General features: G+C 61.3%; 53 protein-coding genes (2 of these 53 only partly in view). 20 read left to right on the forward strand and 33 right to left on the reverse strand.

All coding sequences use genetic code 11. From position 1 onward, the window contains the following. The 13 genes from nuoE to ACZYR5_RS23500 form a co-directional block, all read right to left on the reverse strand. Positions 1–400, reverse strand: partial view of an NADH-quinone oxidoreductase subunit NuoE gene (nuoE, locus tag ACZYR5_RS23440; protein WP_007970445.1) — the 5' portion only. Its footprint begins 98 nt before the window's first position; the window shows 400 of its 498 coding nt (coding positions 1–400); its start codon is at positions 398–400; its stop codon lies off the left edge, out of view. Positions 401–402: 2 nt separating this feature from the next. Next, the gene (nuoC, locus tag ACZYR5_RS23445; RefSeq protein ID WP_489091684.1) at positions 403–2187 is read right to left on the reverse strand and encodes an NADH-quinone oxidoreductase subunit C/D; all 1785 of its coding nucleotides are present in this window, start codon (positions 2185–2187) and stop codon (positions 403–405) included. A gap of 72 nt (positions 2188–2259) precedes the next feature. Continuing rightward, on the reverse strand, positions 2260–2934 hold the full coding sequence (locus tag ACZYR5_RS23450) for a NuoB/complex I 20 kDa subunit family protein (protein WP_027616012.1): 675 nt from the start codon (positions 2932–2934) through the stop codon (positions 2260–2262). A gap of 10 nt (positions 2935–2944) precedes the next feature. Next, positions 2945–3358 carry an NADH-quinone oxidoreductase subunit A gene (locus ACZYR5_RS23455; RefSeq protein ID WP_027616013.1) on the reverse strand — a complete coding sequence of 138 codons (414 nt, stop codon included), beginning with the start codon at positions 3356–3358 and terminating at the stop codon, positions 2945–2947. A 686-nt stretch (positions 3359–4044) separates the two neighbouring features. Further along, positions 4045–5370 (reverse strand): isocitrate lyase, encoded by a 1326-nt coding sequence (gene aceA / locus ACZYR5_RS23460; RefSeq protein WP_111287949.1) that lies wholly within the window; start codon positions 5368–5370, stop codon positions 4045–4047. A gap of 496 nt (positions 5371–5866) precedes the next feature. After that, positions 5867–6604, reverse strand: a complete 738-nt coding sequence (locus ACZYR5_RS23465) for a secretin N-terminal domain-containing protein (protein WP_489091892.1) — start codon at positions 6602–6604, stop codon at positions 5867–5869. Positions 6605–6846: 242 nt separating this feature from the next. Continuing rightward, the gene (locus ACZYR5_RS23470; protein WP_489091683.1) at positions 6847–7272 is read right to left on the reverse strand and encodes a GNAT family N-acetyltransferase; all 426 of its coding nucleotides are present in this window, start codon (positions 7270–7272) and stop codon (positions 6847–6849) included. Next, positions 7265–8434, reverse strand: a complete 1170-nt coding sequence (locus ACZYR5_RS23475; RefSeq protein ID WP_489091682.1) for a ribosomal protein uL16 3-hydroxylase — start codon at positions 8432–8434, stop codon at positions 7265–7267. Before ACZYR5_RS23475 ends, ACZYR5_RS23470 begins: the two co-directional genes overlap by 8 nt. An 86-nt stretch (positions 8435–8520) precedes the next feature. Next, positions 8521–9891 (reverse strand): adenylosuccinate lyase, encoded by a 1371-nt coding sequence (gene purB / locus ACZYR5_RS23480; protein WP_489091681.1) that lies wholly within the window; start codon positions 9889–9891, stop codon positions 8521–8523. 124 nt (positions 9892–10015) lie between these two features. Continuing rightward, entirely contained in the window at positions 10016–10639 is a 624-nt protein-coding gene (gene hflD, locus ACZYR5_RS23485; protein WP_489091680.1) for a high frequency lysogenization protein HflD, read from the reverse strand. After that, on the reverse strand, positions 10636–11769 hold the full coding sequence (gene mnmA / locus ACZYR5_RS23490; RefSeq protein ID WP_489091679.1) for a tRNA 2-thiouridine(34) synthase MnmA: 1134 nt from the start codon (positions 11767–11769) through the stop codon (positions 10636–10638). Before mnmA ends, hflD begins: the two co-directional genes overlap by 4 nt. Positions 11770–11828: 59 nt before the next feature. Continuing rightward, positions 11829–12275, reverse strand: coding sequence for an NUDIX hydrolase (locus ACZYR5_RS23495; protein ID WP_489091678.1), 447 nt, complete (start codon positions 12273–12275; stop codon positions 11829–11831). 210 nt (positions 12276–12485) lie between these two features. Next, complete coding sequence (locus tag ACZYR5_RS23500; protein WP_489091677.1) at positions 12486–14711, reverse strand: NADP-dependent isocitrate dehydrogenase; 2226 nt, start codon at positions 14709–14711, stop codon at positions 12486–12488. 492 nt (positions 14712–15203) lie between these two features. Between ACZYR5_RS23500 and icd the strand changes: the two genes are divergently transcribed. Then, positions 15204–16460 carry an NADP-dependent isocitrate dehydrogenase gene (gene icd, locus ACZYR5_RS23505; RefSeq protein WP_027616022.1) on the forward strand — a complete coding sequence of 419 codons (1257 nt, stop codon included), beginning with the start codon at positions 15204–15206 and terminating at the stop codon, positions 16458–16460. An 82-nt stretch (positions 16461–16542) separates the two neighbouring features. Here the strand turns inward: icd and cspD are convergent, their stop codons facing one another. Beyond that, a complete protein-coding gene (cspD, locus tag ACZYR5_RS23510; protein ID WP_489091676.1) occupies positions 16543–16806 on the reverse strand; it encodes a cold shock domain-containing protein CspD in 264 nt (87 codons plus the stop codon). A gap of 226 nt (positions 16807–17032) precedes the next feature. On the opposite strand from cspD, the gene clpS reads away from it, so the two are divergent. Beyond that, positions 17033–17395 (forward strand): ATP-dependent Clp protease adapter ClpS, encoded by a 363-nt coding sequence (clpS, locus tag ACZYR5_RS23515; RefSeq protein WP_489091675.1) that lies wholly within the window; start codon positions 17033–17035, stop codon positions 17393–17395. Positions 17396–17424: 29 nt separating this feature from the next. After that, a complete protein-coding gene (gene clpA, locus ACZYR5_RS23520; protein ID WP_489091674.1) occupies positions 17425–19695 on the forward strand; it encodes an ATP-dependent Clp protease ATP-binding subunit ClpA in 2271 nt (756 codons plus the stop codon). Between the two features lie 218 nt (positions 19696–19913). On the opposite strand, the gene infA is transcribed toward clpA, so the two are convergent. The 4 genes from infA to trxB all read right to left on the reverse strand — a co-directional run bounded on the left by infA (position 19914) and on the right by trxB (position 22701). Next, a complete protein-coding gene (gene infA / locus ACZYR5_RS23525) occupies positions 19914–20132 on the reverse strand; it encodes a translation initiation factor IF-1 (RefSeq protein ID WP_002553999.1) in 219 nt (72 codons plus the stop codon). 112 nt (positions 20133–20244) lie between these two features. After that, positions 20245–20952 carry an arginyltransferase gene (locus tag ACZYR5_RS23530; protein ID WP_489091673.1) on the reverse strand — a complete coding sequence of 236 codons (708 nt, stop codon included), beginning with the start codon at positions 20950–20952 and terminating at the stop codon, positions 20245–20247. 30 nt (positions 20953–20982) lie between these two features. Next, complete coding sequence (gene aat, locus ACZYR5_RS23535; RefSeq protein WP_489091672.1) at positions 20983–21693, reverse strand: leucyl/phenylalanyl-tRNA--protein transferase; 711 nt, start codon at positions 21691–21693, stop codon at positions 20983–20985. A gap of 57 nt (positions 21694–21750) precedes the next feature. Beyond that, the gene (gene trxB / locus ACZYR5_RS23540; RefSeq protein ID WP_489091671.1) at positions 21751–22701 is read right to left on the reverse strand and encodes a thioredoxin-disulfide reductase; all 951 of its coding nucleotides are present in this window, start codon (positions 22699–22701) and stop codon (positions 21751–21753) included. Between the two features lie 307 nt (positions 22702–23008). Here trxB and ACZYR5_RS23545 point away from each other — a divergent pair, with 307 nt between their 5' ends. The 6 genes from ACZYR5_RS23545 to cysG all read left to right on the forward strand — a co-directional run bounded on the left by ACZYR5_RS23545 (position 23009) and on the right by cysG (position 30630). After that, positions 23009–25414: a DNA translocase FtsK gene (locus ACZYR5_RS23545; RefSeq protein ID WP_489091670.1), complete on the forward strand. Its 2406-nt coding sequence runs from the start codon at positions 23009–23011 to the stop codon at positions 25412–25414. A gap of 58 nt (positions 25415–25472) precedes the next feature. Continuing rightward, a complete protein-coding gene (lolA, locus tag ACZYR5_RS23550) occupies positions 25473–26096 on the forward strand; it encodes an outer membrane lipoprotein periplasmic chaperone LolA (RefSeq protein WP_489091669.1) in 624 nt (207 codons plus the stop codon). A gap of 145 nt (positions 26097–26241) precedes the next feature. Then, positions 26242–27567, forward strand: coding sequence for a replication-associated recombination protein A (locus ACZYR5_RS23555; RefSeq protein WP_489091668.1), 1326 nt, complete (start codon positions 26242–26244; stop codon positions 27565–27567). After that, positions 27564–27938 carry a fluoride efflux transporter CrcB gene (gene crcB / locus ACZYR5_RS23560; protein WP_027616032.1) on the forward strand — a complete coding sequence of 125 codons (375 nt, stop codon included), beginning with the start codon at positions 27564–27566 and terminating at the stop codon, positions 27936–27938. The genes ACZYR5_RS23555 and crcB overlap by 4 nt, the downstream gene beginning before the upstream one ends. A gap of 16 nt (positions 27939–27954) precedes the next feature. Next, the gene (gene serS, locus ACZYR5_RS23565) at positions 27955–29235 is read left to right on the forward strand and encodes a serine--tRNA ligase (protein ID WP_489091667.1); all 1281 of its coding nucleotides are present in this window, start codon (positions 27955–27957) and stop codon (positions 29233–29235) included. Beyond that, the gene (gene cysG, locus ACZYR5_RS23570) at positions 29236–30630 is read left to right on the forward strand and encodes a siroheme synthase CysG (RefSeq protein ID WP_489091666.1); all 1395 of its coding nucleotides are present in this window, start codon (positions 29236–29238) and stop codon (positions 30628–30630) included. A 91-nt stretch (positions 30631–30721) separates the two neighbouring features. On the opposite strand, the gene ACZYR5_RS23575 is transcribed toward cysG, so the two are convergent. The 8 genes from ACZYR5_RS23575 to ACZYR5_RS23610 all read right to left on the reverse strand — a co-directional run bounded on the left by ACZYR5_RS23575 (position 30722) and on the right by ACZYR5_RS23610 (position 35308). Further along, on the reverse strand, positions 30722–31729 hold the full coding sequence (locus ACZYR5_RS23575; RefSeq protein WP_489091665.1) for a glutathione S-transferase family protein: 1008 nt from the start codon (positions 31727–31729) through the stop codon (positions 30722–30724). 89 nt (positions 31730–31818) lie between these two features. Further along, positions 31819–32820 carry a glycosyl transferase family protein gene (locus tag ACZYR5_RS23580; RefSeq protein ID WP_489091664.1) on the reverse strand — a complete coding sequence of 334 codons (1002 nt, stop codon included), beginning with the start codon at positions 32818–32820 and terminating at the stop codon, positions 31819–31821. Continuing rightward, positions 32817–33152 carry a TusE/DsrC/DsvC family sulfur relay protein gene (locus tag ACZYR5_RS23585; protein ID WP_489091663.1) on the reverse strand — a complete coding sequence of 112 codons (336 nt, stop codon included), beginning with the start codon at positions 33150–33152 and terminating at the stop codon, positions 32817–32819. Before ACZYR5_RS23585 ends, ACZYR5_RS23580 begins: the two co-directional genes overlap by 4 nt. Next, a complete protein-coding gene (gene tusB / locus ACZYR5_RS23590; protein ID WP_489091662.1) occupies positions 33149–33448 on the reverse strand; it encodes a sulfurtransferase complex subunit TusB in 300 nt (99 codons plus the stop codon). The genes ACZYR5_RS23585 and tusB overlap by 4 nt, the downstream gene beginning before the upstream one ends. Continuing rightward, a complete protein-coding gene (gene tusC / locus ACZYR5_RS23595; protein ID WP_489091661.1) occupies positions 33448–33810 on the reverse strand; it encodes a sulfurtransferase complex subunit TusC in 363 nt (120 codons plus the stop codon). The genes tusB and tusC overlap by 1 nt, the downstream gene beginning before the upstream one ends. A gap of 3 nt (positions 33811–33813) precedes the next feature. After that, on the reverse strand, positions 33814–34206 hold the full coding sequence (gene tusD, locus ACZYR5_RS23600) for a sulfurtransferase complex subunit TusD (protein ID WP_489091660.1): 393 nt from the start codon (positions 34204–34206) through the stop codon (positions 33814–33816). 64 nt (positions 34207–34270) lie between these two features. Next, positions 34271–34975: a YoaK family protein gene (locus ACZYR5_RS23605; RefSeq protein ID WP_489091659.1), complete on the reverse strand. Its 705-nt coding sequence runs from the start codon at positions 34973–34975 to the stop codon at positions 34271–34273. A 3-nt stretch (positions 34976–34978) separates the two neighbouring features. Continuing rightward, the gene (locus tag ACZYR5_RS23610) at positions 34979–35308 is read right to left on the reverse strand and encodes a DUF6388 family protein (protein ID WP_489091658.1); all 330 of its coding nucleotides are present in this window, start codon (positions 35306–35308) and stop codon (positions 34979–34981) included. 154 nt (positions 35309–35462) lie between these two features. Between ACZYR5_RS23610 and ACZYR5_RS23615 the strand changes: the two genes are divergently transcribed. Continuing rightward, positions 35463–35801: a hypothetical protein gene (locus ACZYR5_RS23615; RefSeq protein ID WP_489091657.1), complete on the forward strand. Its 339-nt coding sequence runs from the start codon at positions 35463–35465 to the stop codon at positions 35799–35801. A gap of 3 nt (positions 35802–35804) precedes the next feature. Here ACZYR5_RS23615 and lpxH read toward each other — a convergent pair whose 3' ends face one another. Further along, the gene (gene lpxH / locus ACZYR5_RS23620; RefSeq protein WP_489091656.1) at positions 35805–36557 is read right to left on the reverse strand and encodes a UDP-2,3-diacylglucosamine diphosphatase; all 753 of its coding nucleotides are present in this window, start codon (positions 36555–36557) and stop codon (positions 35805–35807) included. Beyond that, a complete protein-coding gene (locus ACZYR5_RS23625; RefSeq protein WP_489091655.1) occupies positions 36554–37057 on the reverse strand; it encodes a peptidylprolyl isomerase in 504 nt (167 codons plus the stop codon). The genes lpxH and ACZYR5_RS23625 overlap by 4 nt, the downstream gene beginning before the upstream one ends. A 250-nt stretch (positions 37058–37307) precedes the next feature. Between ACZYR5_RS23625 and ACZYR5_RS23630 the strand changes: the two genes are divergently transcribed. Continuing rightward, the gene (locus ACZYR5_RS23630; RefSeq protein ID WP_489091654.1) at positions 37308–39005 is read left to right on the forward strand and encodes a glutamine--tRNA ligase/YqeY domain fusion protein; all 1698 of its coding nucleotides are present in this window, start codon (positions 37308–37310) and stop codon (positions 39003–39005) included. A 14-nt stretch (positions 39006–39019) separates the two neighbouring features. Then, a complete protein-coding gene (cysS, locus tag ACZYR5_RS23635; RefSeq protein WP_489091653.1) occupies positions 39020–40402 on the forward strand; it encodes a cysteine--tRNA ligase in 1383 nt (460 codons plus the stop codon). A 196-nt stretch (positions 40403–40598) separates the two neighbouring features. On the opposite strand, the gene ACZYR5_RS23640 is transcribed toward cysS, so the two are convergent. Continuing rightward, complete coding sequence (locus ACZYR5_RS23640; protein WP_489091652.1) at positions 40599–42437, reverse strand: sigma-54-dependent Fis family transcriptional regulator; 1839 nt, start codon at positions 42435–42437, stop codon at positions 40599–40601. A gap of 381 nt (positions 42438–42818) precedes the next feature. Between ACZYR5_RS23640 and ACZYR5_RS23645 the strand changes: the two genes are divergently transcribed. The 8 genes from ACZYR5_RS23645 to ACZYR5_RS23680 all read left to right on the forward strand — a co-directional run bounded on the left by ACZYR5_RS23645 (position 42819) and on the right by ACZYR5_RS23680 (position 50770). Then, the gene (locus ACZYR5_RS23645; protein WP_489091651.1) at positions 42819–43913 is read left to right on the forward strand and encodes an ABC transporter ATP-binding protein; all 1095 of its coding nucleotides are present in this window, start codon (positions 42819–42821) and stop codon (positions 43911–43913) included. Further along, positions 43913–45010, forward strand: coding sequence for an ABC transporter ATP-binding protein (locus ACZYR5_RS23650; RefSeq protein WP_489091650.1), 1098 nt, complete (start codon positions 43913–43915; stop codon positions 45008–45010). Before ACZYR5_RS23645 ends, ACZYR5_RS23650 begins: the two co-directional genes overlap by 1 nt. Next, positions 45007–45873, forward strand: a complete 867-nt coding sequence (locus tag ACZYR5_RS23655) for a carbohydrate ABC transporter permease (protein ID WP_489091649.1) — start codon at positions 45007–45009, stop codon at positions 45871–45873. The genes ACZYR5_RS23650 and ACZYR5_RS23655 overlap by 4 nt, the downstream gene beginning before the upstream one ends. A 9-nt stretch (positions 45874–45882) precedes the next feature. After that, on the forward strand, positions 45883–46683 hold the full coding sequence (locus ACZYR5_RS23660; protein WP_489091648.1) for a carbohydrate ABC transporter permease: 801 nt from the start codon (positions 45883–45885) through the stop codon (positions 46681–46683). Positions 46684–46693: 10 nt separating this feature from the next. Continuing rightward, positions 46694–46966, forward strand: coding sequence for a DUF2160 domain-containing protein (locus tag ACZYR5_RS23665; RefSeq protein WP_489091647.1), 273 nt, complete (start codon positions 46694–46696; stop codon positions 46964–46966). A 45-nt stretch (positions 46967–47011) separates the two neighbouring features. Next, complete coding sequence (locus tag ACZYR5_RS23670; protein WP_489091646.1) at positions 47012–48754, forward strand: ABC transporter substrate-binding protein; 1743 nt, start codon at positions 47012–47014, stop codon at positions 48752–48754. A 492-nt stretch (positions 48755–49246) separates the two neighbouring features. Next, positions 49247–50206, forward strand: a complete 960-nt coding sequence (locus tag ACZYR5_RS23675) for a tRNA dihydrouridine synthase (protein ID WP_489091645.1) — start codon at positions 49247–49249, stop codon at positions 50204–50206. 120 nt (positions 50207–50326) lie between these two features. Beyond that, positions 50327–50770: an Hsp20 family protein gene (locus ACZYR5_RS23680; RefSeq protein ID WP_489091644.1), complete on the forward strand. Its 444-nt coding sequence runs from the start codon at positions 50327–50329 to the stop codon at positions 50768–50770. A gap of 118 nt (positions 50771–50888) precedes the next feature. On the opposite strand, the gene paaZ is transcribed toward ACZYR5_RS23680, so the two are convergent. From paaZ to paaE, 4 genes are all read right to left on the reverse strand, one after another. Beyond that, on the reverse strand, positions 50889–52943 hold the full coding sequence (paaZ, locus tag ACZYR5_RS23685) for a phenylacetic acid degradation bifunctional protein PaaZ (RefSeq protein WP_489091643.1): 2055 nt from the start codon (positions 52941–52943) through the stop codon (positions 50889–50891). Positions 52944–52974: 31 nt separating this feature from the next. After that, a complete protein-coding gene (locus ACZYR5_RS23690) occupies positions 52975–54615 on the reverse strand; it encodes a cation acetate symporter (RefSeq protein WP_489091642.1) in 1641 nt (546 codons plus the stop codon). Continuing rightward, the gene (locus ACZYR5_RS23695; protein ID WP_489091641.1) at positions 54612–54920 is read right to left on the reverse strand and encodes a DUF485 domain-containing protein; all 309 of its coding nucleotides are present in this window, start codon (positions 54918–54920) and stop codon (positions 54612–54614) included. Before ACZYR5_RS23695 ends, ACZYR5_RS23690 begins: the two co-directional genes overlap by 4 nt. 147 nt (positions 54921–55067) lie before the next feature. Continuing rightward, positions 55068–55958, reverse strand: the 3' portion of a protein-coding gene (paaE, locus tag ACZYR5_RS23700; RefSeq protein WP_489091640.1) for a 1,2-phenylacetyl-CoA epoxidase subunit PaaE. The gene runs 186 nt beyond the window's last position; 891 of the gene's 1077 nt are visible here — the last part of the coding sequence; its start codon lies off the right edge, out of view; the stop codon is at positions 55068–55070.

The following is a 55958-nucleotide window of genomic DNA, read 5'->3' on the forward strand; positions in this document are numbered from 1 at the left end:
CCAGGCAGCACACTGGCAGCAGGGTGAAGCGCCCGTCCGCGGTGGTCTGGCCGAGGCCGATGCCCAGCTTGCTCTGGATTTCGCTGACCACGGATTCGTGGCCGCCGATGTAGCAGACCATGCTGTCGCAGACGCGAATGATGTGGCGGCCGACCGGCTGACGGAAGATCTGGCTGTAGAACGTCGCCACGCCTTCAACGTCGCTGGCCGGGATGCCGAGGATTTCGCCGATGGCGTACAGGGCGCCGTCCGGCACCCAGCCACGTTCCTTCTGGACGATCTTCAGCGCTTCGATCGACGCCGCGCGTGGATCTTCATAGTGATGCAGCTCGTGCTCGATGGCCGAGCGCTCGGTTTCGCTCAGGGCGAAACGGTCTGTCTGGATAAGCGTGCTGTTCATGCTTAGCGGTCCACGTCGGCCATAACGAAGTCGATACTACCCAGGTACGCAATCAAGTCCGCGACCATCTCGCCTTTGATCACCGAAGGGATCTGCTGCAAGTGCGGGAAGCTAGGGGTGCGAATCCGGGTGCGGTAGCTCATGGTGCCGCCGTCGCTCGTCAGGTAATAACTGTTGATGCCCTTGGTCGCTTCGATCATCTGGAAGGATTCGTTGGCCGGCATCACCGGGCCCCACGAAACTTGCAGGAAGTGCGTGATCAAGGTCTCGATGTGCTGCAGCGTGCGCTCTTTCGGCGGCGGCGTGGTCAGCGGGTGATCCGCCTTGTACGGGCCGGCTGGCATGTTGCGCATGCACTGCTCGATGATCTTCAGGCTCTGGCGCATTTCTTCGACGCGCACGATGCAACGGTCGTAGGCATCGCCATTGGCCGCCAGCGGCACTTCGAATTCGAAGTTCTCGTAGCCGGAGTACGGGCGCGCCTTGCGCAGGTCGAAATCGCAACCGGTGGAACGCAGGCCAGCACCGGTGACGCCCCACTCCAGGGCCTCTTTGGTGTTGTACTGGGCGACGCCGATGGTCCGACCCTTGAGGATGCTGTTATCCAGCGCAGCCTTTTGGTACTCGTCCAGACGCTTGGGCATCCACTCGACGAATTCCTTGACCAGGCGCTCCCAGCCGTTCGGCAGGTCGTGGGCGACACCGCCGATGCGGTACCAGGCCGGATGCAGGCGGAAGCCGGTGATGGCCTCGATGACCTTGTAGGCGCGCTGACGGTCGGTGAAGGTGAAGAACACCGGGGTCATGGCGCCGACGTCCTGGATGTAGGTACCCAGGAACAGCAGGTGGCTGGTGATCCGGAAGAACTCGGCCATCATGATGCGGATGGTGTCGACGCGGTCCGGCACCTTGATACCGGCCAGCTTCTCGACCGAGAGCACGTACGGCAGGTTGTTCATCACGCCGCCGAGGTAGTCGATACGGTCGGTGTACGGGATGAAGCTGTGCCAGGACTGGCGTTCGGCCATTTTCTCGGCACCACGGTGGTGGTAGCCGATGTCCGGTACGCAGTCGACGATTTCTTCGCCGTCCAGCTGCAGGATGATACGGAACGCACCGTGAGCCGAAGGGTGGTTCGGGCCGAGGTTGAGGAACATGTAGTCCTCGTTCGCGCCAGAACGCTTCATGCCCCAGTCTTCAGGCTTGAAGCGCGCGGCTTCTTCCTCGAGCTGTTGCTTGGCCAGGGTCAGGCTGAACGGATCGAACTCGGTGGCGCGCGCCGGGAAGTCCTTGCGCAGCGGGTGACCTTCCCAGGTCGGCGGCATCATGATGCGGCTCAGGTGCGGGTGACCCGGGAAGTCGATCCCGTACATGTCCCACACTTCACGCTCGTACCAGTTGGCGTTGGGCCAGAGGCTGGTGACGGACGGCACGCTGAGGTCGCTCTCGGACAAGGCGACCTTGATCATTACGTCACTATTACGTTCGATCGACAGCAGGTGGTAGAACACGGTGAAGTCGGCGCCGCTCGGCAGCCCTTGACGCTTGGTGCGCAGACGCTCGTCCACGCCATGCAGGTCATAGAGCATGACGTACGGCTTGGGCAGGTTGCGCAGGAAGCTCAGGACTTCGACGAGTTTGGCACGGGCAACCCACAGCACCGGCATGCCGGTGCGGGTAGGCTGGGCGGTGAACGCCTCTGGGCCAAAACGGTTGTTCAGTTCGACGACCACATCCTGGTCGTCTGCCTTGTAAGGCGGGATGTACAGAGCACTGCCTGTAGTCATGGTTATTTATCGCTTTCGGTCAACGTAAAGAATGAAGCCAGCTTCTCGTTTCTTTGCAGGAACTGTTCTGGATCAGACTTCGTCGGGGCTGCGCAGGTTGGTGACCTGAATACGCTGTTCGCGGCGCTGTTCCTTCTGCGAAGGCATCTCGGCGCGATACACGCCTTGATCACCAACGACCCAGGAAAGTGGGCGACGCTCCTGGCCAATCGACTCCTGCAACAGCATCAGGCCTTGCAGGAAAGCTTCAGGGCGGGGCGGGCAGCCAGGCACGTAGACGTCCACGGGCAGGAACTTGTCTACCCCCTGGACCACGGAGTAGATGTCGTACATGCCGCCCGAGTTGGCGCATGAACCCATCGAGATGACCCACTTCGGTTCGAGCATCTGCTCGTACAGGCGCTGGATGATCGGCGCCATCTTGATGAAGCAGGTACCGGCGATAACCATGAAATCCGCCTGGCGCGGCGATGCCCGGATAACTTCGGCGCCAAAGCGCGCGATGTCGTGGGGCGCCGTGAAGGCGGTGGTCATTTCCACGTAGCAGCACGAAAGGCCGAAGTTGTACGGCCACAGGGAGTTCTTGCGTCCCCAGTTGACCGCACCGCTCAGCACGTCTTCGAGCTTGCCCATGTAAATGTTTTTGTGGACTTGATCTTCTAACGGATCGGAAACGGTTTCCCGTTCGCCGATCGGGTACTGCTCGTTAGGAGCATCCGGGTCGATCCTGGTGAGATTGTATTGCATTGCCAAAGCCTCATTGTTTCAGCTTCGCCTGCCGCTTACGACGAGCTTCCGGAGCCCAGTCAAGGGCGCCCACTCGAAATAGGTAGACAAGACCTGCCAACAGAATTGCTATGAAAACGAGAGCTTCGACGAATCCGGTCCAGCCGCTTTCGCGGACGGACACAGACCATGCAAAGAGAAAGAGGGCTTCGATATCGAAGATCACGAAGAGCATCGCGACCAGATAGAATTTGGCTGAGAGCCGCAAGCGGGCGCCACCTGTAGGTAGCATGCCGGACTCGAATGGTTCGTTTTTGCTGCGACCCCAGGCTTTTGACCCGAGGAGGGCGGAGACGCCGAGCATGAAGGCGCAGAGGCCAACGACACCCAGAAGGAAAATGGCAAAGCCCCAGTTGTGGGCCATGAGTCCTGTCGCTTCGGGCATGCTGGTAATCCTTAACAGAGAGCAAGGGTCTCTGAGCTTGATAAAGAAATAAAGCAGTGACGATATGTCGCAGCGCAATCAATCCCGCTGATTTTATGGCTAAACGCCCAGCAAGTAAAATTCCTATAGCGAAATTATTTATAGGAATAAGGACATTAGCCACCGCCGGAGCGCTGTGGGCCTTGGTTGGCGGGCATTAGGGCGGATTTCGCCAATTATGTTTTGTTTACAGTGTAACGAACATAATTCCATCTAAATGATAATCAATATTGTTTGGCTTGGTTTTCAAACTGTTTGCCCGTTAAGTGCGCCGGAAGTTGCTTACATGCGTATTACATGTAGGAGCGAGCCTGCTCGCGAAAGCGATGTTTCAGGCGCTATTTTCGCTGGATGTGCCGGCCTCATCGCGAGCAGGCTCGCTCCTACAGGATCACTGTTGTCAGGACGCATGCGCAACCCTGTAGGAGCTGGCTTGCCAGCGAAGAAGTTGATGCGGTGTTGCTGATGGCCTCATCGCGAGCAACGGAACGCCGCCCGGGCCGCTCCCACAGGTTTCGTGGTGATCATAGATGTCAGGCATATGCCAAAAAAAACGCCCCGAACCAGTTGGTCGGGGCGTCAGAGGTGCAGCGCTGCGGTTAGCTGTTCAGTCGGTCCGCAGCGGCCGTTGACTCAAGCGAAGACGATCAGTGGAACTGTTCTTCTTCAGTCGAACCGGTCAGTGCAGTCACCGACGACGAGCCGCCCTGGATCACGGTGGTCATGTCGTCGAAGTAGCCAGTGCCCACTTCCTGCTGGTGCGCCACGAAGGTGTAGCCTTTGGCCGCGTCAGCGAATTCCTGCTCTTGCAGTTTCACGTAGGCAGTCATGTCGTTGCGGGCGTAGTCGTGCGCCAGGTTGAACATGCTGTGCCACATGTTGTGAATGCCGGCCAGGGTGATGAACTGGTGCTTGTAGCCCATGGCGGACAGTTCGCGCTGGAACTTGGCGATGGTCGCGTCGTCCAGGTTTTTCTTCCAGTTGAAGGAAGGCGAGCAGTTGTACGACAGCAGTTGGTCTGGGTATTCCTTTTTGATCGCTTCGGCGAAGCGACGGGCTTCTTCCAGGTCCGGCTTGGCGGTTTCGCACCAGATCAGGTCGGCGTATGGCGCGTAGGCCAGGCCACGGGCAATTGCCTGGTCCAGACCGGCGCGTACCTTGTAGAAGCCTTCCTGGGTGCGCTCGCCAGTCACGAACGGCTGGTCGTACGGGTCGCAGTCGGAGGTCAGCAGGTCAGCCGCGTTAGCGTCGGTACGTGCCAGGATGATGGTCGGGGTGCCAGCAACGTCGGCCGCCAGACGAGCAGCGGTCAGCTTCTGCACGGCTTCCTGGGTTGGAACCAGTACCTTGCCGCCCATGTGGCCGCATTTCTTCACGGAAGCCAGTTGGTCTTCGAAGTGAACGCCGGCGGCGCCTGCTTCGATCATGCTCTTCATCAGCTCGTAAGCGTTCAGTACGCCGCCGAAACCGGCTTCAGCGTCAGCCACGATCGGTGCGAAGTAGTCGATGTAGCCAGCGTCACCCGGGTTCTTGCCGGCTTTCCACTGGATCTGGTCGGCACGACGGAACGAGTTGTTGATGCGCTTGACCACGGTCGGAACCGAGTCAACCGGGTACAGCGATTGGTCTGGGTACATCGACTCGGCGGAGTTGTTGTCCGCAGCCACTTGCCAGCCCGACAGGTAGATCGCCTGGATACCGGCCTTGACCTGTTGTACAGCCTGGCCGCCAGTCAGGGCGCCCATGCAGTTGACGAAATCTTTCTCAGGACGGAAGGCTGGCTTGGCACCCTGGGTGACCAGGTTCCACAGCTTTTCGGCGCCCATTTTTGCAAAGGTGTGCTCAGGTTGAACCGAGCCACGCAGACGGACGACGTCAGCAGCGGAGTAAGTGCGTGTCACGCCTTTCCAGCGCGGGTTTTCAGCCCAGTCTTTTTCGAGGGCTGCAATTTGCTGTTCGCGTGTCAGTGCCATGGAGATAAACCTCGTCGCATAGGTCTTGGGTGGAAAATTCCGTTTGCCAGGTACGCATGTCAAAGGGCGTAAGAGGCTGCTCGCTGACCAGAAGCACAGGTGGTCAAGTCGGGTTCGGCGGGGTGGCGACGGGATGAACGATGGGCTCGAGGGTGGAGGCTGAGCAGGTAAAGGCGTGCTGTCGGGCGCATTCGGGCGTCGTGGGCCTGGTGCGAACATCAGTGGTGTGCCGGGTTACCTAATTACGCTTCCGTCCCTCGGGACAACTTCGTTCCAGTCGGCAACCTCGTCAAACACACCTTGTGGGCGGTACAGACACGAAGCGGCTCGCGGGGTAGGTGCGAACATCGCTTCGAAGGCCCTTGCCAGGGCCTCTGATTAGCGGGAGCGAGGCCATCATGCCTTTGCTTTTTTGTATCGTCAAACGTTTTGTAGTGCTTTTTTTCAGGCACTACATCTTTGGTCTAATACGACTTATCAGTCAGTTTTCGGTGAGTTAGTCCAAAGTCTCGACTTTGACCCTCAAAGTCATGTCTTCCCGGCCCTGAGTCGCGTAGCTGCGGGTCATGGGCTGTTTGTCGGCCTGGGTCTGATGGTTGATGCCGGCCAGGGTGATCCATTCGCCGACCCGGCCGCTGACCGTTGTGTCGGTGCTTTGCACGTTCACTACATCGGGACGTTCCTGGCTCATGCGGTCGCGGTTGGTGCTGATGGCCAGGTGCACGGTGTCACCGGTGAGGCTGGCGGTGACGTAGAAACCTTGGGTGACATTGCGGTATTCGGTCTGGCTGAGCAGGCGGCCGTAGCCGTCGGTCTGGGTGCTGGTGAGGGGGGCGCTCTGGCCGGTCTGGATCAATGCGGGAACGCCTTCGCTCGCCTGGATCTGCTGGGTTCCGCCTTCGCGACTTTCGGTGGAGTAGGTGATGACGCGGGATTGCGGGTCGCCACTGTCCTGCTGATTCTGTTGGCTGGTGTCGACAGTGATCAGCAGACGCTTGGGCGCGGTGTCGAGTTGGCTGATCAGGGTGTTGAGCTCATCGATCTTTTCCTGCGGGGCGTTGACGATCAGCTTATTGCCGTAGGCGCTGACGTCACCGTCCTTGCCGATAAACTTCTGCGCCACGGGCAGCAGGTCGGCGCTGGTGCGGTGGTTGAGAGGCACCACGGCCGTTGCCGCGACGGCAGAAAAGCTCCAGCCGAGCAGAAGTGTGGTGAGCAGGGTGCGTAGGGGCATGTCCATATTCTCCGCCTTGGAAAATCACGATAGTGCCAGTTTGTCGGCTCGCTTAGGGGCAAGTTGAATGCTAGACAGCAAAACGCCCCGGCATTGAAAAATGACGGGGCGTTTTGGGTGTTCTTGAGGGTGCCATCGTCAGCAGGCTCGCTCCTACCCTGGGTCTAGGAATTGCCGCAGATTGCAGCAACACCAGTGATCCCTGTGGGAGCCAGCCTGCTGGCGATGGCCGCGCCGCGGTCTCAGGCCGAGTGCCGCACCATATCGACGTGAGGAATTCCGGCTTCAAGAAACTCCTCGCTGACCACGCGAAAACCCAGGCGCTCATAGAACGCCGTGGCCTGTACCTGGGCGCTGAGCATCTGCTGCTTGAGCCCGCGCTTCTCGGCCTCGCCGATCACCGCTTGCATCAAGGCATCGCCAACCTTCAGCCCGCGCCAATCCTTGAGCACCGACACCCGGCCCACGTGCCCGTCAGGCAGTAGGCGCGCGGTGCCGATCGGAAAGTCGCCCTCAAAGGCGAGGAAATGCACGGCGCTTGCGTCGTCGGCATCCCACTCCAGTTCCGGTGGAACCGATTGCTCGGCGATGAACACCGCTTCACGAATGCGCCGGATCTCAGCGATGTCCTTCTGCCAGTCTGCGACACTTACGTGAATCTTATTCATCGGCAAACCCCAGGCTTCCTTGCTTGACCAGTTCGCACAGCAGGCCGCGGCCATCTTCGTCGCTCAGCCATGGGCCGAGGTTGTCGACATGCAGGGCGTCGGCGGCGCAGATCATTTTCAGCAGTTCGCGCAGCTTGCCCGGCAGGTAACGGCTCTGGCCGCTGGCGAACAGCAGCAGGTCGTCATCGACTTCGGACCAGGCCAGGCGCGCGCTTGGGTTGCGGATCAGCACCGCGCCTTGTTCCAGGGCGCTGAGGAAGTCGTCTTCCTCGATGTCGTCCGGGCCGGCGACCAGTTCCGGGTAGCGCGGTTCGGTCATGAACTGGCCGAACCAGGTCAGCAGCAGGCGCTCGTCGCTCATGTGCTCGGCCAGCAGGCTTTTCAGGCGGCCGAGGGCGTCGTGCTGGATCTGGTGCGGATCGGTGACCGGTTGCGCGTCGGCATCGGTGTAGCGCTCTTCGTCAGTCAGGAACTGGCTGAGGAAGTCGGTGAAGTGGGTCAGCACTTCAGCCGCGCTTGGCGCACGGAAACCGACCGAGTAGGTCAGGCAGTCGTCGACCGCTACGCCGCAGTGGGCCAGGCGCGGTGGCAGGTAGAGCATGTCGCCCGGCTCGAGGACCCACTCATCGGTGGCTTCAAATTCGGCGAGGATGCGAAGGTCGGCGTGTTGCAGCAGCGGGCTCTCGGAGTCGCACATCTGGCCGATTTTCCAGTTGCGCTTGCCATGGCCCTGCAGCAGGAACACGTCGTAGTTGTCGAAGTGCGGGCCGACGCTGCCGCCAGGCGCGGCGAAGCTGATCATTACGTCGTCGACGCGCCAGCTCGGCAGGAAACGGAAGTTTTCCAGCAGTTCGCTGACTTCCGGGACGAACTGGTCAACCGCTTGCACCAGCAGGGTCCACTCGCGCTCAGGCAGTTTGCTGAACTCGTCTTCGGCGAACGGTCCGCGACGCAATTCCCATGGACGCTCGCCGTTCTCGATCACCAGACGTGATTCAACTTCTTCTTCCAGTGCCAGGCCGGCCAGTTCGTCGGCGTCGATCGGGCTTTCGAAATCAGGGAACGCCTGGCGGATCAGCAGTGGTTTCTTCTGCCAGTAGTCGCGCATGAACTCGCGCGCCGTGATACCGCCCAGGAGTTGAAGAGGAATGTCAGGATTCATGTGTAACCTATTGAAAAAAAGCATTTTTCAGACGGGAATAAAAACGCCCGGCGCGGCCGGGCGTCTCAAACGGGTCCAGCGGTCGATCAGATGCGTCTGGCTTGCTCTACAGCGTTGCCGATGTAGTTGGCCGGGGTCAGCTGTTTCAGCTCGGCCTTGGCCTGTGCAGGCATGTCCAGGGCATCGATGAAAGTCTGCAGCGCTTCAGGGCTGATGCCCTTGCCACGGGTCAGTTCTTTGAGCTTTTCGTACGGATTTTCGATGTTGTAGCGACGCATCACGGTCTGGATCGGCTCGGCCAGGACTTCCCAGCAGGCGTCGAGGTCAGCGGCGATTTTCTGCTCGTTGAGTTCCAGCTTGCTGATGCCTTTGAGGCTGGCTTCGTAGGCGATCACGCTGTGGGCGAAGCCGACACCGAGGTTACGCAGTACGGTGGAGTCGGTCAGGTCGCGCTGCCAGCGCGAGATCGGCAATTTGCTCGCCAGGTGCTGGAACAGCGCGTTGGCGATGCCCAGGTTGCCTTCGGAGTTTTCGAAGTCGATCGGGTTGACCTTGTGCGGCATGGTCGAGGAACCGATTTCGCCAGCGATGGTGCGCTGTTTGAAATAACCCAGGGAGATGTAGCCCCAGATGTCGCGGTCGAAGTCGATCAGGATGGTGTTGAAGCGCGCAATGGCGTCGAACAGCTCGGCGATGTAGTCGTGCGGTTCGATCTGTGTGGTGTACGGGTTGAAGCCCAGGCCCAGCTCGTCTTCGATGAAGGCGCGGGCGTTGGCTTCCCAGTCGATCTGCGGGTAGGCCGACAGGTGGGCGTTGTAGTTGCCTACGGCGCCGTTGATCTTGCCCAGCAGTGGCACGGCGGCGACCTGAGCGATCTGGCGCTCCAGGCGGTACACCACGTTGGCCAGCTCTTTGCCCAGGGTGGTCGGCGAAGCCGGTTGGCCGTGGGTGCGCGACAGCATCGGCACGTCGGCGAAGCGGATGGCCAGCTCACGGATGGCGTTGGCAGTCTGGCGCATCAGCGGCAGCATCACTTCATCACGGCCTTCGCGCAGCATCAGGGCGTGGGACAGGTTGTTGATGTCCTCGCTGGTGCAGGCAAAGTGGATGAACTCACTGACGTTGGCCAGTTCCGGCAGCTTGGCTGCTTGCTCTTTGAGCAGGTACTCGATGGCCTTGACGTCGTGGTTGGTGGTGCGCTCGATCTCTTTGACGCGCTCGGCGTGCTCCAGCGAGAAATTCTCGGCCAGTTCGTTGAGAACGGCGTTGGCTTCGGCGGAGAAGGCCGGCACTTCCGGAATGGCAGCGTGGGCGGCCAGGCGCTGGAGCCAGCGCACTTCAACCAGAACGCGAGCACGGATCAGGCCGTATTCGCTGAAAATGGGGCGCAGGGCCTGGGTTTTGCCGGCGTAGCGGCCGTCAACAGGGGAAACCGCAGTGAGCGAAGAGAGCTGCATGGGGTGTTCTCGGACAGTCGGGCAACGAAATGGGGCGCGTATCATACATGAAAAAATCCGCCGGTCCGTTGCCAACTGACCGGCGTATTACGCGTAGTGCAAAGTTCGGTGTGCTTGATGCGAGTTATTCGTTACGCATCAATGGGTAAAGCTCTTTGAGCAATTTGCGTCGGCTGATTACCAGCTGCCAGCGATGGCCGCCCAGTTGTCGCCACAGGCGTGCCGAGCGGATGCCGGCCAGGAGCAGGGCGCGGATTTTCGACGCGTTGCTCGGCTGCTGCAGGTTGCGCATGTCGCCGTGGACCTGAATCCGTTGGCGCAATGTGCTCAAGGTGTCCTGGTACAGCGCGCCACAGGCGGCGACCACGTTTTCGTGGGCTGGGCCGAAGTGTTCGACCTGGGATTGAATCTGCGGCAGGCGCTTGCCGATGATTTCCAGCAGGTCGTCGCGCTTGGCCAACTGACGCTCGAGGCCAAGCATCGACAGGGCGTAGCGCAGTGGCTCGCGCTGCAGGGTGCTGGGATCACGCTCGAGGGCGCCGATCAGTGCGCGATAGCCTTCGCGCAGGTTGATGTCGTCGCCACCGTAGACCTCCAGGGTGTCCTTGGGGTCGCGGATCAGCAGGCTGCCAAGCATGCAGGTCAGGCCGGCTTCGCTGACCTGGCCGGTCTTGGCGATCTTGTCCACCAGCACTGCGGCGAGAAACACGCCGCCCAGGGCCGTCAGTTGCTCCTGGGTCGGGCTCATGGGCGCGAGTCCTTGCTGTGCCAGGGTTCTGCGACTTCGATGACGCCGCCGCCGAGGCAGATTTCGCCGTCGTAGAAGACGACCGATTGGCCTGGCGTGACGGCGCGCTGCGGGTCATCGAAGGTGGCGCGATAGCCACTGGCGGTTTTTTCCAGGGTGCAGGCCTGGTCGCCCTGGCGATAGCGGACCTTGGCGGTCAGGCGGCGTGGCTGGCTCAGGTCGATCGGGTTGACCCAATAGATCTCGGAGGCGAGCAGGGCGCGGGAGAACAGGTACGGGTGATCGTTACCCTGGCCGACGATCAGCTCGTTGTGCTCAAGGTCCTTGATCAATACGTACCACGGTTCGTCACTGGCGTCTTTCAGGCCGCCGATGCCCAGGCCCTGGCGCTGGCCGATGGTGTGGTACATCAGGCCGTGGTGGCGGCCGATCACTTCACCTTCGGTGGTTTTGATTTCGCCGGGCTGGGCCGGCAGGTATTGCTTGAGGAAGTCGCTGAAGCGGCGCTCGCCAATGAAGCAGATACCGGTGGAGTCTTTCTTCTTGGCCGTCGCCAGCTCGTATTTCTCGGCAATTGCGCGAACTTGCGGTTTTTCCAGCTCGCCGACCGGGAACAGGGTCTTGGCGATCTGCTCGCCACCGACGGCGTGGAGGAAGTAGCTCTGGTCCTTGTTCGGGTCCAGGCCCTTGAGCAGTTCGGTGCGGCCGTCGATGTCACGGCGGCGCACGTAGTGACCGGTGGCGATCAGGTCGGCGCCGAGCATCATGGCGTAGTCGAGGAACGCCTTGAACTTGATTTCGCGGTTGCACAGGATGTCCGGGTTCGGCGTGCGACCGGCCTTGTACTCGGCCAGGAAGTGCTCGAACACGTTGTCCCAGTACTCGGCGGCGAAGTTGGCGGTGTGCAGCTTGATGCCGATCTTGTCGCACACGGCCTGGGCGTCGGCCAGGTCATCCATGGCGGTGCAATATTCGGTGCCGTCGTCCTCTTCCCAGTTCTTCATGAACAGGCCTTCCACCTGATAACCCTGCTCGATCAGCAGAAGGGCGGAAACGGAAGAGTCCACGCCGCCGGACATGCCGACAATGACGCGCTTCGATTGGGTGTCAGAAGGAGCTGAATCACGCATGGGAATTAAATGAGTGTCTTGAAAAAGGACGCGATTCTAACAGGCTGGCGCCCGCAAGGCTAAAGAGAAGGACGGATCAGTTCGAGACTGAAGCAATTGCCGGCCAGATAATCGTCGATGCAGCGGATGATCAGCTCGCTGCGCCAGTCATCACGCCGGGCCAGCAACTCGTCACGAGTCAGCCAGACCGCGCCGACGATGCCGTCATCGAGTGAATAGTCGGGGTGATGGCGCAACGCCTTGGCGGTGAAGCAGACCCGCTGGTAGGTCACGCCGTTGCTCGGCGCTGTATACAAGTAGAGGCCGGTGACACCGGTGGCCTCGACGTCCCAGCCGGTTTCTTCGAGGGTTTCGCGGACGGCGGCCTCGGTCAGGGTTTCGTGCGGGTCCAGGTGCCCGGCGGGCTGGTTAAGCACCACGCGCCCGTGCTTGAGTTCTTCGACCATCAGGAAGCGGCCATTGTCTTCGACGATGGTGGCGACGGTGATGTGGGGTTGCCAGGTCATGGGTTTCCTCGACTTGAATGTTGAAAATCGGTCCCTGTAGGAGCTGGCTTGCCAGCGAAGACGGCGGGTCAGTCAATGAAATGTTGAATGATAAATCGCTTTCGCTGGCAAGCCAGCTCCTACAGGGATCTTGTTCGGTGGATCGTTATGTGAAATCCAAAAACACAAACCCCGGCACAGGGCCGGGGTCCGTGATGTTCCCTTACAACCTTACACCAGCGCAGCAATCGCCGCGTTGAGGGTGGTGCTTGGGCGCATGACCTTGCTGATCAGCTCGGGATTGGCGCTGTAGTAGCCGCCGATGTCCGCCGGCTTGCCCTGGACGGCGTTGAGTTCGGCAACGATGGTCGCCTCGTTCTCGGTCAGGGTCTTGGCCAGTGGGCTGAACTGCGCCTGCAGGGCCGTGTCTTCGGTCTGGGCGGCCAGGGCTTGAGCCCAGTACAGCGCCAGGTAGAAGTGGCTGCCGCGGTTGTCGATGTTGCCGACTTTGCGCGATGGCGACTTGTTGTTGTCGAGGAACTGGCCGGTGGCCTGGTCCAGGGTCTTGGCCAGTACCAGCGCCTTCGGGTTGTTGTAGTTGACGCCCAGGTGCTCGAGCGAGGCCGCCAGGGCCAGGAATTCGCCCAGGGAGTCCCAGCGCAGGAAGTTTTCTTCCAGCAGCTGCTGAACGTGCTTCGGCGCCGAACCGCCAGCGCCGGTTTCGAACAGGCCACCGCCATTCATCAGCGGCACGATCGACAGCATTTTGGCACTGGTGCCCAGTTCCATGATCGGGAACAGGTCGGTCAGGTAGTCACGCAGCACGTTGCCGGTCACCGAAATGGTGTCCTTGCCTTCGCGGGTACGTACCAGGGTGTAGTTCATGGCGTCGACTGGCGACATGATCTGGATGTCCAGGCCAGCGGTGTCGTGATCCTTCAGGTACGCCTGAACTTTCTCGATCACCACGCCGTCGTGGGCGCGCATCGGGTCCAGCCAGAAGATCGCCGGGGTGCTGCTGGCGCGAGCACGGTTGACGGCCAGTTTGACCCAATCCTGGATCGGCGCGTCCTTGGTCTGGCACATGCGGAAGATGTCGCCGGCTTCGACCGCTTGCTCCAGCAAGGTACGGCCGTTGCTGTCGGTCACGCGAACCACGCCGTCAGCCTTGATCTGGAAGGTCTTGTCGTGGGAGCCGTACTCTTCGGCTTTTTTCGCCATCAGGCCAACGTTTGGCACGCTGCCCATGGTGGTTGGGTCGAAGGCGCCGTGTTGCTTGCAGTCTTCGATCACCGCCTGGTAGATGGTGGCGTAGCAGCGATCCGGGATCACGGCCTTGGTGTCGTGCAGTTGGCCGTCGGTGCCCCACATTTTGCCGGAGTCGCGGATCATCGCCGGCATCGATGCGTCGACGATCACGTCGCTTGGCACGTGCAGGTTGGTGATGCCTTTGTCGGAGTTGACCATCGCCAGGGCAGGGCGAACAGCGTACACCGCCTGGATGTCAGCTTCGATGGCGGCTTGTTGCTCGGCCGGCAGCGCCTTGATGCGCGCGTACAGGTCGCCGATGCCGTTGTTCAGGTTGAAGCCGATCTGCGCCAGCACGTCAGCGTGCTTGGCCAGGGCGTCTTTATAGAACTCTGCAACGATCTGGCCGAACATGATCGGGTCGGAGACCTTCATCATGGTCGCTTTCAGGTGTACCGACAGCAGCACACCCTTGGCCTTGGCGTCTTCGATTTCGCCGGCGATGAAGCTGCGCAGGGCGTTCTTGCTCATCACGGCGCAATCGAGGATCTCACCGGCTTGCACGGTGGTCTTTGCCTTCAGGACGGTGGCGGTGCCGTCCTGAGCGATCAGTTCGATTTTCACGGCGTCAGCGGCGTCGATCAGGGCAGCTTTTTCGCTGCCGTAGAAATCGCCGGTGCTCATGTGAGCCACGTGAGACTTGGAGTCCTTGGCCCAGGCGCCCATCTTGTGCGGGTGCTTGCGCGCGTAGTTCTTCACCGACAGCGGTGCACGACGATCGGAGTTGCCTTCGCGCAGAACCGGGTTCACCGCGCTGCCCTTGACCTTGTCGTAACGGGCCTTGGCGTCCTTGTCGGCGTCGCTGGTCGGATTTTCCGGGTAGTCCGGCAGTGCATAGCCCTGAGCTTGCAGTTCTTTGATCGCGGCCTGCAGTTGCGGAACCGAAGCACTGATGTTCGGCAGCTTGATGATGTTGGCTTCAGGCGTAACGGCCAGGGCGCCCAGTTCGGCGAGGTGGTCGGCTACGGCTTTGTCACCCAGTTGCTCGGGGAAGCTGGCCAGGATACGCCCTGCGAGGGAAATATCGCGGGTTTCCACGGCGATATCGGCCGAAGCGGTAAAGGCTTCGATGATCGGCAGCAGGGAATAGGTGGCGAGGGCTGGGGCTTCGTCGGTGAAGGTGTAGATGATCTTCGAGCGGGTGGGCATATTCGGATTAACTCTCTTCTTTGCTAGAGCGTACGCAGAAACTCGAGGGGCGCCGGGTAAGCGCGTTCGTTAAAAAGTCGTCCTTGAGCCGAATGTCGAGATTTCTTCGCGGTGATGTTGGGTGCATCAGTCGAGCGTCAAGCGGGTGGGTTGCGATAACAACCCGGCTTTTCGGGCCTAAAGCGTTGTTTTTGAGCGATTGGCCGTCGTGACTCTGTGGTCAGCGGCGGCATTATACATAGGTAGCTAGCAAAACGCCGGTGGTTCATACACCACCTGTCTCGTCCATTGGTCTAAAGGTCGCACCCGGGGCTGCGGCACCGGGTCGCTGAACGTGCTCGATTTTGGCGGTTTTCCCTTTGCTTTCAGGCTTGTAGGCCGCGAACTGTGCCGCTTTGCCAGTATCTGGCTAGAACATGAGGTTCCCGTGCAGATTCAACTGGGGTACGCTCGGACGCAGCCAGATGTTCAATCCACACAACGGAGTTCAGCATGGGATACAAGAAGATTCAGGTTCCAGCAGTCGGCGACAAAATCACCGTCAATGCAGACCATTCTCTCAATGTTCCTAACAACCCGATCATCCCTTTCATTGAAGGCGATGGTATTGGCGTTGATATCAGCCCGGTCATGATCAAGGTTGTCGATGCTGCTGTGAAAAAGGCTTACGGCGGCGACCGCAAGATTTCCTGGATGGAAGTGTATGCCGGGGAAAAAGCCACTCAGGTTTACGATCAGGACACCTGGCTGCCTCAGGAAACCCTGGACGCAGTCAAGGATTACGTGGTTTCCATCAAGGGCCCGCTGACCACCCCGGTCGGTGGCGGTATCCGTTCCCTCAACGTTGCATTGCGCCAGCAGCTGGACCTGTATGTGTGCCTGCGCCCGGTGCGCTGGTTCGAAGGCGTGCCGAGCCCGGTCAAGAAGCCGGGTGATGTCGATATGACCATCTTCCGTGAGAACTCCGAGGACATCTACGCCGGTATCGAGTGGAAAGCCGGCTCGCCGGAAGCCACCAAGGTCATCAAGTTCCTCAAAGAAGAAATGGGTGTGACCAAGATCCGTTTCGACGAAAACTGCGGCATCGGCGTCAAGCCGGTCTCCCTGGAAGGCACCAAGCGTCTGGCGCGCAAGGCCCTGCAGTATGTGGTCGACAATGATCGCGATTCGCTGACCATCGTCCACAAAGGCAACATCATGAAGTTCACCGAAGGTGCCTTCAAGGAATGGGCCTACGAAGTGGCGGCCGAGGAGTTCGGTGCGACCCTGCTCGACGGCGGTCCGTGGATGCAGTTCAAGAACCCGAAAACCGGCAAGAATGTCATCGTCAAGGATGCCATCGCCGACGCCATGCTCCAGCAGATCCTGCTGCGCCCGGCGGAGTACGATGTCATCGCCACCCTCAACCTGAACGGCGACTACCTGTCCGACGCCCTGGCGGCGGAAGTCGGTGGTATCGGTATTGCGCCAGGTGCGAACCTGTCCGACACCGTGGCCATGTTCGAAGCGACCCACGGTACTGCGCCGAAGTATGCCGGCAAGGACCAGGTCAACCCGGGTTCGCTGATTCTCTCGGCTGAAATGATGCTGCGTCACATGGGCTGGACCGAAGCCGCTGACCTGATCATCAAGGGCACCAACGGCGCAATCTCGGCCAAGACCGTGACCTATGACTTCGAGCGTTTGATGGACGGCGCCAAGCTGCTGTCTTCCTCGGCGTTTGGTGATGCGCTGATTTCGCACATGTGAGCTGATCGGCCATGACAAAAAGCCGGCTGACTCAAGTGATTGAGTCAGCCGGCTTTTTTGGCTGTTCGTTATGCGGTCGGGTTCAGGCGGTTACGGATGGCTCTTGTGTAGGGGTGTTGGTGGCTGCCTTTTCAAGAACCGCGGCAATTTTGACAGCGTGCAAGCCCTTGGGGCCCTGGATGATGTCGAAGCTCACAGACTGGCCGGCCTTGAGGGTCTTGTAGCCTTCCATGTCTATCGCTGAGTAGTGAGCAAACAGATCTTCCGATTTGCCCTCTTCATTGATGAATCCGTAACCCTTGGCATTGTTGAACCATTTGACCTTGCCAATCTTGTCGCCTGACATACCCAACTCCCTCTGCAACAGACTCCATCACTGGAGTATCATCCAGTTAATCCTCGTCAAATCCTGTAAATAAGGTTTGACGGCGTGGATCTTTTTTACCCACTGTGGGCTCTATTGGTTGTAACACTGTTTTGCCGATAGTCAAGGCGACCGGACAGTCAGAGTTGAAAAGCTCCGAGGCCGCCCCCACCACTGTATTCAGCTCAACTGACGAACCTTTCTTTCCATGCATGCAATCAGCCAGATTCGACTAACATTCAATCAGGATCGCCCGGATTCACACGAAGACGATTCCGAGGGCATTGCGGTACAGGAAGCGAAGCCCGCATTGCAGGCGCCGCCCATGTACAAGGTGGTTTTGTTCAATGATGACTACACACCGATGGATTTCGTCGTCGAAGTGCTCGAGGTGTTTTTTAACCTGAATCGTGAGCTGGCGACCAAGGTAATGCTGGCCGTTCATACAGAAGGACGGGCAGTATGCGGATTGTTTACCCGGGACATCGCCGAGACCAAGGCCATGCAGGTCAACCAGTACGCCAGGGAAAGCCAGCATCCGCTACTCTGTGAAATCGAGAAGGACGGTTAACGCCGACCACTTGGGTATGAGGTGAAGCTATGTTAAACCGCGAGCTCGAAGTCACCCTCAATCTCGCCTTCAAGGAGGCGCGTTCGAAACGTCATGAGTTCATGACCGTCGAACACCTCCTGTTGGCTCTATTGGATAATGAGGCAGCCGCCACCGTTTTGCGTGCCTGCGGCGCAAACCTCGACAAACTCAAGCACGACCTGCAGGAGTTCATCGACTCCACCACGCCACTGATTCCCGTGCATGACGAGGATCGTGAAACCCAGCCAACCCTGGGCTTCCAGCGTGTACTGCAACGTGCTGTCTTCCATGTGCAGAGCTCGGGCAAACGCGAAGTGACTGGCGCCAACGTGCTGGTCGCGATCTTCAGTGAGCAAGAGAGTCAGGCAGTGTTCCTGCTTAAACAGCAGAGCGTTGCCCGTATCGACGTGGTCAACTACATCGCCCACGGCATTTCCAAAGTGCCGGGCCATGGCGATCATTCCGAAGGCGAACAGGACATGCAGGACGAAGAGGGCGGCGAGTCTTCTTCTTCCAGCAATCCGCTGGATGCCTACGCCAGCAATCTCAACGAGCTGGCGCGCCAGGGGCGTATCGATCCGCTGGTCGGCCGTGAGGTGGAAGTCGAGCGTGTCGCGCAGATCCTCGCGCGCCGGCGCAAGAACAACCCGTTGCTGGTGGGCGAGGCGGGCGTGGGTAAAACCGCGATTGCCGAAGGCCTGGCCAAGCGCATCGTCGACAATCAGGTGCCTGACCTGTTGGCCAACAGCGTGGTCTACTCCCTGGATCTCGGCGCCTTGCTGGCCGGCACCAAATACCGAGGCGATTTCGAGAAGCGCTTCAAGGCGCTGCTCGGCGAGCTGAAAAAACGTCCGCAGGCCATCCTGTTCATCGACGAAATCCACACCATCATCGGTGCGGGTGCTGCGTCCGGTGGCGTCATGGATGCCTCGAACCTGCTCAAGCCCCTATTGTCGTCGGGCGATATCCGCTGCATCGGTTCCACCACCTTCCAGGAGTTCCGTGGGATTTTCGAAAAAGACCGTGCCCTGGCGCGACGTTTCCAGAAAGTCGATGTCTCGGAGCCATCGGTGGAAGACACCATCGGCATTCTGCGCGGCCTGAAGGGGCGTTTCGAGCTGCATCACAACATCGAATACAGTGATGAAGCCCTGCGTGCCGCTGCGGAACTGGCGTCACGCTACATCAATGACCGGCACATGCCGGACAAGGCCATCGATGTGATCGACGAGGCAGGTGCCTACCAGCGCCTGCAACCGGTCGAGAATCGAGTGAAACGCATCGAAGTGCCCCAGGTCGAGGACATCGTCGCGAAAATCGCGCGAATTCCTCCGAAGCACGTCACCAGTTCCGACAAGGAGCTGCTGCGTAACCTGGAGCGTGACTTGAAGCTGACGGTGTTCGGTCAGGACGCGGCGATCGATTCGCTGTCGACTGCGATCAAGTTGTCCCGTGCCGGCCTCAAATCGCCTGACAAGCCTGTCGGTTCGTTCCTGTTTGCCGGGCCTACGGGTGTCGGTAAAACCGAGGCGGCTCGCCAGTTGGCCAAGGCGATGGGTATCGAGCTGGTGCGCTTCGACATGTCTGAGTACATGGAGCGCCACACGGTGTCGCGACTGATCGGTGCCCCTCCGGGCTACGTCGGGTTCGACCAGGGCGGTCTGCTCACCGAAGCGATCACCAAGCAACCGCATTGCGTGCTGCTGCTCGATGAAATCGAAAAGGCGCATCCGGAAGTCTTCAACCTGCTGCTGCAGGTCATGGACCACGGTACGCTCACCGACAACAACGGGCGCAAGGCGGACTTCCGCAATGTGATCCTGATCATGACCACCAACGCCGGTGCCGAGACGGCAGCCCGTGCTTCGATCGGTTTCACTCATCAGGACCACTCGTCCGATGCGATGGAAGTGATCAAGAAGAGCTTCACGCCGGAGTTCCGCAACCGCCTGGACACCATCATCCAGTTTGGTCGCCTCAGCCATGAGGTCATCAAGTCGGTGGTGGACAAGTTCCTCACCGAACTGCAGGCGCAACTGGAAGACAAGCGTGTGCAACTGGAAGTCACCGATGCCGCGCGCAGCTGGCTGGCAGCCGGTGGCTACGACACGGCGATGGGTGCTCGACCCATGGCTCGCCTGATCCAGGACAAGATCAAGCGTCCATTGGCGGAGGAGATTCTGTTTGGCGAGCTGGCCGATCATGGCGGTGTGGTGCACATCGACATCAAGGACGGCGAGCTGACCTTCGACTTCGAGACCACGGCGGAAATGGCCTGAGGTTAGTCGCAACACCACAAAAAGGCGCCTTCGGGCGCCTTTTTGCTTTCTATTGAACTCTGTAGGAGCGAGCTTGCTCGCGATAGCGGCGTGTCAGCTATATGAATGTTGGCAGTTATGACGCCATCGCGAGCAAGCTCGCTCCTACAAGGGAGCGAATCCCAAATCCCGCGCAAACAAAAACGCCCGGCAGAGCCGGGCGTCTTGTATTGACTTGATTAGCGAGCGCGGTAAGTGATGCGCCCTTTGCTCAAGTCATAGGGCGTCAGTTCGACGCGCACTTTGTCACCGGTAAGAATACGAATGTAGTTCTTGCGCATCTTGCCGGAAATATGCGCGGTTACGACGTGCCCATTTTCCAACTCCACGCGAAACATGGTGTTGGGCAGGGTGTCGACGACAGTGCCTTCCATTTCGAAGCTGTCTTCTTTCGACATGCAGTAAAGCCCTCGGTGTCCAATGAATGGCCCGGTGCAACTGCGCCAGGCAAAAGCGGCGTGCATTGTGCCCGAAAAAGGGGGTTCAAGCCAAGAGCTTTAGGGGAAGACCTTAATTCAGAACCACCCAGCGCTGGTTGATCAGCAGTTCGATCGGGCGATATTGGGTCTTGTAGTTCATTTTTTTGCAGTTCTTGATCCAGTACCCGAGGTACACCGCGTCCAGGCCCAGGCGGTGAGCTTCGCCGATCTGCCAGAGGATTGCGTAGCGTCCCAGGCTGCGGCGTTCTTCTTCAGGCTCGTAGAAGGTGTAGACCGCTGACAGGCCATTGGGCAGCAGGTCGGTCACGGCGATCGCCAGCAGGCGGCCTTCGAGGCGGAACTCGTAAAAGCGCGAAAACGGCAAGTCGCGGACCAGGAAAGTGGAAAACTGGTCACGGCTGGGCGGGTACATGTCGCCATCGGCGTGGCGTTGTTCGATGTAGCGCTGGTAGAGGTCGAAATACTCTTCGCTGAACCCCGGTTTTGCCGGGCGCACCTGCAAGTCGGCATTACGCTTGAAAATGCGTTTTTGCTGGCGATTGGGGCTGAACTGCGCCACCGGAATGCGTGCCGGAACGCAGGCGTTGCAGTTCTGGCAATGGGGGCGGTACAGATGGTCGCCGCTACGGCGAAAGCCCATTTCCGACAAATCCGCGTACACGTGCACGTCCATCGGCTGGCTGGGGTCGAGGAACAGTGTGGTCGCCTGCTCATCCGGCAAATAGCTGCACGAGTGGGGCTGAGTGGCATAAAACTTGAGACGCGCCAACTCGGTCATGAGTCAACCCTCGGGGGAGAAGCCGTTCAATCAAGTGTAAGCCAAGGGCGCAGAAGTCGCTTGGCAAACCCATGTCGCGCGGTTGGGTTGATCGAGGTGACGCGCCAGGTATCCGGCAAAGTCGCGGCGTGGAATCGAGCGGGCGCCCAAGCTGTGCAGATGCTCGGTGGGCATCTGGCAGTCGATCAGCACGAAGCCGGCCTCCTTGAGGTGCTGCACCAACAGGGCGAAGCCGACTTTCGAGGCGTTGTCGGCACGGCTGAACATCGACTCGCCGAAAAACAGCTGCCCCATTGCCAGCCCATACAGGCCGCCGACCAGCGTGCCGTTGTCCCAGACTTCCACGGAGTGGGCGTGGCCACGCTCATGCAATTGCAGATAGGCGTCCTGCATGGCGCCGGTGATCCAGGTGCCATCGGCATAATCCCGTGGTGCGGCGCAGGCGCTGATGACCGCGGCAAAGTCGCGATCGAAGGTCACCTGGTAGCGTTGCTGGCGCAGCAGTTTGGCGAGGCTGCGGGAGACGTGCAGCTCGTCGGGAAACAGCACGGTGCGCGGATCGGGCGACCACCAGAGAATCGGCTGGCCTTCCGAGAACCACGGGAAGCAGCCATGACGATAGGCCTGCACCAGGCGTTCGGCAGACAGGTCGCCACCGGCGGCGAGCAGGCCGTTGGGTTCGCGCAGGGCTTTTTCCAGCGGCGGGAAATCCAGGGAGTTGCGTTGTAGCCAAGTCAGCATGGTCTTTCGCTTGCAAGAGGGGAGGGCGGCGGCGATGGGCTGCCGCACTCCCATGGCTCAGTGGTCGTCGAGGTATTTTTCAGCGTCCAGCGCCGCCATGCAACCCGCACCGGCAGAAGTGACTGCCTGGCGATAGACATGATCGGCGACATCGCCGGCGGCAAATACCCCGGCAATGGCGGTCGCGGTCGCATTGCCCTCGCTGCCACCCTGGACGCGCAAGTAACCATCATGCATCGGCAATTGGCCGACGAACAGGTCGGTGTTGGGTTTGTGGCCGATCGCGATAAAAACGCCAGCCAGCGGCAGGTCGCGGGTTGCGCCACTCTGGCTGTCGCGCAGGCGAGCACCGGTCACACCGCTGGCATCACCCAGCACTTCGTCCAGATGCTGGTTCCAGTGCAGGCGGATATTGCCGTTGGCGGCTTTGTCGAAGAGTTTGTCCTGAAGGATTTTCTCGGCGCGCAGTTTGTCGCGGCGGTGGATCAGATGAACTTCCCTGGCGATGTTGGACAGGTACAGCGCCTCTTCGACGGCGGTGTTGCCGCCGCCAACCACCGCGACCACCTGGTTGCGATAGAAAAACCCGTCGCAGGTGGCGCAGGCCGAAACACCCTTGCCGGCAAAGGCGTCTTCCGAGGGCAGGCCCAGGTATTGCGCAGAGGCGCCGGTGGCAATGATCAACGCATCGCAGGTGTAGGTGCCGCTGTCACCGATGAGTTCGAACGGGCGCTGCTGCAACTTGGCGGTGTGGATGTGGTCGTAGACGATCTGTGTGTCAAAGCGCTTGGCGTGTTTTTGCATGCGCTCCATGAGGACGGGGCCGGTGAGGCCCTCGACATCGCCGGGCCAGTTGTCCACCTCGACCGTGGTGGTCAACTGGCCGCCTGCCTGCAGGCCGGTGATGACCACCGGTTTCAGGTTGGCGCGCGCGGCATACACGGCGGCGCTGTAACCGGCTGGGCCCGAGCCGAGGATGATCAGGCGTGAATGCTTCGCTTCGCTCATAAAAACACCTCATAAGCCTTTGTCACGAAAGACAATGCGTGCTCAAATTGAAGGGCATGCGTGTTACGTTTGACTATGCTGTAGCCCAGGGTCTGAAGCATGGCGTCACATGCACACACCCGTACAATGCAAGGTTGTAACAATGATTTTCATAAAAAAGCCGTGCGCGGTGTGTTTATAGAGACCGCGACGCAGTGTTAAAAGTAGTCCCTGTTGCGCCCGTGCACTTTTTTACCTGCCTGGATCGGGCAGTTTTTCATCGTCATTCAACAGATGGACGCGCCTCTGGCGCAGGAAAAGAAGCGTTTTGAAGAAATCCACCGCAGCACCTAAAACAGTCGTTCCGCTCTGGCGTCAACATCTGCACTACCGGCTCAAGGAAGGTGCGTTGATCGCCATCGGTGCCTTGTGCCTGTTCCTGATGATGGCCTTGCTCACCTATGGCAAGGATGATCCGGGCTGGAGCCATAACAGCAAGATCGACGACGTGCAGAACTTCGGCGGCCCGGCGGGCTCCTACAGCGCCGATATCCTGTTCATGGTGCTGGGTTACTTCGCCTATATCTTCCCGCTGCTGCTGGCGATCAAGACCTGGCAGATCTTCCGTCAACGCCACGAGCCGTGGGAGTGGAGCGGCTGGCTGTTCTCCTGGCGCCTGATCGGCCTGGTGTTCCTGGTGCTCTCGGGCGCGGCGCTGGCCCATATCCATTTTCATGCACCCACCGGTCTGCCGGCCGGTGCCGGCGGTGCGCTGGGCGAAAGCCTCGGCGACCTGGCGAAGAATGCGCTGAATATCCAGGGCAGCACCCTGATGTTCATTGCCCTGTTTTTGTTCGGCCTGACCGTCTTTACTGATCTGTCGTGGTTCAAGGTCATGGACCTGACCGGCAAGATTACCCTCGACCTGCTGGAACTGTTCCAGGGCGTGGCCAATCGCTGGTGGGCCGCGCGCACCGAACGCAAGCGACTGGTCGCGCAATTGCGCGAAGTGGATGACCGGGTCAACGAAGTCGTGGCGCCGACCGTCACCGACAAGCGCGAGCAGGCCAAGGTCAAGGAGCGCCTGATCGAGCGGGAGCAGGCCCTGAGCAAGCACATGTCCGAGCGCGAGAAGCAGGTGCCGCCGGTCATTGCCCCAGCCCCGCCCAAGCCGGCAGCGCCGAGCAAACGTGTGGAAAAAGAGAAGCAGGCACCGTTGTTCGTCGACAGCGCCGTGGAAGGCACCTTGCCACCGATCTCGATTCTCGACCCGGCGGAAAAGAAACAGCTCAACTATTCGCCTGAATCCCTGGCGGCAGTCGGCCACTTGCTGGAAATCAAGCTCAAGGAGTTCGGGGTCGAGGTCGCGGTGGATTCGATTCACCCGGGCCCGGTAATTACCCGTTACGAGATTCAACCGGCCGCCGGGGTCAAGGTCAGCCGCATTGCCAACCTGGCCAAGGACCTGGCGCGTTCGCTGGCAGTGACCAGTGTGCGGGTGGTGGAAGTGATCCCGGGCAAGACCACCGTGGGCATCGAGATTCCCAACGAAGACCGGCAGATCGTGCGCTTCTCCGAAGTGCTGTCGACGCCGGAGTTCGACAACTTCAAGTCGCCGGTCACCCTGGCCCTGGGCCACGACATCGGCGGCAAGCCGATCATCACCGACCTGGCGAAGATGCCGCACTTGCTGGTAGCCGGTACCACCGGTTCCGGTAAGTCGGTGGGCGTCAATGCAATGATCCTGTCGATCCTGTTCAAGTCGGGCCCGGAAGACGCCAAGCTGATCATGATCGACCCGAAAATGCTCGAATTGTCGATCTACGAAGGCATTCCGCACCTGCTGTGCCCGGTGGTGACCGACATGAAGGACGCCGCCAACGCCCTGCGCTGGAGCGTGGCCGAGATGGAGCGGCGCTACAAGTTGATGGCGAAGATGGGCGTGCGTAACCTCTCGGGCTTCAACCAAAAGGTCCGCGAGGCCCAGGAAGCTGGCACGCCGTTGACTGACCCGCTGTACAACCGCGAAAGCATCCACGACGAAGCGCCGCTGCTGAACAAGTTGCCGACCATCGTGGTAGTGGTCGACGAATTTGCCGACATGATGATGATCGTCGGCAAGAAGGTCGAAGAGCTGATCGCGCGGATCGCGCAGAAGGCCCGAGCGGCTGGTATCCATTTGATTCTCGCAACCCAGCGGCCGTCGGTGGACGTGATCACCGGTCTGATCAAGGCCAACATCCCGACGCGGATGGCGTTCCAGGTGTCGAGCAAGATCGACTCGCGGACCATCATCGACCAGGGCGGCGCCGAACAACTGCTGGGGCACGGTGACATGCTCTACATGCCGCCTGGCACCAGCCTGCCAATTCGCGTACACGGTGCGTTCGTTTCCGACGATGAAGTGCACCGTGTGGTGGAAGCCTGGAAGCTGCGCGGCGCACCGGAATATAACGACGACATCCTCAACGGCGTCGAAGAGGCCGGCAGCGGCTTCGAAAATGGCGGCGGTGGCGGTGAAGACGATGCGGAAACCGACGCGCTCTACGACGAAGCCGTACAATTCGTCCTGGAAAGTCGCCGGGCCTCGATTTCAGCGGTCCAGCGCAAGCTCAAGATTGGTTACAACCGCGCGGCGCGCATGATCGAAGCCATGGAAATGGCCGGGGTCGTGACCGCCATGAATACCAACGGCTCGCGTGAAGTCCTGGCCCCAAGCCAGGCACGCGACTGATCCGCGCCGCGTGGACACACGCGGCGCGTCATTCAAATGAATCTCTATGAGGACTCCCATGCGTCTGATCCGCATGTTGCTGTTGCCGGTATTGGCGTTGACCACGCTTTCGGCCCACGCCGATGACAAGGACGTGGCGCGCCTGACTCAGTTGCTGGAAAAATCCCAGACCCTGAGCGCCCGTTTTTCCCAGCTGACCCTCGATGGCAGCGGCACCCAGTTGCAGGAAACCCAGGGCCAGATGTCGCTGCAGCGCCCGGGCCTGTTCTACTGGCACACCGACGCGCCACAGGAACAGCTGATGGTCTCGGACGGCAAGAAAGTCACCCTGTGGGACCCGGACCTGGAACAGGTCACCATCAAGACCCTCGACCAGCGCCTGACCCAGACCCCGGCACTGCTGCTCTCCGGTGACGTGTCGAAGATCAGCCAGAGTTTCGACATCAGTGCCAAGGAAGCCGGCGGGGTGATCGACTTCACCCTCAAGCCGAAAACCAAGGACACCCTGTTCGACAACCTGCGCCTGTCGTTCCGCAACGGCCTGGTCAATGACATGCAGTTGATCGACAGCGTCGGTCAGCGCACCAATATCCTGTTCACCGGGGTCAAGGCCAACGAGCCAATCCCGGCTTCGAAGTTCAAGTTCGACATCCCCAAGGGTGCGGACGTGATCCAGGAGTAAGAGCATTCACACAAAACACTGTGGGAGCGAGCCTGCTCGCGAATACGTCGGTACATTCAGCATTGATCTGACTGATACAGCGCTTTCGCGAGCAGGCTCGCTCCCACAGGGATCTGACAGACCCAGTGAGGTTTCATAAGTTGTGATGGACCTGTTTCGCAGTGCCCCGATCGCCCAGCCCCTGGCCGCCCGCTTGCGCGCGACCAATCTGGACGAGTACGTCGGTCAGGAGCACCTGCTGGCGCGTGGCAAACCCTTGCGCGAGGCGCTGGAGCAGGGCGCCCTGCATTCGATGATTTTCTGGGGACCGCCCGGGGTAGGCAAAACCACCCTGGCGCGGTTGCTTGCGGAAGTCTCGGATGCGCACTTCGAAACCGTGTCGGCGGTGCTGGCCGGGGTCAAGGAGATCCGCCAGGCGGTGGAAGTGGCCAAGCAGCAGGCCGGGCAATACGGCCGCCGGACCATCCTGTTCGTCGACGAAGTGCACCGCTTCAACAAGTCGCAACAGGATGCGTTCCTGCCCTACGTGGAAGACGGCACGCTGATTTTCATCGGCGCGACCACCGAAAACCCGTCCTTTGAATTGAACAACGCCTTGCTCTCGCGTGCTCGGGTCTACGTGCTCAAGAGCCTCGACGAAGCGGCGCTGAACAAGCTGGTGCAGCGTGCCCTCAGCGAGGAACGTGGCCTCGGCAAGCGGCAACTGAGCCTCAGCGATGAAGGCTTCCAGATGCTGTTGTCGGCCGCGGACGGTGATGGCCGGCGCCTGCTGAACCTGCTGGAGAACGCATCCGACCTGGCCGAGGACCACAGCGAAATCGGCACCGAACTGTTGCAGAGCCTGCTGGGTGATACCCGGCGGCGCTTCGACAAGGGCGGGGAGGCGTTCTACGACCAGATTTCCGCGCTGCACAAGTCGGTGCGCGGCTCCAACCCGGATGGCGCGCTGTACTGGTTCGCGCGCATGCTCGACGGCGGTTGCGACCCGCTGTACCTGGCCCGGCGCGTGGTGCGGATGGCCAGCGAAGACATTGGCAACGCCGACCCGCGTGCGCTGAGCCTGTGCCTGGCGGCCTGGGATGTGCAGGAGCGCCTGGGCAGTCCGGAAGGCGAACTGGCGGTAGCGCAGGCGATTACCTACCTGGCCTGCGCGCCAAAAAGCAACGCGGTGTACATGGGCTTCAAGGCCGCGATGCGCAGCGCCGCCGAGCACGGCTCGCTGGAAGTGCCGCTGCACCTGCGCAATGCCCCGACCAAACTGATGAAGCAACTGGGTTACGGCGACGAATACCGCTACGCCCACGATGAGCCGGATGCCTATGCCGCCGGCGAAGACTATTTCCCCGAGGCGCTGGAGCCGCAGCCGTTCTACCGTCCGGTGCCACGCGGCCTGGAATTGAAGATCGGCGAAAAGCTCAATCACCTGGCACAGCTGGACCGATTGAGCCCCAGGCAGCGGAGAAAACCGTGATTCCCTTGATCCTCGCCGTCTCCGCCGGAGGCATTGCCGGCACCCTGTTGCGTTTCGCCACCGGCAACTGGATCAACGCCAATTGGCCGCGGCACTTCTATACCGCGACGCTGGCCGTTAATATCGTGGGCTGTCTGCTGATCGGCATCTTGTACGGCCTGTTTTTACTGCGCCCGGAAGTACCCATCGAGGTACGTGCCGGGTTGATGGTTGGCTTTTTAGGCGGCCTGACGACTTTTTCATCCTTTTCACTGGATACGGTACGCCTGCTGGAAAGCGGGCAAGTGCCGCTGGCCCTGGGCTATGCGGCGATTTCCGTATTCGGCGGGCTGCTCGCGACGTGGGCTGGCCTGTCCCTGACCAAACTTTGATAAACGAGAGACCGACATGCTCGATTCCAAACTGTTACGTAGCAACCTCCAGGACGTAGCGGACCGCCTGGCATCCCGTGGCTTTGTGCTGGATGTTGCGCGCATCGAAGCGCTGGAAGAACAGCGCAAGACCGTCCAGACCCGCACCGAAGCACTGCAGGCTGAACGCAATTCGCGCTCCAAATCCATCGGTCAGGCCAAGGCACGCGGCGAAGACATCGCACCGCTGATGGCTGACGTCGAGCGCATGGCCAATGAGCTGAGTGCCGGTAAAGTCGAGCTGGACGCGATCCAGACCGAACTGGATTCGATCCTGCTGGGCCTGCCCAACCTGCCTCACGAATCGGTGCCGCTGGGCGCAGACGAAGACGGCAACGTCGAAGTGCGCCGCTGGGGCACGCCGACCACCTTCGATTTCGAGGTCAAGGACCACGTCGCCCTCGGCGAGAAGTTCGGCTGGCTGGACTTCGAAACGGCGGCCAAGCTGTCCGGCGCCCGTTTTGCCCTGCTGCGCGGCCCGATCGCCCGCCTGCACCGCGCCCTGGCGCAGTTCATGATCAACCTGCACGTCAACGAGCACGGCTACGAAGAGGCCTACACCCCGTACCTGGTACAAGCGCCGGCCCTGCAGGGCACTGGCCAGCTGCCGAAGTTCGAGGAAGACCTGTTCAAGATCGCCCGCGAAGGCGAGGCTGACCTGTACCTGATCCCGACCGCCGAAGTGTCGCTGACCAACATCGTCGCTGGCGAAATCGTCGACGCGAAATCGCTGCCGATCAAGTTCGTCGCCCACACCCCATGCTTCCGCAGCGAAGCCGGTGCTTCGGGCCGTGACACCCGCGGGATGATCCGCCAACACCAGTTCGACAAGGTCGAGATGGTGCAGATCGTCGAGCCGTCGACTTCCATGGAAGCGCTGGAAGGCCTGACCGCCAACGCCGAGAAAGTCCTGCAACTGCTGGAGCTGCCTTATCGCACCCTGGCGCTGTGCACCGGCGACATGGGCTTCAGCGCGGTCAAGACCTATGACCTGGAAGTATGGATCCCGAGCCAGGACAAATACCGCGAGATTTCCTCGTGCTCCAACTGCGGTGACTTCCAGGCCCGTCGCATGCAGGCGCGTTTCCGTAACCCGGAAACCGGCAAGCCTGAGCTGGTGCACACCCTGAACGGTTCTGGCCTGGCGGTCGGTCGTACCCTGGTGGCGGTGCTGGAAAACTACCAGCAGGCCGACGGTTCGATCCGTGTGCCTGACGTGCTCAAGCCGTACATGGGCGGCCTTGAGGTCATCGGCTAAATGGAATTTCTGCCGCTGTTTCACAACCTGCGCGGGCGCCAGGTGCTGGTGGTCGGTGGCGGCGAGATTGCCTTGCGCAAATCTCGCCTGCTGGCCGATGCCGGCGCGTTGCTGCGGGTGGTTGCACCCGAGATCGAGAGCCAGTTGCGTGAACTGGTGCAAGGCAGTGGCGGCGAACTGGTGGTGCGTGGATACCAGGAATCGGACCTCGACGGTTGCGGGCTGATCATTGCCGCCACCGACGACGAGTCGCTGAACGCCCGGGTCTCCGAAGATGCCCATCGGCGTTGCGTGCCAGTCAATGTGGTGGACGCGCCAGCCCTGTGCAGCGTGATTTTCCCGGCGATTGTCGACCGTTCGCCCTTGGTGATCGCGGTCTCGAGCGGCGGCGATGCGCCGGTGCTGGCGCGGCTGATCCGGGCCAAGCTGGAAACCTGGATTCCCTCGACCTATGGCCAGTTGGCCGGCCTGGCCGCGCGCTTTCGCCATCAGGTCAAGGGCTTGTTCCCGGACGTCCAGCAACGCCGGGCGTTCTGGGAAGATGTGTTCCAGGGGCCGATTGCCGATCGGCAACTGGCCGGGCAGGGCGCGGAGGCCGAGCGCCTGCTGCAAGCCAAGATCGCCGGCGAAGCCACGGCGGCGACTGGCGAGGTGTATTTGGTCGGTGCCGGTCCGGGTGATCCGGACCTGCTGACCTTCCGCGCCTTGCGCCTGATGCAGCAAGCGGACGTGGTGCTCTACGACCGTTTGGTCGCTCCGGCGATTCTCGAGTTGTGCCGGCGCGATGCCGAGCGTGTGTATGTCGGCAAGCGACGCGCCGATCACGCGGTCCCGCAGGACCAGATCAACCAGCACCTGGTGGACCTGGCCAAGCAGGGCAAGCGTGTGGTGCGGCTCAAGGGTGGCGATCCGTTCATCTTTGGCCGTGGCGGTGAAGAGATCGAAGAACTGGCGGCCAATGGCATCCCGTTCCAGGTGGTGCCGGGCATTACCGCAGCCAGTGGTTGCGCGGCCTACGCCGGGATTCCGCTGACTCACCGCGATTACGCGCAGTCGGTACGCTTTGTCACCGGGCACCTGAAGGACGGCACCTCGGACCTGCCCTGGAGCGACCTGGTCGCCCCCGCGCAAACCCTGGTGTTCTACATGGGCCTGGTGGGCTTGCCGATTATCTGCGAGCAGTTGATCGGCCATGGTCGTTCGGCAGATACCCCGGCAGCCTTGATTCAGCAGGGCACCACCGCCAACCAGCGGGTGTTCACCGGAACTCTGGGCAATCTGCCGGAGCTGGTGGCGGAGCATGAAGTGCATGCACCGACCCTGGTGATCGTCGGCGAAGTGGTCCAGCTGCGTGAGAAGCTGGCCTGGTTTGAAGGGGCGCAGGCGCAGGTCTGACCCCCATCAACTTCAGCGCGAGCAGGCTCGCTCCTACAGTTGATTGCAATTCCCCTGTAGGAGCGAGCCTGCTCGCGAAGGCGGCCTCGAATCAAACGAGAGTTCTACGCCAAACCCCTTTCCCGCTCAACCGCTGCCGATCATGCCCAGCGCCGAAAGCCTGCAGCGGCCCCTTCGGCACAATCCCCGTCGGATTGATGGTCTTGTGACTGCCGTAGTAGTGGTTCTTGATGTGGGTAAAGTCCACAGTCTCGGCAATCCCCGGCCACTGATACAACTCACGCAACCAATTCGACAGATTCGGGTAATCGGCAATCCGCCGCAGGTTGCACTTGAAGTGCCCGTGGTACACCGCGTCGAAGCGAATCAACGTGGTGAACAGGCGAATGTCGGCTTCGGTCAGGTACTCGCCGCTGAGGTAGCGGTTCGTATCGAGTAAAGCTTCGAGATGATCGAGCTCGGCAAATAACTCATCAAACGCACTTTCATACGCCTGTTGCGACGTGGCAAAGCCAGCGCGGTAAACGCCATTGTTGACTGCCGGATAGATGCGTTCGTTCAGCGCATCGATCGTTGCGCGCAACGGCGCGGGGTAGAAGTCCAGGTCATTGCCGGTCAACTCGTCAAAAGCGCTGTTGAACATGCGGATGATTTCCGCCGATTCATTGTTGACGATGCGCTGCTGTTGCTTGTCCCACAGCAGCGGCACGGTCACGCGCCCGGTGTAGTCGGCGGCGTCGGCGGTGTAGCGCTGGTGCAGGAACTGAAAGTGGTCGAGCGGATCGCCAGTGGCCCCCAGCTTCTTGTCGAAGGTCCAGCCATTTTCGGCCATCAGCCAACTGACCACCGACACGTCAATCAAGGCTTCCAGACCCTTGAGCTTGCGCAGGATCAGGGTGCGATGGGCCCAGGGGCAGGCCAGGGAGACGTAGAGATGATAGCGCCCAGGCTCCGCAGCAAACCCACCGACTCCGCTCGGGCCGGGCTGGCCGTCAGCGGTCAGCCAGTTGCGACGTTGCGCCTGTTCGCGCTGGAAGGCGCCGTCCTTGCTGCTTTCGTACCACTGGTCGCGCCATTGGCCTTCGACTAACAAACCCATGTCCAGACTCCTCTACCGATAAACATTGGAGTCGAGTGTAGGGCCATGGGTTCGAACTAAAAGCGCAAAGAGTGGGCGGGAATGATCGGTTAAATCGATTTGTCCCGGGCGTCCCAGTATTGCTGGGCAGTGATAAACGCCTGCTCGCGCGGGGTGCCGAGGCCACGCAAGGCCAGGGCCATGGTAGAAATCAGGGCCATTTGCGGGTAGCTGTCGACCACTTTGCCGCGCCACACGGCTTTCAGGTGCTCGGGGTCGAGGCTCGCCGGTTTGACGTGACGCTGCGCCGACAATTGCGGCCATTCCTCGTCCCAGCTGACGCCGCCGCTGCTGCCGTACAGGTGGCTGTCGGCGTCCGGGTTGATCTCGATCTCGCCGCCATCACCCTTGATCACGATCACGTTATCCCCCAGCAGGCCGCTGGCGTCGCGATGCACGCCCTGGTAGCCCGGATGGAAGATGCTCTGCAAGCCGCAGCGCGCGCCGAGTGGGTTGAGAATCCGTGCCAGTGAATGGATCGGCGAGCGCAGGCCGAGGGTGTTGCGCAGGTCGATCATCCGCTGCAACTGCGGCGCCCAGTCGCCCAGGGGCATGAACGCCAGGTTGCCTTGGGTCAGCGCGCTGTCGACTTGTTGCCAGGTGCGGCACAGTGGAATCTGCAGGAAGTCCAGCAACTGTTCGGTGTAAAGGCGCCCGGCGGTGTGCGCGCCGCCGCCGTGCATGAAGATGCGTACGCCGTTCTGCGCCAGGCACTTGGCCGCCAGCAGGTACCAGGGCAGGTGGCGTTTCTTGCCGGCGTAGGTCGGCCAATCGAGGTCGACCGCCAGCGACGGCGCGTCCAGGCGCTCGCGCAGGGCTTCAGTGAAGCCGGCCAGCTCTTCCGGGCTTTCTTCCTTGTGCCGCAACAGCATCAGGAACGCGCCGAGTTGGGTGTCTTCAACCTTATCGTCGAGCAGCATGCCCATCGCCTCGCGGGCTTCTTCGCGGGTCAGGCTGCGGGCGCCGCGCTTGCCTTTGCCGAGAATCCGCACGAAGGGCGCAAAAGGGTGTTCGGCGGGCGTTTCGGTGAGCAGTGGGGCGAAGTCGGTCATAGGCAATTCGTCGGTTTGGGCAGGCCCGCCAGCTTGGCGGCGAGTTTGGCGGGGGTGCCTTTGAATAGTTGGTTCAGGTGCAGGCTGTTGCCTTTGTCCACGCCCAGCTTGAGCGCGGTGTATTTGATCAGCGGCCGCGTCGCCGGCGACAGCTGGAACTCCGTATAGAAGCCGCGCAACAACTCGAGGACTTCCCAGTGCTCCGGGGTCAGCTCAAGCTCTTCAGCCGCTGCCAGGGCCTCGGCGACTTCAGCGGACCAGTCCGCCAGGTCCAGCAGATAGCCGTCCTTGTCCAGTTCGATGTGCCGTGTACCCACGGTCAGCGCATTCATAGCCAGCTGTTGACCTTGTCGTAGGCAATCGACAGTTCGACGAAGGCCGGGTAGTCGATGGCGGTAACCCCTGCAGGCACTTGCAAGCCCCGGGCCTGAACGTCTTCGTCCAGGGCCAGCACGCGCAAACCAGCGCCCCGCGCCTGCAATGCCTGCAGCGGCGCGGTGCCGGGTTGCAGGGCATAGACCGCATCGCCGGTGAGCAGCAGCCCATCGTTGGCGCCGATCAGGCGCAGGCAACTGGTCAGCCGGTCGTCGTTGAACGGTGAGTGAGACAAGACATGCAAAGTCGACATCAGAGGGTAATCACCTGGTCAAAACGATCGATAACGGCCGAGATCTGCCCGGCATCCAGTAGCTGCAGCTCGTCGAGGCTCAGGGCGTCGGGCGTCAGGCCACGGGCGCTGGCGCTGGCGGCGCAAACGAACAATTCTTCGATACCGAACAAACCCAGGGCCTGCAGGTTGGCGCTGAGGTCTTTCTGCTGCAGCGCCTTGGCGTTCTGGCCGCTGGCCAGCTGGAACACGCCATCGTCGAGAAACAGCAGGCCGATCGGCAAATCGAACGCGCCACCGGCGAGCACGATGTCCAGGGCTTCACGTGCGCTGGGGCCGGACCAGGGCGCCTGGCGGCTGACAATCAACAGGGATTTAGGCATGGCTCACGACCCTCCAAAGCAGATCAGGCGATCGGCGTCCTGCACCGCGTCGTGCAGTTGGCCGAGGCCGGACAATTCCCACGGCGCATCGACGTTGATCGCACTGCGCTGGTAGCGCTGGGCTTCGGCGGCGTCCAGCACGCCACGGCGCAGGGCGGCGGCAATGCACACCACCGCGTCGAGCTGGTTGGCGCTGACAAAGTCGCGCCACTGTCGCGCCAGGTCCGGTTCGTCCTGAGGCGTGACCAGACTGTTCGAGGCGTTATAGACGCCGTCCTGATAGAAAAACAGCCGCACAATTTCGTGCCCACCGGCCAGCGCCGCCTGGGCGAACAGCAGGGCGCGGCGCGAGGAGGGCGCGTGTGCAGCGGAAAATAGCGCGATGGCAAACTTCATGGCGAACTCTGAGGAAAATCTGCGGCCATGATAATGCTTTATCGATGCAGCGGCGAAGGGCGATTCAGCGCGGCATGTAGCCCAGTTGCCAGCGCCGTGGAATCTTCAGCGACGCGATGCCCAGCACCGCGGCGAGCAGGCCGCTGGCGTACAGGGCCTGCAGGCCGAAGCGCTGTTCGAGCACTGCGCCCAGCACCGCGCCGGCGAACATGCCGGTCCAGGGAATCAACTGCACGCGCCAGCCATTGCGCCGTTCGCCAAGCATCCAGCGCCCCAGCCCGCGACCGAAGCGCGACAGGGCGCCGGTGACGTAGGTCAGACCGATGGGCAGGCCGTTGACCTGCTCTACCGCAGCGTTGAGCATGCCCATGGCGATCACGGCTCCGACCAGCGCCGGGTAGCGGGCCTCGAACGGCCAGGCGGCAGCCATGCACAACAGCCCGGAAATACTCAGCATCAGCGGCAGGGCGCGCCGCCTGCCCATGCGGCTGACGATCACGCCCAGGGCATTGCCGATTACGAACATGAAGACCAATCCCAGCAGACGCAGGATCAGGTGCCAGTCACCGTCGCTGATCGCCACGGCCAGGCGGGTGGTGTTGCCGCTCATGAAGGAGACGAAGTCGCCGGTGGCCATGAAGCCGATGGCATCGGTCATGCCCGCCAGCACCGACAGGCTCGCCACCAGGCACAGGCCGATCCGCCCGCGCCACTTCTGGGTGTGGTGCAAAGCAGCGGTAGGTGTGCGGTGAGAGGCGGTAGGCAGCATCGCTTACTCCTTGATGCCGTTCAGTTCGCAATACGCCGGCCAGTCCATGCCGGCCATCTGCGCTACTTCCTTGTGCACCTCCAGGCGTTGCGCCTGAAAGTCCTCGGGGGTGGCGCTGGTCAGTTGCAGGGTCAGCTCCCAGGCGAACAAACCCAGGCGCTCGGCCTCGGCTTCGAAGGCTTCATGCAGGTGTTCGTTGCGAAACACTTCGAGGCTCTGGTGCTTGGCCTGGGCGGCCAGGGGATTGAGGTGGTCGAGTTCCTCGCGCAGCGCAGGGTGCGCATTGAGGAAGCGTTGCAGCGCCAGTTCGTGTGGCGATTGGGTTGGGGCCATGAATCTTCCTCGGTAAATAGGCAGTATGCGCAGCCTGGGGTAGCCGGTGTTGATCCGGGTCAGGCGTTTTTCCCCAGTTAAGCAGAGCCGGTGCATTTCGAGACAGCGTCGCAGGGTGATAGAGTCGGCGTTTTGCTCATTTTAAGGAAGCACAATGCGTATTTTGATGGTGGCACTGGCCGGTGTCCTGCTGGCGGGTTGTGCCGGGTCAACGATGAAACAGGCGCGCACCCAGGCGCCGAAGCAGACCTTGAGTTCGAACAAGGCCGATCTGATCGTTGCCCAGTGCGTGCAGTTTGCCTGGCAGGACGAGGACATGTTCGGCGTCGACGCCAGCGGTTACCTGGAGCCGAGCGAGGGCGGCGGTTACACGGTCTACACCCGTTCCGCCGAGGCCTTTATTGATGTGCAGGGTGGTTCGCTGAAGTATTACGCGGTTGAAGACAACTTTGTCGCCAAACGCCGCTTGGCGGCGCTGGCGACCTGTCTGTAAGGCTTATAGCTGGGGTAGGGCCGGCACTGCAGGCGGCAGGAAATCAAAGGCCGCCAGCTGGAAGCCCTGCTCGTCGACCTGCAGGGCCCAGCCCTGGCGGTCCCAGTCGCCGAGCACAATGCGCTTGGCCGCCTGGTCGCCGAGTTGCAGCTTGTGGATGGCCGGGCGGTGGGTGTGGCCGTGGACCAGGGTTTTCACCCCGTACTGCTGCATGATCCGCGGGACTTCCTCGGGGGTCACGTCGACGATGTCGTTGGCCTTGACCCGGGTTTGCGCGCGGCTTTCACTGCGCAACTTGCGCGCCAGCGCGTGGCGCGTGCGCAGCGGCAGGTGGCGCAGGATGAAGAGGGTCAGCGGGTTGCGCAGGGTGCGTCGCAGCTTCATGTAGCTGACGTCGCGGGTGCACAGGCTGTCGCCGTGCATCAGCAGCACCGGCTCGCCATAGAACTTCACCACGCTCGGGTCTGGCAGCAGGGTGCAGCCGGCGGCCTTGCAGAACGCCTTGCCGAGCAGGAAGTCACGATTGCCGTGCATCAGGAATAGGGCCGTGCCGCTGTCGCTGAGTTCGCGCAGGGCCTGGCAGATGGAGCGCTGGAACGGGCTCATGGCGTCGTCGCCAATCCAGGCCTCGAAAAAGTCGCCGAGGATGTACAGCGCACTGGCGGAGCGGGCGCGGGTGGCGAGCAGATTCAGAAACGCCCGGGTAATGTCCGGGCGCTCCTCTTCCAGATGTAAGTCTGAAATCAGCAATATCACTCAATGATCTCGGCTTTCTCGATGATCACGTCGTCTGCTGGTACGTCCTGGTGGCCGGACTTCATGGTGGTGGAAACACCCTTGATCTTGTCGACCACGTCGGTGCCGGCGGTCACTTTGCCGAATACTGCGTAGCCCCAGCCCTGCACGTTCTTGCCGCTGTGGTTGAGGAAGCTGTTGTCAGCCACGTTGATGAAGAACTGTGCGGACGCCGAATGCGGCTCCATGGTACGGGCCATGGCGACGGTGTACTTGTCGTTCGACAGGCCGTTGTCAGCCTCGTTCTGGATGCTTGGGCGCTTGTCTTTCTTTTCCTTCATGCCTGGCTCGAAACCGCCGCCCTGGATCATGAAGTTACCGATTACGCGGTGGAATACGGTGTTGGTGTAGTGACCGGCTTTGACGTACTCGATGAAGTTGGCCACGGTGATCGGGGCTTTCTCGGCGTTCAGGTCCAGGACGATTTCGCCATGGTTGGTGGTCAGTTTGACTTGGGTCATGATTACTACTCTTTCAAGGAATTCGTGGGTTTTGGGACAGCACGTCCCGGCACCGGTTCAGCCGTTGACGGCCAAGGTGCGCAGTTTAGCGCGACAGGCGCGAATTTCGAGGCTGTTTTTCAATGCGCGGCCAATAAAATCAGCAGTTTTGCCGCCTGCTCTGTCAGGGGCTCAAGCGCATCGGCTATGATAGCGGTTTTGTTTTGTCCGGCCCGTATCTAGGCCACGCACCCGTATGCCCAAGGATCCTATGAGCAAGCCCACTGTCGACCCTACCTCGAATGCCAAGACCGGCCCAGCCGTGCCGGTCAACTTCCTGCGGCCGATTATCCAGGCAGACCTGGACTCGGGTAAGCACACGCAGATCGTCACCCGTTTCCCGCCTGAGCCCAACGGCTACCTGCACATTGGTCACGCCAAGTCGATCTGCGTCAACTTCGGCCTGGCCCAGGAATTCGGCGGCGTCACCCACCTGCGTTTCGACGACACCAACCCGGCCAAGGAAGACCAGGAATACATCGACGCCATCGAAAGCGACGTCAAGTGGCTGGGTTTCGAGTGGTCGGGCGAAGTGCGCTACGCCTCGCAGTACTTCGATCAACTGCACGATTGGGCGGTCGAGCTGATTAAGGCCGGCAAAGCCTACGTCGACGACCTGAGCCCCGAGCAGGCCAAGGAATACCGTGGCAGCCTGACCGAGCCGGGCAAGAACAGCCCGTTCCGCGACCGTTCGGTTGAAGAAAACCTCGACTGGTTCGCCCGCATGCGTGCCGGTGAGTTCCCGGACGGCGCCCGCGTGCTGCGCGCGAAGATCGACATGGCCTCGCCGAACATGAACCTGCGCGATCCGATCATGTACCGCATTCGCCACGCCCATCACCACCAGACCGGCGACAAGTGGTGCATCTACCCGAACTACGACTTCACCCACGGTCAGTCGGACGCCATCGAAGGCATCACCCACTCGATCTGCACCCTGGAGTTCGAAAGCCACCGTCCGCTGTACGAATGGTTCCTGGAGAACCTGCCGGTGCCGGCCAACCCGCGCCAGTACGAGTTCAGCCGCCTGAACCTGAACTACACCATCACCAGCAAGCGCAAGCTCAAGCAGCTGGTGGACGAGAAGCACGTCAATGGCTGGGACGACCCGCGCATGTCGACGCTGTCGGGCTTCCGCCGTCGCGGCTACACGCCGAAATCGATCCGCAACTTCTGCGAAATGGTCGGCACCAACCGTTCCGACGGCGTGGTCGACTTCGGCATGCTCGAATTCAGCATCCGTGACGACCTCGACCACAGCGCCCCGCGTGCGATGTGCGTGCTGCGTCCGCTGAAAGTGGTGATCACCAACTACCCGGAAGACCAGGTCGAGAACCTTGAACTGCCGTGCCACCCGAAAGAAGACATGGGCGTGCGGGTATTGCCGTTCGCCCGTGAAATCTACATCGACCGTGACGACTTCATGGAAGAGCCGCCGAAGGGCTACAAACGCCTGGAACCGGCCGGTGAAGTGCGCCTGCGTGGCAGCTACGTGATCCGCGCCGACGAGGCGATCAAGGACGCCGACGGCAACATCGTCGAACTGCGCTGCTCCTACGATCCGCAAACCCTGGGCAAGAACCCGGAAGGCCGCAAGGTCAAGGGCGTGATCCACTGGGTACCGGCTGCGGCCAGCGTCGAGTGCGAAGTGCGCCTGTACGATCGCCTGTTCCGCTCGCCGAACCCGGAGAAGGCCGAAGACAGCGCCAGCTTCCTCGACAACATCAACCCTGACTCGCTGCAGGTACTCACCGGTTGTCGTGCAGAACCCTCGCTGGGCAATGCACAGCCGGAAGACCGTTTCCAGTTCGAGCGCGAAGGCTACTTCTGCGCGGATATCAAGGACTCGAAACCCGGTCAGCCGGTGTTCAACCGTACCGTGACCCTGCGTGATTCCTGGGGCCAGTGATTCAAGGATTAAACGTGCTAACGATCTACAACACGCTCACCAAGAGCAAAGAAGTCTTCAAGCCCCTGGATGGCAACAAGGTGCGCATGTACGTGTGCGGCATGACCGTGTACGACTACTGCCACCTCGGCCACGGCCGCAGCATGGTCGCCTTCGACCTGGTGACCCGCTGGCTGCGCTTCAGCGGCTATGACCTGACCTACGTGCGCAATATCACCGACATCGACGACAAGATCATCAATCGGGCCAACGAGAACGGCGAATCGTTCGAAGCCTTGACCGAACGCATGATCGCCGCGATGCACGAAGACGAAGCACGGCTGAACATCAAGAAGCCGGACATGGAGCCGCGCGCCACGGATCACATTCCTGGCATGCACGCGATGATCCAGACCCTGATCGACAAGGGCTTCGCCTACGCCCCGGGCAATGGCGACGTGTACTACCGCGTCGGCAAGTTCATGGGCTACGGCAAGCTGTCGCGCAAGAAGATCGAAGACCTGCGCATCGGTGCGCGGATCGAGGTCGACGAAGCCAAGGAAGATCCGCTGGACTTCGTTTTGTGGAAAGGCGTCAAGCCGGGCGAGCCGAGCTGGGAATCACCATGGGGCGCCGGGCGTCCGGGCTGGCACATCGAGTGCTCGGTGATGTCCACCTGCTGCCTGGGTGAGACGTTCGACATCCACGGTGGCGGCAGCGACCTGGAGTTCCCGCACCACGAGAACGAAATCGCCCAGAGCGAAGCGGCCACCGGCAAGACCTACGCCAACGCGTGGATGCATTGCGGGATGATCCGGATCAATGGCGAGAAGATGTCCAAGTCGTTGAACAACTTCTTCACCATTCGCGACGTGCTCGACAAGTACCACCCGGAAGTCGTGCGTTACCTGCTGGTGTCGAGCCACTACCGCAGCGCCATCAACTATTCGGAAGACAACCTCAAGGACGCCAAGGGCGCCCTGGAGCGTTTCTACCATGCGTTGAAAGGCCTGCCGAACGTGGCGCCAGCCGGCGGCGAAGCTTTCGTCGAGCGTTTCACCCAGGTGATGAACGACGACTTCGGCACGCCGGAAGCCTGCGCGGTGCTGTTCGAGATGGTGCGTGAGATCAATCGCCTGCGCGACAGCGACCTGGACGCAGCAGCCGGTCTGGCGGCGCGCCTGAAAGAACTGGCCAGTGTGTTGGGGGTGTTGCAACTCGAAGCCGACGACTTCCTGCAAGCCGGTGCCGAAGGGCGCGTGGATGCCGCCGAAGTCGACGCGCTGATCGCTGCACGCCTCGCCGCACGGGCTGGCAAGGACTGGGCCGAATCCGACCGCATCCGCGACCAGCTGACCGCCATGGGCGTGGTGCTGGAAGATGGCAAGGGCGGGACTACTTGGCGTCTGGCTGACTGATTGCTGTGGTTGCTTGAGACAAAAACCCGCCTTGTGCGGGTTTTTGTTTATCTGCCGGGTTTGGGTGTTGCGGTGTTGCTGCTGGCCAAATCGCTAGCAGGCTAGCTCCCACAGAATCGTGATCACCGCAGCCTTTTGTGGGAGCCAGCCTGCTGGCGATGGTCTGGAGCCATACACCACTGCTGCGGTGCATGGGTTATTCGGCCTGACGCAACCGCTTATAGAGGGTGTTGCGACTCACCCCCAGCCGCCGCGCCAGGTGCGAAATATTGCCTCCAACCGCCTGCAACTGCCGGTTCAAATCCTCGGCATCCTCCAGATCCACCGCCAACGGCTGCGGCGTCTCAACCGGTTCCATCTGCAAATCGACAAAAAAATCATCCGGCAAATGCTCGGGGCGGATCGGTTGGTCTTCGGCCATGGCCAGTGCCACCTGCAGCACGCTGCTGACCTGGCGCAAATTGCCTGGCCACGGATGGCGGCTGAACAGCGCCAGCACCTCCGCGCTCAAACCGCTCCACTGCGCAGGGTCGCGATGTTGTTCCCACAGGCGCTTGAACATCGCCTGTTTGTCGCTGCGCTCACGCAATGGCGGCAGTTCGAGGGTCAGGCCGCCGATGCGGTAGTACAGATCCTCGCGAAAGCGCCCCAGTTGCACCTGCTCGCGCAACACCAGGTTGGTCGCGGAAATGATCCGGATATCCACGGCGAACGACTCACCGCTGCCCACCGGTTGCACGCAGCGCTCCTGCAATACGCGCAGCAATCGGGCCTGGGTTGGCAGTGGCATGTCGCCAATCTCGTCGAGAAACAGCGTGCCTTTGTCGGCCTTGCGGATCAGCCCGATGCTGCCTTTCTGGTTGGCACCGGTGAACGCGCCTTTTTCGTAGCCGAACAGTTCGGACTCCACCAGTTCGGCGGGGATCGCCGCGCAGTTGACCGCAATCAATGCCTGTTTGCTGCGTGAGCTGGCCTGGTGCAGGGCCTTGACGAAGACTTCCTTGCCGACCCCGGTTTCACCATGGATCAGCAGCGGAATGTCCTTCTCCAACAGCCGTTCAGCCTGGCGCACAGCCTTTTCCACGCGGCTGTCACCGAAGTGCAGGGTGTTCAGGCCGATGGTCTGTGGGGCAGCAACAGGCGCGGCCGGCTCGCTGAACACGCGAGGCTGGATCGGTTGCTGTTGCGGGCGCCGCAGCAGGCAATGAAAGCGATTGCGCCCAGCGGCTTGCAGGGCAAAGGGCTGGCCGTCGGGTTGATTGAGCAGTTCACGCAACGACACCTTGAACAGGCTTTCGACGCTGACTCGCGACAGGCGCACGCCCAGCAGGTTGTCGGCACGGCGGTTGGCCGACAGCACCTGGCCGCTTTCATCGAAAATCAGCAGCCCGGCCCACTGGCTGTCGAGGTTGTTCAGGCCGGTGTTGAACACCAGTTGAAAGTGTTGACCCTTGAACAGATTCAGGATCAGCCGGTTCTCCACGGTCTGGCTCATCATCTTGACCATGCCCAGGGTGTGGTCCGGCGGCAGGTAGCTGTCGCTGGAGACATCGAGCACGGCGATCACCCGCCGTTCGACATCGAAGATCGGTGCCGCCGAGCCGGTCATGAAGCGGTTGGCCTTGAGAAAGTGTTCATCGTGGGCGATATGCACCGCTTGTTCGCAGGCCAGCGCGGTGCCAATGGCGTTGGTGCCGCTGCATTGCTCGCGCCAGTTGGCGCCGGCATTGAAACCCCGGCTGAGCGCGGGGTCGATCAGCCGTTGGGTGCCCCAGGAGGTCAGTACCTGGCCCTGATTGTCGGCGAGCAGGATCAGGCAGTTGGAGTTGCTGAGGATGTTCTCGTAATACGGCAGCACTTCCTGGTGCGTGGTTTGCACCAGCGCGTGCTGGCTGTCGAGCAGACGCGAGATGTCGGCGGCGGGCAGTTGATCGAAGGCCGGAGCGCTTTGGTGTTGCAAGCCAAAGCTGCGGCAACGGGACCAGGAGTCCTGGACCATGGCGTCATGGGACAGGGGCGGGGCAGGAACGGCCATGGCAGTCAGCCTCTGATGCGATGTTTTTATTGTTGTTATGGAGCCCAATTCCTGCACACCACAGAAATCCCCTGTAGGAGCGAGCTTGCTCGCGAAGGCGCCGGATCAGTCAATACATTCGTTGAATGACACACCGCTTTCGCGAGCTCGCTCCTACAGGTTCCATCAATGTCACAGGATCGGAGCAAAAACCGTCCATTGAGTGTTGTTCACTATTGTTCATTGTCAACCAGATGAACTGTTCAAATGTGTTCAGCAATGAACAGTCATCAGCCGCCTTGATAACGCTTTTCCCGACGAATCAACCACTTGCAATTTCTGGCACGAATGTCGCTCTGTTGCTCCGGTCGCTTGTCTCCCAATAATAAAAAAGGCCGCGCCATGTCGTTAACCCTGGAGCACGTCAGCCGCACCGTCGAGGGTCAGGTCTGGATCGATGACGCCTGCCTGAAATTCGAACCCGGATCCTTCAACGTGTTGCTCGGGCGCACGCTGTCCGGCAAGACCAGCCTGATGCGCCTGATGGCCGGCCTCGACAAGCCGGACAGCGGCCGCGTGCTGATGAATGGCGTCGATGTCACCCAGCGTCCGGTGCGCCTGCGCAATGTGTCGATGGTCTATCAGCAGTTCATCAATTACCCGACCATGACCGTATTCGAGAACATCGCCTCGCCGCTGCGCCAGGCCGGGGTTTCGGCCGAAGTCATCCAGACCAAGGTGCGTGAAACCGCGCAGATGTTGCGCATCGACAAGTTCCTCCAGCGCTATCCACTGGAACTGTCCGGTGGTCAGCAGCAGCGCACCGCCATGGCCCGGGCGCTGGTCAAGGATGCCGAACTGATTCTGTTCGACGAGCCGCTGGTCAACCTCGACTACAAGCTGCGTGAGGAGCTGCGTCAGGAAATGCGTGAGCTGTTCCAGGCGCGCCACACCATTGCCATCTACGCCACCACCGAACCCAACGAAGCCCTGGCCCTCGGCGGCACCACCACCATTCTTCACGAAGGCCGGGTGATCCAGAGTGGCAAGACCGCCGAGGTCTATCACCAGCCGCAGACGGTGCTGGCGGCCGAGCTGTTTTCCGAGCCGCCGATCAACCTGATGCCGGGGCGCATCAGCGGCAACGAAGTCAGCTTCGCCAATTTCGTGCACTTCCCGCTCAACGTCGATCTGCGGGCGGTGGGCGAGGGCGAGTTCCGCTTTGGCGTGCGCCCCAGCCATATCTCATTGGTGCCCAGCAACGATGACGACCTGGAGCTGGCAGTCACCGTCGAAGTCGCGGAAATCAGCGGCTCGGAAACCTTCCTGCATGTGCGCAACGAGCATTTCCTGCTGGTGCTGCACTTGCCCGGGGTCCACGAATACGACGTCGATGCGCCGATTCGTATCTATATCCCGACCCACAAATTGTTTGTCTTCGACGCCCAGGGCCGCTTGTTGCAGGCGCCCGGGCGACGTGTTGCGAGGGTTGCCTGATGGCCGAAATACATTTGCACAACCTCGCCCACAGCTACACCCGCAGCCCCAGCGGGCCCGAGGATTACGCGATCCGCGAAATGAACCACGTCTGGGAGCAGGGCGGCGCCTATGCCTTGCTCGGTCCTTCGGGGTGCGGCAAGTCGACCTTGCTCAACATCATCTCCGGCCTGCTCAGCCCCTCCGAAGGCCAGGTGCTGTTCGACAATAAAGTGGTCAACCAACTGACCCCGGAGAAGCGCAACATCGCCCAGGTGTTCCAGTTTCCGGTGGTCTACGACACCATGACGGTGTTCGATAACCTGGCCTTCCCGCTGCGCAACCAGGGCCTGGCCGAAGCGCGGGTGCGCAGCAAGGTCGAGGAAATTGCCGAGGTGCTGGACCTGCAGAACCTGCTGGCGAAAAAGGCGCGCAACCTCACCGCCGACGAAAAGCAGAAGGTCTCCATGGGCCGTGGACTGGTGCGCGATGACGTCTCGGCGATCCTCTTCGACGAGCCGCTGACGGTGATCGACCCGCACCTGAAATGGAAGCTGCGGCGCAAGCTCAAGCAGATCCACGAGCAGTTCAACATCACCATGGTCTACGTGACTCACGACCAGCTCGAAGCCTCGACCTTCGCCGACAAGATCGCGGTGATGTACGGCGGGCAGATCGTTCAGTTCGGCACCCCGCGCGAGTTATTCGAGCGCCCCAGCCACACCTTCGTCGGCTATTTCATCGGCAGCCCGGGGATGAACCTGATCGAGGTCAGCCCGCGCGCCGGTGGGGTGGGTTTTGCCAGTACCGACCTGGGGTTGTCCGAGGCCATGCAACGGCGGATTGCCGAGTCCGAATTCAAGACGCTGAAAGTGGGCATTCGCCCGGAGTTCATCCATGTCTGGGATGAGCCCTACGAAGAGGCGATGCGTGCCGATGTTATCCATGTCGAAGACCTCGGCACCTACAAGATCCTCACCCTGAAACTCGACGGCGCGCCCCTCAAGGTACGCCTGGCCGAAGACAAACCGGTGCCCGAGGGCAGCGCCTGGATCAGTTTTCCGGCGCAGTGGCTGATGGTCTATGCCGACGATTACCTGCTGGAGGTCCAGCCATGAACAAGGTGCAGAACAACAAGGCCTGGTGGCTGGTGTTGCCGGTGTTCCTGCTGGTGGCGTTCAGCGCGGTGATCCCGATGATGACCGTGGTCAACTACTCGGTGCAGGACATCTTCGACCAGTCGAGCCGTTACTTCGTCGGGGCCGATTGGTACAAACAAGTGCTGCTCGATCCGCGTTTGCACGACTCGCTGCTGCGCCAGTTCATCTACTCGGCCTGCGTGCTGCTGATCGAAATCCCCCTGGGCATCGGCATTGCCCTGACCATGCCGACCAAGGGCCGCTGGTCGTCGCTGGTGCTGATTATCCTGGCGATTCCGCTGCTGATCCCGTGGAACGTGGTCGGCACCATCTGGCAGATTTTCGGCCGCGCCGACATCGGCCTGCTGGGCTCGACGCTGAACGCCATGGGCATCAGCTACAACTATGCGGCCAACACCATGGACGCCTGGGTCACGGTGCTGGTGATGGACGTCTGGCACTGGACCTCGCTGGTGGCACTGCTGTGCTACTCCGGCCTGCGGGCGATACCGGATGTGTACTACCAGGCGGCACGCATCGACCGCGCCTCCAGTTGGGCGGTGTTCCGGCATATCCAGTTGCCCAAGCTCAAGAGCGTGTTGCTGATCGCGGTGATGCTGCGGTTCATGGACAGCTTCATGATCTACACCGAGCCCTTCGTGCTCACCGGCGGCGGACCGGGCAATGCCACCACCTTCCTCAGTCAGACCCTGACCCAGATGGCGGTAGGGCAATTCGACCTCGGACCGGCCGCGGCTTTTTCCCTGGTGTATTTCCTGATCATCCTGCTGGTGTCCTGGCTGTTCTATACCGCCATGACCCACTCCGACGCCAACCGCTGAGGCCCTGACATGAACCCAAGAAAGCTGGTGCCTCTGCTGCTCTACATCCTGTTCCTGCTGGTGCCGATCTACTGGCTGCTGAACATGTCGTTCAAGAGCAACACGGAAATCCTTGGCGGCCTGACCCTGTTCCCCGAGCAATTCACCCTGGCCAACTACAAGGTGATCTTTACCGATCCGAGCTGGTACACCGGCTATATCAACTCGCTGTATTACGTCAGCCTGAACACGGTGATCTCCCTCAGCGTGGCGTTGCCAGCGGCCTATGCGTTCTCGCGCTATCGCTTCCTCGGCGACAAGCACCTGTTCTTCTGGCTGCTGACCAACCGCATGGCGCCGCCGGCGGTATTCCTCCTGCCGTTCTTCCAGCTCTATTCCTCGATTGGTCTGTTCGACACCCACATCGCGGTGGCCTTGGCCCATTGCCTGTTCAACGTGCCGCTGGCGGTGTGGATCCTCGAAGGCTTCATGTCCGGGGTGCCGAAGGAAATCGACGAAACCGCCTACATCGACGGCTACAGTTTTCCCAAGTTCTTCGTGAAGATTTTCATCCCGCTGATCGGTTCAGGGATCGGCGTGACGGCGTTTTTCTGCTTCATGTTTTCCTGGGTCGAGCTGCTGCTGGCGCGCACCCTGACCTCGGTCAACGCCAAGCCGATCGCAGCGGTGATGACCCGCACCGTGTCGGCTTCGGGCATCGATTGGGGCGTGCTGGCGGCGGCGGGGGTGCTGACCATTCTGCCGGGCATGCTGGTGATCTGGTTTGTCCGCAACCATGTGGCCAAGGGCTTTGCCCTGGGCCGAGTGTGAGGAACTGATCATGGAATGGATGAACTGGACCCTGCCCACCGCGCTGTTCTTCGGCGTCATCGCCTTGCTGCTGGCGGGCATGACCGCCTGGGAACTGCGTTCGCCAAGCATTCCCCGGCGCGGTTTTTTACCGATCAGCACCACCCGTGGTGATCGGCTGTTTATCGGTCTTCTCGGCAGCGCCTACCTGCATTTGCTGGTGATCGGCGCTACCGGCTGGAGCATCTGGGTGGCGTCCGCGCTGTCCCTGGTGTGGCTGTTGGCTGTGATGCGCTGGGGCTAGTCGAAAATCGGCAATCGTGCTCCGAAACTCAAACAGGAGGTCTCTATGTTCGACAAAAACAACAAGCTGCGACATAGCGTTTCATTGGCAGCCATGCTGGCACTCAGTGGCTTGAGCGCTGCGGCCTGGGCCGATGCTTATGAAGACGCCGCGAAGAAATGGATCGGCAGCGAATTCAAACCCTCGACCCTGACGCCCGAGCAACAGCTGGAAGAGCTGAAGTGGTTCATCAAGGCCTCCGAGCCGTTTCGCGGGATGAAGATCAACGTGGTCTCGGAAACCATTGCCACCCACGAATACGAGTCCAAGGTGCTGGCCAAGGCCTTCAGTGAAATCACCGGGATCAAGCTGACCCACGATTTGCTGCAGGAAGGCGACGTGGTGGAAAAGCTGCAGACCCAGATGCAATCCGACAAGAACATCTATGACGGCTGGGTCAACGACTCGGACCTGATCGGTACGCATTTTCGCTACGGCAAGACGGAATCCATCACCGACCTGATGGCCAATGAGGGCAAGGACTACACCTCGCCAACCCTCGATCTCAAGGACTTCATCGGCCTGTCCTTCACCACCGCGCCGGACGGCAAGATCTATCAACTGCCCGACCAGCAATTCGCCAACCTCTACTGGTTCCGCGCCGACTGGTTCGAGCGTCCGGAACTGAAAGCCAAGTTCAAGGAAAAGTACGGCTATGAGCTGGGCGTGCCGGTGAACTGGTCGGCCTACGAGGACATCGCCAAATTCTTCAGCGAGGACGTCAAGGAAATCGACGGCAAGCGGGTTTATGGGCACATGGACTACGGCAAGAAAGACCCGTCCCTCGGCTGGCGCTTCACCGATGCCTGGTTCTCCATGGCCGGTGGCGGCGACAAGGGCCTGCCCAATGGCTTGCCGGTGGACGAGTGGGGGATTCGTGTCGAGGACTGCCACCCGGTTGGTTCCAGTGTGACCCGTGGTGGCGACACCAACGGCCCGGCGGCGGTCTTCGCCACCCAGAAATACGTCGACTGGATGAAGGCCTACGCACCGCCGGAAGCCGCCGGCATGACCTTCTCCGAATCCGGCCCGGTGCCGGCCCAGGGCAACATCGCCCAGCAAATCTTCTGGTACACCGCCTTCACCGCCGACATGACCAAGCCAGGCCTGGCGGTGATGAACGCCGACGGTACGCCGAAATGGCGGATGGCGCCGTCGCCGCGCGGGCCGTACTGGGAGGAGGGGATGAAGCTGGGTTATCAGGACGTGGGCTCCTGGACCTTCATGAAATCGACCCCGGAGAAGCAGAAGCTGGCGGCCTGGCTCTACGCGCAGTTCGTCACCTCGAAAACCGTGTCGTTGAAAAAAACCATCGTTGGCCTGACGCCGATCCGCGAGTCGGACATCAATTCGCAAGCGATGACCGACCTGGCGCCGAAACTCGGTGGCCTGGTGGAGTTCTACCGCAGCCCGGCCCGCGTGCAATGGACCCCGACCGGCACCAACGTGCCTGACTACCCACGCCTGGCACAGCTGTGGTGGAGTCACATCGCCGAAGCCGCCAGCGGCGAGAAAACCCCGCAACAGGCACTCGACGGCCTGGCCAAGGACCAGGACGCGATCATGGCCCGCCTCGAACGCTCCAAAGCCCAGACCACCTGCGCCCCGAAACTCAACCCGGAACGCGACGCCCAGTACTGGTTCGACCAACCGGGCGCGCCCAAGCCGAAACTGGCCAACGAGAAACCCAAGGGCGAGACCGTCAGCTACGCCGAACTGCTGAAGTCGTGGGAGGCGGCGCGTAAGTAAGCCGTACGTCACCCACCCTGTAGGAGCGAGCTTGCTCGCGAAGAACCTGAGGACGCCGCGCACATTCAGAATGTCCGCGTCATCGTTAACGTTTTTCGCGAGCAGGCTCGCTCTTGCAGAGGTCGTGTCGATCACAAATTCTGTGGAGCCCGCAAAACCCTGTGGGAGCTGGCCTGCCAGCGATGGGGGTTGCTCAGTCAACATCGATGTCGACTGATACATCGCCATCGCCAGCAGGCTGGCTCCCACAAGGTTTCTGGTCGACCATACATCTGCGTCCGCCACGCCCCCTGTGGGAGCTGGCCTGCCAGCGATGGGGCCATCAGCAACACGGCACAACTTGATCGCTGCGATGCGGCCCTCCGACATGTCAGGTCCAACAGGTCGCCCGATCAACATGACCCTCCCTTCCCGACAACCGTCCACCCGCCCACCATGCCCCTACCCACGAAAACCGGTAAACTGCCGCACGATTTTCGTTGAGTGTTTCCCATGCAAATTGCTTTGGCGCCCATGGAGGGGTTGGTCGACAACATCCTGCGGGACGTGCTGACCCGGGTTGGTGGTATCGATTGGTGCGTGACCGAGTTCATCCGGATCAACGATCAACTGCTCACGCCGGCGTATTTCCACAAGTTTGGTCCCGAATTGCTCAACGGCGCCAAGACGGCGGCCGGCGTGCCGTTGCGCGTGCAGTTGCTCGGTTCCGACCCGGTGTGCCTGGCGGAAAACGCCGCGTTGGCCTGTGAGCTGGGGTCGGAGGTGATCGACCTGAATTTCGGCTGCCCAGCCAAGACCGTCAACAAATCTCGGGGCGGGGCGGTGTTGCTCAAGGAGCCGGAACTGCTCAACCAGATTGTCGAGCACGTGCGTCGCGCGGTGCCGGCGCACATTCCAGTGACTGCGAAGATGCGCCTGGGCTTCGACAGCCCCGATGGTTCGCTGGTGTGTGCCACGGCGCTGGCCGAGGGTGGCGCGGAGCATATCGTGGTGCATGCACGGACCAAGATGGACGGCTACAAGCCGCCGGCGCATTGGGAGTGGATCCCGCGGGTGCAGGAAGTGGTCAAGGTCCCGGTGTTCGCCAACGGCGATATCTGGAGCGTCGAGGATTGGCGGCGTTGCCGGGAAATCAGTGGCGTCGAAGACATCATGCTCGGTCGCGGCCTTGTGTCGCGTCCGGACCTGGCCCGGCAGATCGCCGCGGCACGGTCCGGCGAAGAGGTGGTGGAGATGAGCTGGGCCGAGCTGCTGCCGCTGATCCAGGAATTCTGGCTGCAGGCCAAGGCGCAGATGACCGCCCGCCAATCGCCCGGTCGCTTGAAGCAGTGGCTGGCGATGCTGACCCGCAATTATCCGGAAGCGGTGGAGCTGTTTACCCTGATGCGCCGCGAGACCGAGCTGGATCAGGTGTCCCGTTTGCTCGGCCTGGAGGTCGCTGAAGCGGCCTGAAAAAATCTTCGGGCAATCTCTTGAAATGCAATCAGTGGTCCCTATCTAAGGGTTACGCGATGCCGAATTCGGGTCGCGGAGATAAAAAACCTTGCTGATTGTTTTCAGGAGATTTGAACCATGAGTACCGCATTTTCCCTGGCTCCACTGTTCCGTTCTTCGGTTGGTTTCGATCGTTTCAACGATCTGTTCGAGACTGCGCTGCGCAATGAGCCCGGCAGCAGCTACCCACCCTACAACGTTGAAAAACACGGTGATGACCAGTACCGCATCGTCGTCGCGGCAGCCGGTTTCCAGGAAGAAGACCTGGAGCTGCAAGTCGAAAAAGGTGTGCTGACCATCAGTGGCGGCAAACGCGAGAACAACGACAGCGTCACCTTCCTGCACCAGGGCATTGCCCAGCGTGCGTTCAAACTGTCGTTCCGTCTTGCCGATCACATCGAGATCAAGGCCGCCGACTTGCGCAACGGTCTGTTGAGCATCGACTTGCTGCGCATCGTGCCCGAGGAAGCGAAAGCCAAACGCATCCCGATCAACGGTGAGAAACCTGCGCTGCAGCACTGAGTCAGCCCATGCTGATGGTGTGAAAGCACAGTAAAAAAACGCCCCGACTGGTTCGGGGCGTTTTGCTGTGCGCGATCGGGGCGGTGATCTACTTGACCATGGCCCCGCTGTTTCAGGCTCAGTCTTCGCGCTTGACCACCAGGGTCAGGATGTCATAACTGGCCACCAGTTCACCCAACTGGTTGGTCACTTCCACGTCCCACGCCACCACGCCTTGCGGAATGCCTTGCGGGCTCTTCTTGCCCTGGTCGATTTTGCGCTTGCAGGTCAGGCGCGCCTGGATGGTGTCGCCGATGCCCACCGGGTTGATGAAGCGCAGAGTGTCCAGGCCGTAGTTGGCCAGCACCGGGCCGACGCCGGGGGAGACGAACAGACCAGCCGCCGCCGACAACACGAAATAGCCGTGGGCGATACGCTTGCCGAACTGCGATTCCTTGGCCGCGATGTCGTCGAAGTGCATGTAGAAGTGGTCGCCCGACAGGCAGCCGAAGTTCACCAGGTCCGCTTCGGTGACGGTGCGCCGGTGAGTCAGCAGCGACTCGCCGATCTGCAGGTCCTGGAAGTAGCGACGGAACGGATGCACTTCAGTCTCGATGACTTTGGCGCCCCGCACGTACTCGCCGGTGACCGCTGCCAACATCGTTGGCGAGCCTTGAACCGCCGCACGTTGCAGGTAGTGTTTCACCGCACGCAGACCGCCGAGCTCTTCGCCGCCACCGGCACGACCCGGGCCGCCGTGCTTGAGTTGTGGCAGGGGCGAACCGTGCCCGGTGGATTCTCCGGCGCAGTTGCGATCTAGCACCAGCAGCCGGCCGTGCAGGGCGGCGGCGACCGGGATGGCCTTGGCGGCGATCTGTGGATCCTTGGTCACCAGGCTCGCCACCAGGCTGCCTTTGCCGCGTGCGGCCAGGGCCAGGGCTTCGTCCAGATCGTCGTAGGCCATCAGGGTGCTGACCGGACCGAAGGCCTCGATGTCGTGGGGGCCACCTTCGGCGTGGGGGTCACGGGCCTGCAGCAGGGTCGGGGCGAAGAACGCACCTTCGCTGACGTTGTTGCCGCGTGGCTCGAAACCGTCGCGGGCACCGAACAGCAGGTCACTGCTCTGCAACAGGGCTTCCAGGCGCTCGGCCACGTCTTTCTGTTGATCGTGGGAAGCCAGGGCGCCCATGCGCACGCCTTCCACCGACGGATCACCGACCACCACTTTGGCCAGACGATCGCGTAGGCGTGTGGCGACGGCATCGATGTGCTTGGCCGGGACGATGGCGCGGCGGATGGCGGTGCATTTCTGCCCGGCCTTGGTGGTCATTTCCCGCGCCACTTCCTTGATGAACAGCTCGAATTCTTCGTCGTCCGGGCTGACGTCCGGCGCGAGAATGGCGCAGTTCAGCGAGTCGGCTTCGGCGGTGAAGGGTACCGAGTTACGGATCAGGTTCGGATTGACCCGCAATTTGGCCGCGGTGTCGGCGGAGCCGGTGAAGGTCACCACGTCCTGGCCTTGCAGGCGGTCCAGCAGGTCGCCGGTGCCGCCGATGATCAGTTGCAGGCTGCCCGCTGGCAGCAGGCCGGATTCGTCCATCAGGCGCACCACGGCTTCGGTCAGGTAGCTGGTGGCGCTGGCCGGCTTGACGATGCACGGCATGCCGGCGAGGAAGCTCGGGGCGAATTTTTCCAGCATGCCCCAGATCGGGAAGTTGAAGGCGTTGATGTGAACCGCTACACCGCCGCGCGGTACCAGGATGTGGGTGCCGGCGAAGGTGCCCAACTTGCTCAGTTGCAGCGCCGGGCCTTCGTGGACCACGTTGCCCGATGGCAACTCGCGGGAGCCGAGGCCGGCGTAAGTGAACAGGGTGCTGTTGCCGCCCTCGATATCGATCCAGCTGTCGGCGCGGGTCGCGCCGCTGTGGTGGGATAGGGCGTAGAGCTGTTCCTTGCGCTCGGCCAGGTACAGGGCCAGGGCCTTGAGGCGCTGGGCGCGTTGCTGGAAGTCCAGGGCCATCAGGCCGCTGACGCCCTGGCGACGGCCGTGCTCGATGGCTTCGGCGAAGTCCGGACGCTCTTCGTGGGTGCGGGCGATTTCATGGCCGTCGATGGCGCTGCGCAGGATCTGCGCACCTTGTTGGCCGATCCAGCGGCCGGCGATGAAGCTTTGCAGGGTAGGGGCGTGAGACATCACGAGTCCTCGGTGTCAGATAAAGAGTGAGTTAGTGCTGGCTGGCGCCCGAAGCGCCGATGCCGGTCATGGAACGGATGAACTGCGCCAGGTAACGGCCGCGCTCGAGGCTGGCCCGTGGCGAGCGGTCGGTGACGGAAAACAGCCAGGCACTGAAGAACGCCAGGCTCATGGAAAACAGCGCCGGGTTGGAATACGGGAACAGCGCCTTGTCGTGATGCATGACGTTGACCCATACCGCCGGGCTCAGCACCAGCAGGACGATCGCCGAGACCAGCCCCGCCAGGCTGCCGAGCACTGCGCCACGGGTGGTCAGGCCTTTCCAGTACATGGAAAGGAACAGCACCGGGAAATTCACCGAGGCAGCGATGGCCAGCACCAGGCCGGAGAGGAAGGCAATGTTCTGCGATTCGAACAGCAGGCCGAGGATGATCGCCAGCACGCCGATGCACAGGGTGGCAATGCGCGACACACGCATCTCTTGCTTCTCGCTGGCCTGGCCCTTGCGCATCACGCAGGCATACAGGTCGTGGGACACCGCCGAGGCGCCGGACAACGCCAGCCCGGCGACCACCGCCAGAATCGTCGCGAAGGCGACTGCCGAGATGAAACCGAGGAACAGATTGCCGCCGACCGCTTGCGCCAGGTGCACCGCGACCATGTTGCCGCCGCCGATGATCGCGCCGCTGGCGTCACGGAAGCTCGGATCGGTGCCGACCATGACGATCGCGCCGAAGCCGACCACGATCAGCAGCAGGTAGAAGTAGCCGATGAAACCGGTGGCATAGAACACGCTTTTACGCGCTTCCTTGGCATCGCTGACGGTGAAGAAGCGCATCAGGATGTGCGGCAGGCCGGCGGTGCCGAAAATCATGCCCAGGCCCAGGGAAATCGCGTCAATCGGGTTGGACAGCAAGGCACCTGGCGCCATGATCGCGCTGCCTTTGGCGTGCACCGCGGTGGCGCCGGCAAACATCGCCTCGGTGCTGAAACCGAAATGCTTGAGCACCATGAACGCCATGAAGCTGGTGCCGAACAGCAGCATCACCGCCTTGATGATCTGCACCCAAGTGGTGGCGAGCATGCCGCCGAAGGTGACGTAGAACACCATCAGCACGCCGACCAGCATCACTGCGTAGAGGTAGTCGATGCCGAACAGCAGCTCGATCAGCTTGCCGGCGCCGACCATCTGCGCCACCAGGTACATCAGCGCCACGGTGAGGGTGCCGAAGGCCGAGGTCAGGCGCACCGGGGTCTGTTCGAGGCGATAGGAAACCACGTCGGCAAAGGTGTATTTGCCCAGGTTGCGCAGGCGTTCGGCGATCAGGAACAGGATGATCGGCCAGCCGGCCAACACGCCCAGGGCGTAGAGCAGGCCGTCGTAGCCGTTGAGGAACATCATCGCCGAGATGCCGAGGAACGAGGCGGCCGAGATCATGTCACCGGCAATCGCCAGGCCGTTCTGAAAGCCGGTCATGCCACCGCCGGCCGTGTAGAAGTCACTGGCCGAACGGGTGCGCATGGCTGCCCAGCGGGTCACGCCGAGGGTGAACAGGACGAACACCAGGAACATGCCGATGGCGTTCCAGTTCAGAGGGCGGGACGCGCCGTCGGCGGCCAGTGCCAGATCGCTGACCGCGGCCAGCGAAAAGAGAGCAAGCAAGCGGTTCATCGGGCGCACTCCTGCTTGAGTTTGTCGTTCAGCGGGTCGATCAGGTGGTTGGCGCGATAGACATAGAAACCGGTCAGGGCGAAGGCCAGCAGGACGATCACCACACCCACCAACATGCCCACGGTGGTCACGCCGCCGCTCAGGGACTGGCCAAGGGTCGCCGGGGAAAACGCCACCAGCAGCACGAAGCCGAAGTAGATCACCAGCATGATCAGCGACAGTGGCCAGTAGAGCTTCTGTTTGCGCCGCACCAGGGTGATGAAGTCCGGGTGCTGGCGGATGAGTTCCAGGTCTTGGGGGGTCATGGGATAGTCCTTTGTTGTTTTTGTTGTGGGCCAAGCGGTGTTACCCCCGTAGGAGCTGGCTTGCCAGCGAAGGCGGCCTGAAGATACAGGTGATCTCTGGGGCCCCTTCGCTGGCAAGCCAGCTCCTACAGGATTGCGGTGCTGCTTTTAGAGCTGATCGAAATCCAGCACCACCTTGTCGCTGATCGGGAAGGCCTGGCACGACAGCACGTAACCGGCGGCCACTTCGTAGTCTTCCAGGGCGTGGTTGCTGTCCATTTCCACTTCGCCTTCGATCACCTTGCACTTGCAGGTCGAGCACACGCCGGCCTTGCATGAGTACGGCAGTTCGGCGCCCTGGGCGTTGCCGGCGTCGAGGATGCTCTGGCTGTTGCGCGGCAGGTCGAAGGCCAGCGCGCGGCCGTCGCTGATCACGGTGATCTGGCTGACCGCCGAATCCACCTGGCGGGCCGCTTCACGGGCTTCGCGTTTCTGCTGGCTGCCGGCGGCGGCGAACAATTCGAAGTGAATGCGCTCGGGCGCCATGCCCTTGGCCTTGAGGCTGTCGCGCACGGTCTCGGTCATTTCCTGCGGGCCGCAGATAAACGCCGCATCCAGCGCCTTGACGTCGAGCCAGCGGCTGAACAGTTGCTCGCATTTCTCGGCGTTGATCCGCCCGTTGTAGAGGTCGACGTCCTGCTGCTCGCGGCTGAACACGAAGATCAGGTTCAGGCGTTGCAGGTAGCGGTTCTTCAGGTCTTCGAGCTGTTCGCGGAACAGCGCGCCGGAGCTCGAGCGGTTGCCGTAGAGCAGGGTGACGCGACTGTGGGGCTCGGTCTCGAGGGTGGTCTTGATGATCGACAGGATCGGCGTGATGCCGCTGCCGGCGGCGACGGCCAGGTAGTTGCCGTGCCGTGCCGGGTCCAGCTCGACGCTGAAATGCCCGGCGGGCGGCATCACTTCCAGGCTGTGGCCGGCTTTCAGCTGTTCGTTGGCATAGGCGGAAAAACGCCCGCCGGCCACGCGCTTGATCGCCACGCGCAGCTCGCCGTCGTTAAT

Source organism: Pseudomonas sp. F007 (assembly GCF_057814275.1).

What these genes read in the sequence shown, in the direction of transcription:
- nuoC (WP_489091684.1), bottom strand. Translation starts at nt 2,187, where the DNA reads ATGACTACAGGCAGTGCTCTGTACATCCCGCCTTACAAGGCAGACGAC.
- ACZYR5_RS23450 (WP_027616012.1), bottom strand. Translation starts at nt 2,934, where the DNA reads ATGCAATACAATCTCACCAGGATCGACCCGGATGCTCCTAACGAGCAG.
- ACZYR5_RS23455 (WP_027616013.1), bottom strand. Translation starts at nt 3,358, where the DNA reads ATGCCCGAAGCGACAGGACTCATGGCCCACAACTGGGGCTTTGCCATT.
- aceA (WP_111287949.1), bottom strand. Translation starts at nt 5,370, where the DNA reads ATGGCACTGACACGCGAACAGCAAATTGCAGCCCTCGAAAAAGACTGG.
- ACZYR5_RS23465 (WP_489091892.1), bottom strand. Translation starts at nt 6,604, where the DNA reads ATGCCCCTACGCACCCTGCTCACCACACTTCTGCTCGGCTGGAGCTTT.
- ACZYR5_RS23470 (WP_489091683.1), bottom strand. Translation starts at nt 7,272, where the DNA reads ATGAATAAGATTCACGTAAGTGTCGCAGACTGGCAGAAGGACATCGCT.
- ACZYR5_RS23475 (WP_489091682.1), bottom strand. Translation starts at nt 8,434, where the DNA reads ATGAATCCTGACATTCCTCTTCAACTCCTGGGCGGTATCACGGCGCGC.
- purB (WP_489091681.1), bottom strand. Translation starts at nt 9,891, where the DNA reads ATGCAGCTCTCTTCGCTCACTGCGGTTTCCCCTGTTGACGGCCGCTAC.
- hflD (WP_489091680.1), bottom strand. Translation starts at nt 10,639, where the DNA reads ATGAGCCCGACCCAGGAGCAACTGACGGCCCTGGGCGGCGTGTTTCTC.
- mnmA (WP_489091679.1), bottom strand. Translation starts at nt 11,769, where the DNA reads ATGCGTGATTCAGCTCCTTCTGACACCCAATCGAAGCGCGTCATTGTC.
- ACZYR5_RS23495 (WP_489091678.1), bottom strand. Translation starts at nt 12,275, where the DNA reads ATGACCTGGCAACCCCACATCACCGTCGCCACCATCGTCGAAGACAAT.
- ACZYR5_RS23500 (WP_489091677.1), bottom strand. Translation starts at nt 14,711, where the DNA reads ATGCCCACCCGCTCGAAGATCATCTACACCTTCACCGACGAAGCCCCA.
- icd (WP_027616022.1), top strand. Translation starts at nt 15,204, where the DNA reads ATGGGATACAAGAAGATTCAGGTTCCAGCAGTCGGCGACAAAATCACC.
- cspD (WP_489091676.1), bottom strand. Translation starts at nt 16,806, where the DNA reads ATGTCAGGCGACAAGATTGGCAAGGTCAAATGGTTCAACAATGCCAAG.
- clpS (WP_489091675.1), top strand. Translation starts at nt 17,033, where the DNA reads ATGCATGCAATCAGCCAGATTCGACTAACATTCAATCAGGATCGCCCG.
- clpA (WP_489091674.1), top strand. Translation starts at nt 17,425, where the DNA reads ATGTTAAACCGCGAGCTCGAAGTCACCCTCAATCTCGCCTTCAAGGAG.
- infA (WP_002553999.1), bottom strand. Translation starts at nt 20,132, where the DNA reads ATGTCGAAAGAAGACAGCTTCGAAATGGAAGGCACTGTCGTCGACACC.
- ACZYR5_RS23530 (WP_489091673.1), bottom strand. Translation starts at nt 20,952, where the DNA reads ATGACCGAGTTGGCGCGTCTCAAGTTTTATGCCACTCAGCCCCACTCG.
- aat (WP_489091672.1), bottom strand. Translation starts at nt 21,693, where the DNA reads ATGCTGACTTGGCTACAACGCAACTCCCTGGATTTCCCGCCGCTGGAA.
- trxB (WP_489091671.1), bottom strand. Translation starts at nt 22,701, where the DNA reads ATGAGCGAAGCGAAGCATTCACGCCTGATCATCCTCGGCTCGGGCCCA.
- lolA (WP_489091669.1), top strand. Translation starts at nt 25,473, where the DNA reads ATGCGTCTGATCCGCATGTTGCTGTTGCCGGTATTGGCGTTGACCACG.
- ACZYR5_RS23555 (WP_489091668.1), top strand. Translation starts at nt 26,242, where the DNA reads ATGGACCTGTTTCGCAGTGCCCCGATCGCCCAGCCCCTGGCCGCCCGC.
- serS (WP_489091667.1), top strand. Translation starts at nt 27,955, where the DNA reads ATGCTCGATTCCAAACTGTTACGTAGCAACCTCCAGGACGTAGCGGAC.
- cysG (WP_489091666.1), top strand. Translation starts at nt 29,236, where the DNA reads ATGGAATTTCTGCCGCTGTTTCACAACCTGCGCGGGCGCCAGGTGCTG.
- ACZYR5_RS23575 (WP_489091665.1), bottom strand. Translation starts at nt 31,729, where the DNA reads ATGGGTTTGTTAGTCGAAGGCCAATGGCGCGACCAGTGGTACGAAAGC.
- ACZYR5_RS23580 (WP_489091664.1), bottom strand. Translation starts at nt 32,820, where the DNA reads ATGACCGACTTCGCCCCACTGCTCACCGAAACGCCCGCCGAACACCCT.
- ACZYR5_RS23585 (WP_489091663.1), bottom strand. Translation starts at nt 33,152, where the DNA reads ATGAATGCGCTGACCGTGGGTACACGGCACATCGAACTGGACAAGGAC.
- tusB (WP_489091662.1), bottom strand. Translation starts at nt 33,448, where the DNA reads ATGTCGACTTTGCATGTCTTGTCTCACTCACCGTTCAACGACGACCGG.
- tusC (WP_489091661.1), bottom strand. Translation starts at nt 33,810, where the DNA reads ATGCCTAAATCCCTGTTGATTGTCAGCCGCCAGGCGCCCTGGTCCGGC.
- tusD (WP_489091660.1), bottom strand. Translation starts at nt 34,206, where the DNA reads ATGAAGTTTGCCATCGCGCTATTTTCCGCTGCACACGCGCCCTCCTCG.
- ACZYR5_RS23605 (WP_489091659.1), bottom strand. Translation starts at nt 34,975, where the DNA reads ATGCTGCCTACCGCCTCTCACCGCACACCTACCGCTGCTTTGCACCAC.
- ACZYR5_RS23610 (WP_489091658.1), bottom strand. Translation starts at nt 35,308, where the DNA reads ATGGCCCCAACCCAATCGCCACACGAACTGGCGCTGCAACGCTTCCTC.
- ACZYR5_RS23615 (WP_489091657.1), top strand. Translation starts at nt 35,463, where the DNA reads ATGCGTATTTTGATGGTGGCACTGGCCGGTGTCCTGCTGGCGGGTTGT.
- ACZYR5_RS23625 (WP_489091655.1), bottom strand. Translation starts at nt 37,057, where the DNA reads ATGACCCAAGTCAAACTGACCACCAACCATGGCGAAATCGTCCTGGAC.
- ACZYR5_RS23630 (WP_489091654.1), top strand. Translation starts at nt 37,308, where the DNA reads ATGAGCAAGCCCACTGTCGACCCTACCTCGAATGCCAAGACCGGCCCA.
- ACZYR5_RS23640 (WP_489091652.1), bottom strand. Translation starts at nt 42,437, where the DNA reads ATGGCCGTTCCTGCCCCGCCCCTGTCCCATGACGCCATGGTCCAGGAC.
- ACZYR5_RS23645 (WP_489091651.1), top strand. Translation starts at nt 42,819, where the DNA reads ATGTCGTTAACCCTGGAGCACGTCAGCCGCACCGTCGAGGGTCAGGTC.
- ACZYR5_RS23650 (WP_489091650.1), top strand. Translation starts at nt 43,913, where the DNA reads ATGGCCGAAATACATTTGCACAACCTCGCCCACAGCTACACCCGCAGC.
- ACZYR5_RS23655 (WP_489091649.1), top strand. Translation starts at nt 45,007, where the DNA reads ATGAACAAGGTGCAGAACAACAAGGCCTGGTGGCTGGTGTTGCCGGTG.
- ACZYR5_RS23660 (WP_489091648.1), top strand. Translation starts at nt 45,883, where the DNA reads ATGAACCCAAGAAAGCTGGTGCCTCTGCTGCTCTACATCCTGTTCCTG.
- ACZYR5_RS23665 (WP_489091647.1), top strand. Translation starts at nt 46,694, where the DNA reads ATGGAATGGATGAACTGGACCCTGCCCACCGCGCTGTTCTTCGGCGTC.
- ACZYR5_RS23670 (WP_489091646.1), top strand. Translation starts at nt 47,012, where the DNA reads ATGTTCGACAAAAACAACAAGCTGCGACATAGCGTTTCATTGGCAGCC.
- ACZYR5_RS23675 (WP_489091645.1), top strand. Translation starts at nt 49,247, where the DNA reads ATGCAAATTGCTTTGGCGCCCATGGAGGGGTTGGTCGACAACATCCTG.
- ACZYR5_RS23680 (WP_489091644.1), top strand. Translation starts at nt 50,327, where the DNA reads ATGAGTACCGCATTTTCCCTGGCTCCACTGTTCCGTTCTTCGGTTGGT.
- paaZ (WP_489091643.1), bottom strand. Translation starts at nt 52,943, where the DNA reads ATGTCTCACGCCCCTACCCTGCAAAGCTTCATCGCCGGCCGCTGGATC.
- ACZYR5_RS23690 (WP_489091642.1), bottom strand. Translation starts at nt 54,615, where the DNA reads ATGAACCGCTTGCTTGCTCTCTTTTCGCTGGCCGCGGTCAGCGATCTG.
- ACZYR5_RS23695 (WP_489091641.1), bottom strand. Translation starts at nt 54,920, where the DNA reads ATGACCCCCCAAGACCTGGAACTCATCCGCCAGCACCCGGACTTCATC.